Source organism: Pseudomonas sp. A125, assembly GCF_055409485.1.
This window is the reverse complement of record NZ_JBUZVP010000020.1, coordinates 57,672-114,510: the sequence shown is the minus strand read 5'-3', so window position 1 is coordinate 114,510 and position 56,839 is coordinate 57,672. Positions and strand designations below refer to the sequence as shown.

Below are 56,839 nucleotides of genomic sequence, written 5' to 3'. Positions count from 1 at the left end.
GTGCTGGAAGGCAGGTTGGTGCCGTGATGACCGCAGGCAAGATGGCCGGCGACCTTGAAGTGAATGACCATGTAAGCGTCTCCTTCTTGAGGGGTGCGTCGCATCGGTAATCTGTGGATGCGCGCGGGCAGGGCGGGCGCCATTGGCTGATTGCACCGCTCTGTCTTTTATGACAGCTCGCTGCCCCATGCGTTCGGTCATGCCGGTTGGCAACCTTGTTGATGACACATCCGCTCGTTTATCCTCCGGGCACACACACAATGTGACTGGAGTGGAAGATGAGCAATCAAGAGTCCCAGGAAGGCGGCTGCCGTTGTGATCGGGTACGGTTTATCGTGACCGAAAAACCGCTGATCACCATGGCGTGTCACTGCACCGGCTGCCAGAAGATGTCGTCCAGTGCATTCTCGTTAAGCGCGTTGATTCCCAGCCACGGATTCACCATCACCCAGGGCAACCCGGTGATCGGCGGGTTGCACGGCGTAGACCGCCATTACTGCTGCCCCCACTGCATGAGCTGGATGTTTTCGCGCCCCAATGGCGTCGAGGATTTAATCAACCTGCGGCCCACCATGTTTGATGATGTCAGTGGCTATGTGCCGTTCATTGAGACCTGGACCAGTGAACAGCTGCCTTGGGCGTCCACCCCGGCGCAGCACAGCTTTGCCCAACTCCCGAAGAGGGAGGATTTCCCTGCACTGATACAGGCGTACGCCGAGTTCAGCGCCGGTTGATCTAGTCCATCAGCGCCAGCAGGTCGGTGTCGCCCACATCGCGCCCGGCCTGCGTCAGCAGTGTTGTCACCTGGCCCCGGTGGTGGGTCTGGTGGTTGAAAAAGTGTATCAGCAGGGCGTGAAAATTCTTGCTCATGGCCGTGCCTGCCATGTTGCGATATTGCAGGGGCTGGTCCAGCTGCGCCTCACTGATCGATTGCGCCCATTCGATGATGATCTGATCGAGCCAGGCGCGATGGGCCGCCAGTTCACGGATGTTGGCGAATGCCAGATGGTCCAGGCGTGGCGGCGACTCCACGGGGCTTAACGGCGCCAGCGCGGCAAACCCCGCCGGATGTTTGGCGAAACGCTTGAGCCAGACGCGGTCACCCAGTGCCAGGTGGTTCAGCGTGCCGAGAATCGACCCGAAGAACGCGCCACGGTCGGTAATCAAATCCTCGTCGCTCAGGCCACCGGCCGCTTCATACACCTTGCGGTTCATCCACTGGTTGTAGCTCGCCATCAAGGCAATCTGCTCGGTACGGGTCACGTGGGCGCTTCCTTGATGGGGTGTCGCGCCATCATAAAGCGCGCCTGCCCGGCGGTCATGGTGTTCTGGCACAGCGCAGCTATTGTTGTTGATCTGGAACTCTGCGCCCTGGGAGGGTGACACCATGAATACCGGCGATCTACTGGAACAACTGCTGCGCGCGGGCCAGGCCTCGACGGGCCAGCAGGGCGGCTCTGCACCGGCGTCTCAGGGCGGGCTTGGTGGTTTGGGCGGGCTGCTCGGCGGTTTGCTGGGCGGCGGCGGTGCCTCGGCTGCAGGCGGTGGCGGCCTCGGCGGTTTGCTCGGCGGCCTGGGTGGCATGCTCGGCGGAACCCGTGCGGCGCCTCAGGGGCGCACAGGCGGTACCAACTACGCGGCGCTGGCGTCGCTGGGAATGATGGCATTCCAGGCGTATCAGGCCTGGCAGCGGCAACAGGCATCGGCGCCGCAGCAGGCGTTGCAGACGGTAGACCAACTGTCTGGGGCGCAAGTTGAAGCGCACAGCCACGCGGTGCTGCGCGCGTTGATCGCAGCGGCGAAGGCGGATGGCGAGATTGATGAGCGCGAGCAGCAGATGATTTCCGCAGAGATCGGCAAGCACACCGATGACCCGCAATTGCAGGAGTGGCTGGATACCGAGGTGGCCAAGCCGCTGAATGCCGCGGATTTTGCCGAGTTCGCCGGGGACCCGGCGGTGGCGTCCGAGGTGTACCTGGTCAGCGTGCTGTTGGTGGATGACCAGCAGGATGCGGAGCGCAATTACCTGGACGAGTTGGCGGGGCAGTTGAAGATTGATCCTGCGTTGCAGGTGCACCTGGAGCAGCAGGCCAAGGGACAGGTTTAAATCACTATTTACGGTCATACCAACCTGTGGCGAGGGAGCTTGCTGTGGCGAGGGAGCTTGCTCCCGCTGGAGTGCGAAGCGCTCCCAAAGATTCCGGGGCCGCTACGCAGCCCAGCGGGAGCAAGCTCCCTCGCCACAGGGGTCATCGTCTGCGGGTTAGAACCGCAGCGTAGCCCCCGTCGTGAGCCATTGATGCTGATCCCCGATCAAACTGCGCCCTACCACCAGGTCTACATCCACATTCTTGCCGATATGTACCCTCGGTCCCGCTTGCCAGGCCTGGTCGCCACCTTGCTGGCCGTAGCGTTCGGCGATCAGCGTCAGCGAGTCCACCAGGTTGTATTCAAACCCGGTGCCCCAGGTCGGTCGATGGGATTGGTCGCCGTCGTTATAGCCGTGGCTCCAGCCCGCGTTGAAGTTCAGCCGCAGGGCTTCCACGGGCTGCCAGGTAAATGGCAGGTTCAAGTCGGCGCCATCGAACGAATGCTGACGGTTCAGCGCGTAGTGCACACCGGCAGACGCGGCCAGTTCCAGGCCCAGGTCTTCCCTGGCCCACAACTGCGCCTTGAGCTGCGGATTAACCTGGGTTTCTCCATCGCCATCATGGTTGGCCCGCGACACGGCGGCGGTCCATTGCAGCCAGGGAATGGCAGTAGAGGTGCAAGCCGGCGCCAGGGTTTCGTTGTGGGTGGCGCCGTCGTGCCGATTGGCGGTGAACCAGGCGTCGACGTTGCATTCGCCCGGGGCATTGATCGCGCCATCGTCGACCACGTAAGCGCCGCCGGCCGCATAGGCATTCGACATCAGGCCGAGCACCAGCACGATGCCCGCGGTCACGCCGACGAAGATCAGGTTGCGTCGCACCGCACGGCGCTTGGAGGCGGGCAGGGGATGGAAAGTAATGTGGGTGGTGCGGTTGCGGTATTTGGCGAAACCGTCAAGGGTGTGTTTCTTGTACATGGTGAACCTCGATCAACAGCCTGAGGCGTGCCCCGGCCGGATTCGGCAGGGACGCGCCGTGATTCAAATAGAAAAAAGTGCGCAACGGGGTGCGGCTACAACTGGGTTCGTCTTGCATGTTCGGGTGCTCCAATAAGGGTTGATTCAGCTGTCTACGGTCAGCACATGAATGCCACAGGCCTTGGCCTGGCTGACCAGCTCCGAGGTGTCGTCGCCACCGGGCAGCGCGATGATCACGTCGGGGCGGCTGTCGGTGAGCATGAAGCGGTTGCGATGGCGTTCGGCGTGCTTGCCATGGCGTTGCCAGTTGGGTGGGTAACGCACCACATCCACCCCCGTTTCCCGGGCCCAGTCCTCCACGTCGCTGCCCAGGAACTGACTGCCGCCGTGGATCAACACCTGCACCGGGCGCAAGCGGTGGTAGGCGTCCAGCACCTGGCGGGACATTTTTGTATCGGCGTAATGACGACCTGCACAGATCAAGACGCGCATGGTGATGTTTCCTTGTATTGCATACTGCTATTTATCGACGCGGGCGCAGCAAGCGGATGCACGTGCTGTTCAAGGTGCTGGAAAACCCCAGCATGAAGCGCATTTCCACGGCGCTGAGAACGTTGCGCGCATACAGCCGTACGCCCAGCACCATCACCGCCTTGGCCGCCCGTGCGAGGCCGAATATCAGCGCGGCGCGTGCGGCGTTGTCGAGGTAGCTCATGAGTCGGGTCATTGTCTGTCTCCGCGGGCGCTGGCTATTCACCGATAGCCAGCGTTTTCAGGGGCGGTTGATCAGTACCACTGCTTGAAGCGGCGGATGTAGATGGTTTTCATCAGTTGTGCCACGCAGCAGTAGGCGACCAGGGTGCCCACCAGCCATGGGAAGTACGCCAGTGGCAGCGGCTCCAGGCCCACCATCGCGCCCAGCGGCGAGAACGGCACGTAGATGCCCAGCGCGATCACAATGCAGGTCATCATCATCACCGGCCATGCGGCGTTGCTCTGGAAGAACGGGATCTTGCGGGTGCGCAGCATGTGCACCACCAGGGTTTGCGAGAGCAGCCCCTCGATGAACCAGCCCGACTGGAACAGGGTCTGCATTTCCACACTGTTGGCCGAGAACACGTACCACATCAGGGCAAAGGTGGTCATGTCGAAGATCGACGAGGTCGGCCCGATCCAGATCATGAAGCGGCCAATGTTTTTCGCATCCCACTTGCGTGGCTTGGCCAGGTATTCCTTGTCCATCTTGTCCCACGGCAAGGCCAGTTGGGAGATGTCGTACATCAGGTTTTGCAGCAGCAGGTGGATCGACAACATCGGCAGGAACGGGATGAACGCACTGGCCACCAGCACCGAGAACACGTTGCCGAAGTTGGAGCTGGCGGTCATGTTCAGGTACTTCATGATATTGCCGAAGGTCTCGCGGCCTTTCAGCACGCCTTCTTCCAGCACCATCAGGCTCTTTTCCAGCAGGATGATGTCGGCCGATTCTTTGGCAATGTCCGTCGCGCTGTCCACCGAAATACCCACGTCGGCATCCCGCAGGGCCGGCGCATCGTTGATGCCGTCGCCGAGGAAACCCACGGTGTGGCCGTTGGACTGCAAGGTCTTGAGCACCCGGGACTTCTGCAGCGGCGTCAGCTTGGCAAACACCGTGCGCTCCTCAACCCGCAGCTTGAGGGTGGCGTCGTCCATCGCTTCGATTTCCACGCCCAGCAGTGGCTCGCCGGGTTCCAGGCCGACCTGGCGGCAGATCTTGCTGGTGACAATGGCGTTGTCGCCGGTGAGTACTTTGACCGCCACGCCAATTTCGCGCAGGGCAGCGATTGCCGGGCCAGCGGTTTCCTTGGGTGGATCAAGGAACGTCAGGAAACCACGGATCACCAGGTTGCGCTCATCGGTCGTGGTGTACTGCTTGCGTGCAACGGCCTTGGGAATGTTGCGGGTGGCCAGCACCAGCACCCGAAAGCCGTCTTCGTTGTAATCCTGGGCAATCGCCAGTAACTCGTTGCGACGACGATCATCCAGCTCGACCGCAACGTCGCCTTCCATCACATGGGTGGAAATGCCCAGCATCTCCTCGACCGCACCCTTGCACACCAGCAGATGATCGTGTTGCGCGTCCTTGACCACAATCGACAGGCGACGGCGGATAAAGTCGAATGGCAGCTCGTCGACCTTGCTGTAGGCGAACGGTATCTGGAACTTCGGATTCTGTTCCGAGAACTGTACGACCGCCTGATCCATCAGGTTCTTCATGCCGCTTTGGTGATGGCTGTTGAGCCAGGCCAGGGTCAGCACCGAGTCATCACGGTTGCCAAAGGCATTGACGTGGTGTTCGAGGATGATCTTGTCCTGGGTCAGGGTGCCGGTCTTGTCGGTGCACAGCACGTCCATTGAGCCGAAGTTCTGGATTGCGTTGAGGCGCTTGACCACCACCTTGCGCTTGGCCATGGCAGTAGCACCCTTGGCCAGGTTGGCGCTGACGATCATCGGCAGCATTTCCGGGGTCAGGCCTACCGCAACCGCCAGGGCGAACAGCAAGGCATCACTCCAGTCACCCTTGGAGAAACCGTTGAGGAAGAACACGATTGGCGTCATTACCAGCATGAAGCGGATCAGCAGCCAACTGACACTGTTCACCCCACGGTCAAACGCGGTTTGCACCCGCGAGCCGACGATCGCCTTGGCCAGGGAGCCAAAGTAGGTGCGCGGGCCGGTAGCAACCACCACGGCTTGCGCCCGGCCACTGACCACGTTGGTGCCCATGAAGCAGATGTTCGGCAGGTCCAGCAGGTTGCCCTGGTCGGCCGCCGTGGACGTGGCGGATTTTTGCGTGACGTCCCCCAGGGTGTCGTACTTCTCTACCGGCAAGGCTTCGCCGGTCAGCACGGCCTGGCTGATGAACAGGTCGCGGGACTCGATCAGGCGGATGTCGGCCGGGATCATGTCGCCGGCAGACAGTTGCACGATATCGCCGGCCACCAGGTCGCGCATCGGCACTTCTCGCAAGGTCGGCCTGGAACCTACTTGCTCGCGGCGAAGCACGGTGGCGGTGGTGCGCACCATGGCCTTCAAGGCCTCGGCGGACTTGGCCGAACGGTGTTCCTGCCAGAACCGCAGCAGGCTGCTGAGTATGACCATGGTCATGATAATGATGACCTTGGTCAGGTCGGCTTCTTCACCGGCACGCAGCGGTAGCCAATAGTCCGTGACGAAGCTGATGGCGCCCAGGGTCAGCAGCACATAGATGAACGGGTTGTTCAGTGCCTGGAGGAATTGCACGATGGCGTGCGGCGGCTTGTCGTGGGCCACCTCGTTGTAGCCTTCACGTTGCAGGCGAGCAGAGGCATCCAGCTCGGTCAGGCCATCCTTGGTTGCCCGGACATTGGCGAGGGTCGCCGAGAGGCCGTTCTGGGCTTCGCGGGCGGCACGCATCGACAGCTTGGTGTCGGTGCCGTTTTTCTTGTGCAGTTTCGGGGTTTTTACTGCGCTCATTGTGTGTACTCCTGTCGCCAATTTTTCGACAAAACATACCCGGTACTTACCTGATGACAGGCGAGCGAAAGCATGCCGAGTCGCTGACTTCGCGATCGGTTTAAATAAAGTGTTGAGTAACTTTCTAGAGGCCCGCTAACAGTGCGTTAGTTAACTAGCGCGCAGCGGGCTGCTACTGGCTTCGTCCATAGAGAACTCCAGCTAAACAATTAACGGATAATCAGGAAGTTGCTGTTTCCAGCCGGCTTATGCCGCGCGAGCGTCCACGTAGAGGCTCACCATCAGGCGCGCTTGCGCGACCAGGCTGGAAACGTCCCGTCTCTGTGGGTCTTGAGGGTCGGCGTGGTCCCATTGCTGGACCAGGTGGCCGGTGGTGGGGCAGATACGCCAGTGCGCCAGGGGAGCCGGGCACACGCGGGGGGAGGCGCTAACAAAGGCGCTGCGGGTAGGCGAAAAGCCTACGGGCTCGCGGCACAGCTTGGCGCGCAGGGCGGCGGCCAGCGTACGCAGGTCAGGCAAGGCAATCAGTTGAAAGGTCATAACACACCTCGGGACCGGACTGGCATCCGGTGAGGCAGTTACGTTGGAGCGTCAGGCTCTAGCGCAGCTTACTCGGCCGGAAAGGCGAGTCCCATCATGTTTTTTGGGTTTTGCGCCCGGTTCGCCGCATTCACGGTGATCGGACAGCGACTAGATACTGTGTCCATTGGCTTCTTTTGTGAGGTTGAAAAATGGCCCTGAGTTGCAGGCACGGGGAATTTACTCAGGCAGTTGTCGGATGTCAACGTTTAATGACTTAAATTGTTACTGGTTCAGAGTGTGTTCAGGCGGGGGCGAGAGAGTTGTGGTGTTGCGTGAACTTTTGATAAATGAACTTTGGGGGGGAACTTATTGGGTACATATCCGTTGTTGAGGTAACGGCGGCTATTGGTTGCGCTCCTACAGCGGATCACTTTTGGCAAAGCAAAGGCAAAAGCTGTTTTTCTGTAGGCGCTGGCTTGCCGGCGATGCAGGCAACTTGGTCTTTCAGATAAACCGAGGGGATGCCATCGCCGGCAAGCCAGCTCCTACGTGTTCGCTGTTGATTTTGCGTCTAACACTCAGGCCGGCCGGGAGGTCGCTGTGCATTTGATCTGCTTTTGACTTTGATCCTAGGCCCCGTTCGGGCACACCGAGCCTAAGCGAGGTGCCGAGTGGTGGGGCAAGTGCCTTTTGGTTACTTTTGGGTTCCTTTCAAAAGTGACCCGCCGTAAGGGCGGAACCAATCGAAGCCATCACCCAAAAAACGGATACACCCACAACCCGACCAAACCTGTGCCGCGCCTCCATGGCCCAACCGACCCTGGCCACCGCACTGGAAACCGGCCTGGGCTTCCTGTCGCTGATGCTCGAGCGCATGCCGGCGCAACTGATGCACCAGCAGAGCCTGGCGGAAATCGTACTGTTGGAACCGGAGCCCGAACCCAAGCGAGCCTTCACCTACTTCGCCTACTGGATGATCGTCCACGGCGTCGCCTGTTGGTTGGCGGGGCGGCGCATCCCGATGCTGGCGATTGAGTTGCGTTGCGCGCAACCGGACTTTTGCGATGACTACCAGGTGATGTTCTCCGATAACCTGGGCTTCGACCGGCCGCGCACGCGGATGATTTTCGCCGCCGACTGCCTCGACCTGCCGATCAAGCGCAGCCCGGAAGAGCTCAAGCGCTTCCTGGCGCATGCCCCCGCCAACATCCTGGTCAAATACCGCGACCCTGACAGCCTCGCCACCCGCATCAAACACGACCTGCGCCAGATGCCCCGGATACCTGGACGGAAACCGACGGCCTGGCTGCCACCCATTGCATCACTTCCTCCACTCTGCGCCGCCGCTTAACGGAAGAGGGGCAGACCTATCAGGGACTTGAAGACAGCGTGCGCAAAGAGCTGGCGATTGTCTGGCTGGCCGACTGCGACATCAGCTTTGCCGAGATCGCCACCCGCCTGGGGTTTGCCGATGCCAGCTCGTTCTACAAGGCGTTTCGCAAATGGTCGGGGTCCAACCCGGGCATTATCGTAGTCTGATTCTTGGTGATCCCGCGTAACGCCAAGGGGCGAATGAAATACGCTTCAACAATCAGCTGTCACCGGAAGAGATCGAAAAGAGTTACGCAGCGAGCCTGCGGAATGTTTAGAAAGCCCAGAACGATACAAGCTATTGCTTTTTAAATGTTTTTTGCCCACCTAATAGCAATGTTGCGCTTACACCAAGTAAACCAATGAAGCAGGAGGCTGCAACTATAATCAACGTTAGCGAAAAACCGTAAGCATCTAATAACCCACCGAAGACAGTATAGGATATACCGATAATAACCGAATTAACTAAATTTGCAGCAGAAACGCAAGACGCTCGTATGGGGGACTCAATATTGGCATGAATATACGTTTCATATGAGGTCTCATATATAGCGGGAATCGACATGATTAGAAGAAAGCTTACAACTGACGTAATTATTCCGATATTCAATGATAGAGTGAAAAGAAGTAGCGCAACAATAGCTGTGGTAGTAACAGCAATGAGACCGAGAGAGTATCTAGAGCAAACAAAACCCGCGGCGATAAACATTATGGCCGATATGCCTTCGACTGCAGCGTAAATTCCAGCAATTAATGGCACCTCCAAACCCTGCATGGAAAAAAATGGCTGGCCATAGATGAATAAAGGGACTGTTGCAAGCTCGAATAAAGCATATCCAACAAACAAAGGTATAAGAAAGGCGCCTTTTTTAGAACCGAAAAAAGTCACTAGCGAATTAAGAATGCCCGAAGTATCGTGATTGTCTGTGCAATTTTTTGTGTCGTAAATTAGTAGCGTTGGTTGGGGGTGGATTTCAGGAATTAATGTTACAACAAAAGCCCCGGCAAGCTTTGAAGCTGCAAAAGCAATATAAACAATGTCCCAAGACCAAGTGTCTTGTAGCACACCGCCAAGAAGCATAGACAAACCTAATGAAATTGCACCGATAGCGCGGGCACGTGATAATATTTTAGGATATTGTTCAGTTCGATGCTCGGCTAGTAAGTTGTCATATAATAGTGCTCTGTCTGAGCCGGAGCCCATAGCAATACTGGCGCCGAATAGGCAAAAAATAATTGCGAAAGGAATAAAAGAGGAGAATAGCAAGAAGCCAACTCCACTGATAGAGAGCCCTAAAAAACCGATGATAAGAGAAAGTTTGCGACCATATCGGTCTGCGAGCAAACCAGATGGAATTTCTAATGCTACGCAAGAAAAAAATAAAAAAGATTGAAGAATACCTATCTCCCCTTGTGTGATACCCAGCTGCAGTAAGTAAAGCACGAACAGACTTCTCTGAACATCCAGATTCATAAAAATCGATAAGGTATAATATAAATTATCGTTCTTGCTCTTTGAGAATTTAAGCAGGTTCATTTTTATTTAAATTCCTGTTTTTTTGTAATCTCAAGAGTTTTGAAGTTTAAGTTTAAAGTACATGACTCGCCCGCGCATTTGCTGCTCAAAAAGTGAAAACCTATGAGTATCTACATGTAAGTTTTGAACCGCGATAGTGAATCCGCAATTGATTACGTTATGCCACCATCTCGGGGGGATATAAATGGCATCACCCGCGGATATCGTACCCTCGAAAATTTCTGCACCTCGCTCCAATACGTCATTAGTAATTTCAGAATTAAACAAATCTTGTCCATTCGAAACCGCAAATGTGTGAGAGGGTGATACCAAGCGTGCCTTTTCTTCACCTACAATCATGGTTAACACAGAGTTCACGAAAAAAGAGTCTGTATGGAGAGGGCTTGATACATGTCTCAGAGAAGAGTCTCGGAATTGCTGAGTCAACCAGTACCTCTTGAGTAAAGATCATTTTGCGAGCATTACGCAAACAGACATTTCATCATTTTACGTATGAATGCCGTCGTAATAGAAGAAATGGCCGCTGCGACAAAAAATATTTAAGTCTGTTCGTCAGGCGCAGCGCGGTATTAGGAAATTGCCCACGAAGAACATGTTATTTGGCTTACAGAAGTAACTTTCAATATTTTAGGACGCTCCAAACAAAAAAAAGCCCCACGACCGAATGAGGCCATGGGGCTAAAAATTGGCTGGATGCGACCAACCAAAGGAGCTCTTTACATCACATCACTTCGCACTGGCGATCGTGGTATCCGGCTGCCAGCCACCACCCAACGCCTTGTAGATCGCGACAATCCCGCGATACAGATCCACCTCGGCCTGGGCCTGGGAATCCTCGGCGGCCAGACGCTCACGCTGGGCATCAAGCAACACCAGGAAATCCACGGTCCCTTCGCGGTAGCGAATCTCTGCCAGATCGGCAGCAGCACGGCTCGACTCACTCTGACGAATCAGCGAAACCAGGCGCTGCTGGCGTTTGCCGTAATCACTGAAGGCATTTTCCGATTCTTCCAGCGCCAACAACACCTGCTGCTCATAGGTCGCCAGAGCACCATCCGCCTCGGCATCCGCGCCGCGCAACCGCGCCCGCACGCTACCCAGGTCAAACGCAGCCCAGGTAATGCTCGGGCCCAACGACCAGGCATTCGCCGCCGCCGATCCAATCTGCGAACCGCGCCCGGCGGTAAAACCAAGGAACCCACTGAGGCTCACCCGTGGAAACAGGTCAGCCTTGGCCACCCCGATCCGCGCCGTGGCCGCGGCCAACTTGCGCTCGGCGCTGAGAATGTCCGGACGACGCTGCAACAACTGCCCCGGGTCACCAATCGGCAACGCCTTGGCAATCGCCGGCAAGTCTTTCGGGCTCAGGTCCACGGTCAACTTGTCTGGGCGCTGGCCGAGAAGGGTGGCGATGCGATTACGCTCGCGTACTTCTTCAGCCTGCAGTTGCGGCACGCTGGCTTCTACAGCCGCCAGGCGCGCATCGGCACGCACCACGTCAAGCTGATCACCCACACCGGCATCGCGCAGGCTAACGGTGATGCCACGCGAGTCTTCCTGGTTCTTCAGGTTGGCCACCGCGATTTTTTCGCGCAGTTGTGCGCCGCGCAGTTGGCCGTAGGCGTCTACCAGTTCGGCAATCATGGTGACTTGCAACTGATAGAGGTCGGCTTCGGCAACCTGTTGGTCAGCGTCGCTGGCCTCCAGGTTGCGGCGGATGCGTCCAAACAGGTCCACTTCCCACGCCATGTCCAGGCCCAGGTCATAACGCTCGCTGTTGACGCGATTGGTGGTTTGGCCAGGAATCTGGCCCTTGCCCACATCACTGCTGACGCGGCTGGTGATCACCGGCATCACGTCGTTGGCGGCATCGTCACGAATCGCCCGGGCGGCCCGCAGGCGGGCAAATGCCACCCGCAGGTCGCGGTTGCCCTGCAGCGATTGAGTCACCAACTGGTTAAGGGTCGGGTCTTCGAATTGCTGCCACCAGATGCCTTCGAACTTCGCGTGGTCGTACTGCTTGGCATCGGCGGCGGCCGTTACGTTGGCCGCCTCCAGTGGCTGGGTTTTATAGTCCGGGCCCACGGCACAGGCGCTCAGGGCCAGTACCAGTAAGCTCGGCAAAAATACTTTCACGCTCATTGCTGTGTCTCCAGCTTCAAGGCCTTGGCCGCTTTACGGGCCTCACCGCGCTCGACAAACCGGCGGATCAGTACATAGAACACTGGCGTCAACAGCAGACCGAAGAAGGTCACGCCGATCATCCCGGAGAACACCGCCACGCCCATCGCATGACGCATCTCGGCACCGGCACCGCTGGACAACACCAGCGGCACTACACCCATGATGAAGGCGAACGAGGTCATCAGGATCGGCCGCAGACGCAGACGGCAGGCTTCCAGTACCGCAGCCAGTGGGTCGAGGCCTTCCTGCTGTTTGTCCTTGGCAAACTCGACGATCAGAATCGCGTTCTTACACGCAAGCCCCACCAGTACGATCAAGCCGATCTGGGTAAAGATGTTGTTGTCGCCGCCGGAGATAATCACCCCGGTGATGGCCGACAGCAGGGTCATCGGTACGATCAGGATCACCGCCAGTGGCAGGCTCCAGCTTTCGTATTGGGCGGCCAGTACCAGGAACGCCAGCAGTACGCAGAGCGGGAACACAAACAGTGCGGTGTTGCCCGAGAGGATTTGCTGATAGGTCAGGTCAGTCCACTCATAGGTCATGCCGTTGGGTAACTCGTCTTTCAACAGTTTCTCGATCGCAACCTGGGCCTGGCCGGAGCTGTAGCCTGGTGCGGCGTTGCCGTTGATCTCGGCCGTGATGAAGCCGTTGTAGTGCATCACGCGGTCCGGGCCCGAGGTGTCGCTGACCTTGATGAAGGTCGCCAGCGGGATCATCTCGCCTTTGTTGTTGCGCACTTTCAATTGGCCGATCTGGTCTTCATCCTGGCGGAACTGCTGTTCAGCCTGCACGTTGACCTGATAAGTACGGCCGAAGCGGTTGAAGTCGTTGGCATACAACGAGCCCAGGTAGATCTGCAGGGTGTCGAAGATGTCACTGATCGCCACGCCATGGGTCTTGGCCTTTTCGCGGTCGATGGCAGCATCGACCTGGGGCACGTTGACCGTGTAGCTGGTGAACAGGCCGAACAACTCAGGCACACCACGGCTTTTGGTGATGATGTTCTGCACTTCCTTGTAAAGCTCGTCGTACCCCAGGTTGCCACGGTCTTCGACCTGCAGGCGGAACCCGCCGATCGTACCCAGGCCCTGTACCGGCGGCGGTGGGAAGATGGCCATGTAGGCGTCCTGGATGCTGGCGTACTTGCCATTCAGTGCACCAGCAATCGCACCGGCAGACAGGCTCGGGTCTTTACGCTCATCGAACGGCTTCAAGGTCACGAACACGATGCCGTTGTTCGGGCTGTTGGTAAAACCGTTGATCGACAAGCCAGGGAACGCGATAGCGCTTTCCACGCCAGGCTGTTTCATGGCGATGTCCGACATGCGCTTGATCACATCTTCGGTGCGGTCCAGGCTCGCGGCGTCCGGCAATTGCGCGAAGGCCACCAGGTATTGCTTGTCCTGGGCGGGTACGAAACCGGTCGGCGTGTGGGCAAAGCCCAGCCAGGTCAGGACCATCAGGCCGGCGTACAGGAACAGCGCGATGCCACTGCCGCGAATTACCCGGCGCACAGTGCCGACGTAACCATGGCTGGCTTTGTCGAAGAAGCGGTTGAACGGTTTGAACAACCAGCCACCCAGCACCTTGTCGAGGAACCTGGAGAAGCCGTCTTTCGGTGCGTTGTGACCTTTAAGCAATACCGCTGCGAGGGCAGGGGACAAGGTCAGCGAGTTGAACGCCGAAATCACCGTCGAAATCGCAATGGTCAAGGCGAATTGCTTATAGAACTGCCCGGTCAAGCCGCTGATAAACGCCGCTGGAATGAACACCGCACACAGTACCAACGCGGTAGCGATGATCGGGCCGGTCACTTCGCTCATGGCCTTTTCAGTCGCCGGGAACGGTTCGAGTCCCAATTCAATGTTCCGCTCGACGTTCTCCACCACCACGATGGCGTCGTCCACCACGATACCGATGGCGAGTACCAGGCCGAACAGCGACAGCGCGTTGAGCGAGAAGCCAAACAGGTGCATGACCGCAAACGTACCGATCAGCGATACCGGCACCGCCACCAACGGAATGATCGAGGCGCGCCAGGTTTGCAGGAACAGGATTACCACCAGCACGACCAGGATCAGTGCTTCGAACAGGGTGTGAACCACCGCCTCGATGGAGCCGCGCACGAAGACGGTAGGGTCATAGGCGATACGGTAATCCATGCCCTCCGGGAAGCTTTGTTTGAGCTCCGCCATCTTGGCGCGCACTTCATTGGAGATGTCGATTGCGTTGGAGCCCGGACGCTGAAAGATCGGTATCGCCACGGCCGGCTGGTTATCGATCAACGAGCGCAGGGCGTACTGGCTGGAACCCAGCTCAACCCGAGCGATGTCCTTCAGGCGCGTGATTTCGCCGTTGTCGCCGGCACGGATCACGATATTTTCGAACTCTTCCTCAGTGACCAGACGGCCCTGGGTATTGACCGACAGTTGGAAGCTGGTGTCATTGGGCGCAGGCTGCGCGCCCAATGCACCGGCCGCCACCTGGCGGTTCTGTTCACGAATGGCCGTGACCACATCGGTGGCGGTCAGGTTGCGTGAGGCGGTCTTGTTCGGGTCCAGCCACACACGCAGGGAGTAGTCGCCCATGCCGAACAACTGCACATCGCCCACGCCGCCCAGCCGTGCCAACTCATCCTTGATATTGAGGATCGCGTAGTTGGACAGGTAGAGCATGTTGTAGCGCTGATCCGGGGAGGTGATGTGCACCACCATGGTCAGGTCGGGGGAGGCCTTGTCCACGGTAATACCGATGCGCGTCACTTCCTCAGGCAGCTTGGGCTGCGTGCGGGTTACACGGTTCTGCACCTGCACCTGCGCGTTGTCCAGGTCGGTGCCCAGGGCGAAGGTGATGGTCAGGGTCAGCTTGCCGTCGGCGGTCGACTGCGAGGACATGTACAGCATGTTCTCGACGCCGGTGATGGCCTGCTCCAGGGGAGCGGCTACGGTTTCACCGATGACTTTAGGGTTGGCGCCAGGGAAGTTGGCGCGAACCACGACGGTCGGCGGCACCACTTCCGGGTATTCGCTGATCGGCAACTGGAACAGCGAGATCGCACCCGCGATCAGGATCAACAGCGACAGCACCGCTGCGAAGATCGGCCGCGAAATGAAGAACTTGGAAAAATTCATCTTGAGTTGTATCCCTTAACCGCGTGGAGTCGCGACGCTGGCAAGTTTTGGCGCGGCTTTATCCGGCGCCACTTGCTCCAGGTTGCTGGCTTCAAGCGCTTGTCGTTGTTGTGCCAAGGCGGCGAGGGTTTCCTTGCTGGCCATCGGGATGGTTTCCGGGGCAACCGGCGATCCCGGGCGAACGCGCTGCAGGCCCTTGACGATGATCGTGTCGTCTTTGGTCAGACCGCTGCGCACGATGCGCAAGCCTTCGATCTTCGGTCCCAGTTCCACGGCGCGATAGGCCGGCTTGTCGCCGTCCATCACCAGCACGAACTTCTTGCCCAGGTCAGTGCCCACGGCTTCGTCATTGATCAACACGGCGGAGTAGGTGCCGCTGCCTACCAGCTTCAAGCGGGCATACAGGCCAGGGGTGTATTCGCCCTTGCTGTTGTCAAACACGGCGCGACCGCGAATGGTGCCGGTGGCCGGGTTGACCTGGTTGTCGACGAAGTTCATCTGGCCCAGGTGCGGGTTGCCGGTTTCATTGGACAGGCCCAGGTACACCGGGGTGGTAGCGCCACGGCGGCCCTGGCGCGCGAGTTCGGTGTACTTGAGGTACACGCGCTCATCGGCGTCGAAGTAGGCGTAGACCTTGTCGGTAGACACCACGCTGGTCAGCGCGGTGACATCGGCGGTCACCAGGTTGCCGGCGGTGATCTCGGCACGGCTGACACGGCCGCTGATGGGCGAAGTCACACGGGTGAAGCTCAGGTTCAGCTTGGCCAGGTCCAACTGCGCCTGGATGCCGGCCACGGTGGCGTGGGCTTCCTGGGCGGCGGTGGTGCGCGAGTCGGCCAGTTCGGCGGAGATCGCATTGCTCTGGCGCAGGCGTTCACCGCGCTGGGCTTCGTTATCGCTGCGGGTGGCGGCGGCTTTGGTTTGCGCGAGCTGGGCTTCGAGGCGGCGCACTTCAGCCTGGAACGGACGCGGGTCGATCTGGAACAGCAAGTCGCCTTTCTTGACCAGCGAGCCTTCGGTGAAAGCTACCTGGTCGATCTGGCCCGACACGCGCGGGCGGATCTGCACGGTTTCCGGCGCTTCGAGGCGGCCGGTGAACTCGTCCCACTCGTTGACCGGTTGTTCCAGCACCTTGGCCACGCTGACATGGCTGGGTGGCATGGCGGCCGCTTGTTCTGGTGTCTTGCCGCACGCGCTCATCACCAGCACGGCCAAAATGGCCAGGGGATAGCGCAAATGTTTGAGTGACTGTTCCATGAGGTGCATCCGCCAATGTATTTAAGATGGGCGGATCATGCTCGGCAGGGTGCTATCTCACGAATCGAATGAAACAAAGGTAACTATCATTCGGAATGATATAAGCGTACGGCAAGCCCTCTAGAATGCGGGTTTCGTTAGGGAGCTATCAATAGTGTTGATGACAAAGGACTGTTGCGCCGAATGCAAGGAACCCCGGAGGCAGGCGATTGTCGCGCAAAATCACACCACTTGGCAGGTGCTTTTAGGCCACACTTATCGAGCCCCAACCAAACGCTGAACCATAACAGCGGAGAGTCCCATGCCTGATACACCTGCGCTGCGTAGCGTGCTCGAAAATGATCGTTTCCGTCTATTGGTCGATGCCGTGATCGACTATGCGATTTATATGCTGGACCCCAACGGTATTGTCGTCAGTTGGAACTCCGGCGCCCGGCGATTCAAGGGCTATCAGGAGGCAGAGATCCTCGGTTCGCATTTTTCGTGTTTCTACACCCCACAGGACCGCGAGGCCGGCATGCCCGAGCGGGCGTTAAAAGCGGCTACCGAAGAGGGGCGATTCGAGGGCGAAGGCTGGCGTGTGCGCAAGGACGGCACGCACTTCTGGTGCCATGTGGTGATCGACCCGATCCGTGATCCCGATGGCAGCCTGCTGGGCTTCGCGAAGATTACCCGCGACCTGACCGATCATAAGATTGCCGAGCAAACCCTCAAGCAGAGTGAGCAACAGTTTCGCCTGCTGGTGCAGAGCGTCACCGACTACGCCATCTATATGCTCGACCCCGTGGGCCGCGTCAGCAGTTGGAACCTGGGAGCGCAGCACATCAAGGGGTACTTGCCCCTGGAAGTCATCGGCCAACATTTTTCGCTGTTCTACACCGCCCAGGATCGCGCCAACGGTGAACCCCAGCGCGCGCTGGAAGTGGCTGCCCGCGAAGGCCGGTTCGAGAAGCAGGGCTGGCGGGTGCGTAAAGACGGTTCGCAGTTTTTGGCCCACGTGATTATCGACCCGATCTGGTCCGACACCGGCGAGGTGCTGGGCTTTGCCAAGATCACCCGCGATATCAGCGAAGTGGTGCAGGCGCAAAAAGAACTGGAGCTGGCGCGTGAGGCGCTGTTCCAGTCACAGAAACTGCAAGCCGTGGGGCAACTCAGCGGCGGCATTGCCCACGACTTCAATAACCTGCTGACGGTGGTGCGTGGCAACCTGGAGCTGTTGCGCAAGCACGTCGGCGACAACCCGAAACTGTCGCGCCTGGTGGACAATGCCGTGCTCGGCACCGACCGGGGGGTGTCATTGACCCAGCGCATGCTGGCTTTCGCCCGGCGCCAGGAGCTGAAAACCGAAGCGGTGTATTTGCCGCAGATGGTCACCAATATTCTCGGCCTGTTGTGCAGCTCGGTAGGGCCCAAGGTGCAGGTGCAGGCGCATCTGGCCCCTGACCTGCCCGCCGTGCATGCCGACATCAACCAATTGGAACTGGCCCTGCTCAACCTTGCCAGCAACGCCCGTGACGCGATGCCTGGCGGCGGCGCGCTGGCCATCGACGCCCAGGTGCGTGAAGCCGAGGGAACGCTGCGCCACGGGCAATACGTATGCCTGTCGATCGTCGATGAGGGCGAAGGCATGGACCCACAAACCCTGGCCCGTGCCGCAGACCCGTTCTTTACCACCAAGGGCGTGGGCAAGGGCACCGGTCTTGGGCTATCAATGGTCCATGGCCTGGCAGAACAGCTGGGTGGCCGCCTGGTGATGCAAAGTACGATAGGGCTGGGCACGCGTGCCGAACTGTGGCTGCCCCTGGCAACCAGCAAGGTCATCATCGCACCCTCGCCGGTTGTGGAACTCGCCGCTCCAGCGTTCAAGACATTGACGATATTGGTAGTGGATGACGACAGCCTGGTGCTCAACAGCACCAAGCTGTTGCTTGAAGACCTTGGCCATCGAGTGATCTGGGCCGCCAGCGGGGCCGTGGCCCTGCAGTGCTTTGCGCAGCACCCGGGCATCGACCTGATGATCACCGACATGGCCATGCCGCACATGGACGGGGCGCAATTGGCCGAGCGTGTGCGGGCGATGCTGCCCGGCTTGCCAATTATTCTCGCCACTGGCTACGCGCTGAACCTGGATGGCCCCATTGCGACACTGCCGCGACTGTTCAAACCCTACAGCCAGTTGCAATTGGCGGAGGTGATGGCCCAGGCGCTTGCGCAGCCAACTGTTGGCTGAACAACAGCAGTCGGGCAGTTGTGGTCTGCGCGGCACAGTCCGGCCGTAATGGATATTTTTAACTATCTGATTTAATTGAATAAAAAATATGGCACGGGCTCTGCAAAGCACAGGTGAACCCTTTCACCCGTCGTTCAGCGGAGCCCAGTATGCCTTGCACCTTTTTCTCGCGTTCACGTTTCATCTGGCTTGGCGCAGCATTGTTGCTGGGCCATGCCGCCGTGTCCCAGGCCGCCGCCGATGGCGATGACGCGGTGCCGTCCCTGGCCGGCAAGCGCATAGCGGTGAGCATGACTGGCACCAGTCACTACTTCGATATCAAGGCGTTCCAGGCCCAGGTCGACGAGATCAAACGCCTCGGCGGCACGCCCATCACCCTGGATGCCGGGCGCAATGACAAGAACCTGGTCACCCAACTGCAAACCGTGGTCACCCAGAAACCCGATGCCGTGATCCAGACCCTCGGTACGCTCAGTGTGATTGACCCGTGGCTCAAGCGCATCAGCAAGGCGGGCATCCCGCTATTCACCATCGATGCGTCTTCGCAATACAGCCTCAACAACACCACCTCCGATAACGTCGCCACCGGCAAGGCCCTGGCCGATCAACTGATCAAGGATGCCGGGGGCAAGGGCAAGATCCTGGTGTTCAACGGCTTCTACGGCGTGCCGGTGTGCGCGATTCGCTACGACCAGTTGAAACTGGCGCTCAAGGACCACCCGCAGTTGGAGATCATCGAGCCGGAACTGCGCGATGTGATCCCCAACACCGTGCAGGATGCTTATTCCCAGGTGTCGGCGCTGCTTAACAAGTACCCGGCCGGCAGCGTCTCGGCGATCTGGGCGGCGTGGGACATTCCGCAACTGGGGGCGAGCAAGGCGTTGATTGATGCCAAGCGCACCGAGATCAAGACCTACGGCGTCGATGGCACGCCTGAAGTGCTGGAGCTGCTCGGCCAGGCCAATTCGCCGGTGGGCGCCGTGGTGGCCCAGCAACCGGCGCTGATCGGCAAGACCGCGGTGCAGAACGTGGCCCGTTACCTGGCCGGGCAGCGCGACTTGCCCAAGGAAACCCACGTGCCGACGCTGTTGACCACGGCGGCCAACCTGGCGCAAGTCCAGCAACTGCGGGGTGATTGATGGCAGCGTTGCACTTGCAGCACCTGCGCAAACGTTTCGGCGCCACCCTGGCGCTGGATGATGCGAGCCTGAAAGTCGAGCGCGGCACCATTCACGGCCTGGTGGGCGAGAACGGTGCCGGCAAGTCGACCTTGATCAAGGTCCTGGCGGGAATCCACAAGGCAGACTCGGGGCAGGTGAGCATCGACGGTCGGCCATATGCGGCATTGTCGCCGCGCCAGGTGGACACGCTTGGCGTGCAGTTCATTCATCAGGAGCGGCTGTTGCCAGCAAGTTTTACCGTCGGCGAGGCGCTGTTTTTTGGGCACGAGTTACGCCGTGGGCCGTTTGTCGACCGGCGTCGGCAACAGCGCGAAGCCGAGCGCTTGTTGGCAGAATATTTTGAATTGCAACTACCGGCCGGGGCGCTGGTAGGCGAGTTGAACAGCGCCGAGCGCCAGGTGCTGCAAATCACCCGGGCGTTGATTCGCAAGCCGAAAATCCTGGTGTTCGACGAACCCAGCGTGGCGCTGGTCAAGCGTGAGGTCGACCAGCTGCTGCGCATCGTCAAGCGCCTGCGGGACCAGGGTTTGTCGATCCTGTACATCTCCCATTACCTGCAGGAAATCGACAGCCTGTGCGATGAAGTCACGGTGCTGCGCAATGGCCGCGATGTGGCGGTGGTGGAGCCACGGCATACCTCCAGCGCGCAGATTGCGCGGTTGATGGTCAACCGCGAGGTGCAGGAAATGTACCCCAAGGCGCGGGTCGAACCGGGCGCGCCATTGCTGCAAGTGCGCTCGCTGAACCTGGCGCGGCGCTACCGGCAGATCGATCTGGAGTTGCGCCGGGGCGAAATCGTCGGGCTGACCGGGCTGGTCGGGTCGGGCGCCAAGGACTTGCTCAAGGCCCTGTTTGGGGTGGTGCGTCCCGACAGCGGCAGCATTCATCTGGAAGGACGCTTGTTGCGCTTGCGTTCGCCCGGTGACGCCATCGCCCAAGGGATCGCGCTGGTGCCGGAAGAGCGTCGCAGCCAAGGGATTTCGCCACTGCTCACGGTGCTGGAGAACCTCACCCTGGCCGGACTTGAGCGGTTCAGCCGCTGGGGTTTGTTGAGCAAGCGCCGGGAGCATTCCGAGAGCCTGCGCCTGATCGAAGAACTGGCAATCAAGACCCCGGGCCCGCAGGCCGCCGTCAGCCAACTCAGCGGAGGCAATCAGCAGAAGGTCGCCTTGGGTAAATGGCTAAGTCGGCGCTCGGCGGTGTACCTGCTGGACGAGCCGTGCGTGGGCGTGGATGTCGGTGCCAAAGTCGAGATTTACCGCTTGGTCGGGCGCCTGGTGGAAGAGGGCGCTGCGGTGCTGGTGCTGTCTTCTGACCTGCCGGAACTGCTGGGGATTTGCGACCGCATCCTGGTGATGCATCGCGGCCAAATCGCCGGTGAATTCCTGGCCGGTGAGACGGACAGTGATCAACTGTTGGCGTGTGCCACCGGCGCGGTGCACCCTGTTTTATCTGCACCCGTAAGCCGGGAGGTGGCACATGCACCTGCTTGAAAGCGCTGCCCCAGGCTTGTCCCAACGGGTATGGGTGTTGTTGCTGCGACGGGGTTCGGTCGGGGTGTTCCTGGCGATCCTGCTGGGGTTCGCCATTGCCGCGCCGAACTTCCTGTCGGTGGGCAATATTGCCAATGTGTTCAGCCAGTCAGCGATCCTCGGCGTGCTTGCCTTCGGCCTGACCTGCGTGATTATCGGCGGCGGCTCCAACGTGGTGGCCGGCGGGCTCGACCTGTCGCTGGCGGCGAATCTGGGGTTGTGCGCGGCGGTGTTCAGCCGACTCAACAACGCCGGTCTGGACCTTTGGGCAAGCCTGCTGCTGACTTTGGGCTGTGGCCTGGCGGTGGGCCTGCTCAATGGCCTGGCCGTGGTGGTGCTGCGCTTGCCACCGTTGCTCGCCACTCTGGCAAGCATGAATGTGCTGGCCGGGTTGGAGTTGGTCCTGACCGAAAATACCGTGGTTTCTACGGATTCACCGTTGCTCGACCTGCTCAGTGGCGCAACCTGGCTGGCAGTGCCGGCCCTCGCCTGGGTGTTGCTGGTGACGGCATTCGTGCTGACCCTGCTGATCCAGCACACCGCCTACGGCCTGCGCCTGCATGCCGTCGGCGAGTACCCGCACGCCGCCGAGGCCGCAGGGGTTCGGGTACCGGCCTATGTGCTTTCCAGCTATTTGCTGTCCGGGCTGTGTGCGGCGGTGGCGGCGTTGTGTTCGGCGGCGTTTTTCAGCGGCAGCACCACCGGCTCCGGCGACATGTTGCTGTCGGTGGTCGCGATTGCGTTTCTCGGGGTGGTGTTTTCCCGGCGGCTGGTAGCGAGCATCCCCGGCACCTTGCTGGCGACCTTGTTGATCGGTTTTTTGATCAACGGGTTTCAGTTGCTCAACCTGTCGAGCTTCTGGGTCAACGGGGTGCAGGGCGTGCTGATTCTGTTGGTGGTCGCGGCTTCCAGCGCATTGAACCGGGGAGAGCATTCATGAGTCGGGTATCCACGCTGCAAGCACACGGTGGCGGTTGGCGGTCACTGTTGCCCCTGACGTTGCCGCTGGTTTTCGTGGCCATTGTGCTGGTGTTTGCCTGGCAAGCGCCGGGGTTTCTCAGTGGCGGCAACCTGAAAAGCCTGGTGCTGAATAACTTTGTGCTGCTGGCGATTGTCGCCATCGGCATGACTTACGCCGTGGCGGCTGGCGGCATCGATTTGTCGGTGGGTACGGCGCTGGATTTCGCCAGTTTCAGCTTTGTGGTGCTGCTGAATGCCGGGCACGGGTTGGGTGTGGCGGTCGCGGGCGCGTTGGCCGCCGGGCTGCTGGTAGGGCTGTTCAATGCCGGGTTGATCGCGGGCCTGCGGATCAGCCCGTTCCTGGCAACCCTGGGCACCTTGTTTATCGGCACCAGTGCCCAGCAGTTGCTCTCCGATGGCGGCCAGCCGATCTACATTGCGCAAGGGTTCAAGCCGGAACTGGCGAACTTCAGTCCAGTGGGCGTGCCATTGCCGTTAATGATCGTACTGGTGTTGGCGGTGGTGTATGGCCTGCTACTGGCCCGTGGGCGCCTGGGGCGTGAACTGTTGGCTCACGGCACCCAGCCGCTGCTGGCGTATTACTCGGGGTTGTCGGCGCGGCGCATCGTCACCACCACGGTGCTGGCGGCGGCGCTGGCGTGTGGGGTGGCGGGGATTCTGCTCAGTTCGACGGTGAGCGCCTATGTGCCGCTGTCGGGCAATGCATTCCTGCTGAATGCGATTGGCGCGGTGTTTATCGGAACCACCCTGAATCGCCAGGGCCGGGCGAATATTCCGGGCACGCTATTGGGCGTGCTGTTTATCAATGTCATCGCCAATGGCTTGCTATTGATCGGCTGGAATTTCTACTGGCAGCAAGTGGCCACCGGCTTGCTGATTTTTGTCGTGTTGGCTTTCAGCTTTATCAGCCGCAGGATTGCCCAAAACACCTGAGGCGCAGCGCCCCAGGTGTCGACCTGGCGGTTACTTTTCCCAGTCGGCCTTGGGAATCAACAGCCCGTGGTTGCCGTTGTAGGCGGCGCGCTCGGGCTGTTTCCAGCCCTCCAGCAGCGCGTCGTCGAGACGGTAGATCTCAACCCCCAGCGGCCGGCAGACCTTCAGCGGGTCTTCGGCATCCGGGCCCCACATTGGTAGCGACAGGTCGCCGCCGGGGCAGGTGGAGAGGGCGCACAGCAGGTCGATTTCGGCAAAGAACTCCAGGTAGTCGCCCTGTTTGGCCGGGCAGGCTTTCATGAAGTACATGTCGTCGTGGTTCAGGCCGGTGCACTGGAAGATATTCAGCACGTCGTGCACATCGAACTCGGTCAAGCCATGGGGCAGCACAGCGCGAGTCAGGTTGGAGTGGCAGTGGTGGTGGAAGTCTTCGCCGGTGAGCATCTTGTTCACGTAGGGGTCGCAGCGCGTGCCGAGCAAGTCGTGCAGGCGCCCGCCATGTTCATCGATGCCGTAGTCGGCCAGGCTGTCGTCGGTGATGGTGACCATCGGCCGCAAAAACGGCAGGTTCGACCATAGGCGATCGTAGGTGCTGACGTGGGCGCCTTGCAGTTGGCGGGTACGTGCCGCCCACATGCGTTCGCGGGGGTCGTTGGCACTCCACACGTTGAAGTCGCCGACCTGCGGGCCCACCGGGGTGGTCACGCGGAACACATGGCCTGCCGGCACTTTCCAGGCGCGGCCGGTGCGGATCGGCACTTCGAATTGCTCGATCAGGGTGCGGCCATCCCGGGACTCGCGCACACGGTCATAGAAGGCTTTGTCGACCTGCAAGGCAGCGCCTTTGCTGACTTGGTAGGCTGCTGGATAGTCCTTGTACATGGTAGGTCCTCGTTTCAGGGTTTTGGGATGCTGCTCAGGATGTCCAGCAGCAGCGATTCGGAGTCGTTGAGGTAGCTGGCCAGGGCTTCGCCGGCGGCCTCTTTATGGCCGTCAACCAGCAGGTCGTGGATCTGCCGGTCGCGCTCCAGCCAGGGTTTCTGGAAGGTTTCCTCGCTGGGAGCGTTGGAAAACACCAGGCGCATCTGGGCCGCAATATGGGTAAAAAACTCGTCCAGCAACGGGCTGCGCATCAGCCCGACGATGTGTTGGTGAAAGCGCAGGCTGTGGGTGCCGAAGGCCTGCCAGTTCTCGCGGTCCTGGGCCAGTTGCGCGGCCTCGATGGCGTCGAGCATCAGGTCGGACTGGTACTCGCGCAGCGGCTTGCTGGCCGCAATCGCCTGCAGCTCCAAGGTGCGCCGCACCTTGAAGATGTCGCGTACCTCATCCACCCCCAGGCGACGCACGATCACGCCTTTATTGCGCACGTAACTGGTCAGGCCCTCGCGGCCCAGGTGGTGCAAGGCTTCGCGCACGGTATTGCGCGAGGCGTTGTAGGCGTTGACCAGTTCGCTCTCCACCAGCGGCATGCCGGGCAGCAGGCGGCCGCCGATGATGTCTTCGCGCAGTTCGATGGCAACCTGGTCGGCCAGCGACAGGCTGGGTTCCTTGGCTTGGCTCACGTTGGGGCTCCTGGGGCTCACGCCAGTTGGACGTCTTTGAGGAACTTGGTCATGCGTTCGCTGCGTTGCTCGAGCATTTCGCGCGGCGCGGCGTCCTGGATAATCTCGCCGCCTTCCATGAATACCACGCGATCGGAGAGCTTGAACGCGAAGTTCATTTCATGGGTGACGATGACCATGGTCATGCCTTCGCGGGCCAGTTCCTCGATCACCGCCAGCACGTCGCCCACCAATTCCGGGTCGAGGGCCGAGGTGGGCTCGTCAAACAACATCACCGAGGGCCGCATCGCCAGGGCCCGGGCAATCGCCACCCGTTGCTGCTGGCCGCCGGACAACTGGTGCGGGTATTTGCCGGCGTGTTCCAGCATGCCCACCTTGCGCAGCAGGGCCAGGCTCAACAGGCGCAACTCTTCGCCGCCACCATGGGCATGGTAGACGGGGGCCAGCATCACGTTCTCAAGGGCGGTTTTATGCGGGAACAGGTTGAACCCCTGGAACACCATGCCCACGTGGACAATGCCGCGCATATGCACCTTGTGCCCCAGTGCGCCTTGCGCTTCCTGGGTGCCACGCAGGAACGGCTGGCCTTGCAGGGTGATTTCGCCGCGGTCCAGGCTTTCGAGGCCGTTCATGGTGCGAATCAGCGTGGTCTTGCCCGAGCCCGACGGGCCGATGATCGACACCACCTCGCCCCAGCGCACATTTAGTTCCACACCCTTGAGCACTTCCAGCTCGCCATACGCCTTGCGCACCGCGCGGGCCTGCAGGGCGAACTCGCCGGGCTCGGCCTGGCCCGGGGCTCGTCCCGTCGCCACCTGGTCAAGTTCGGCAGCGGCGATTGCCTTGGGTTTGCGGCGGGTCACATCCAGGTGGTTTTCCAGTACGCGCAACAGCCAACTGAACACTGTCACGATGAATACGTAATAGAACGCCACGGCCAGCATGGTCTCCATCACCAGGAAGTTCTGGGTATAGAGTTGTTGGCCCACCAGCAGGATTTCCGAGAGCGAAATCACCGACACCAGTGAGGTCAGCTTGACGATGGTGATGTATTCGTTGGCCAGCGTCGGCAGGGCAACCCGCAGCGCCTGCGGTACCACGATCAACCGCTGAACCCCGCGATAACCCACGCCCAGCGCCTTGCCGGCTTCGCGCTGGCCCTTGACCACCGCCAGCAAGCCGCCGCGATGAATCTCGGCGATGTAGGCGGCTTCACTCAGCACCAGGGCGATCAAACCCGCAGAGTACGGGTTGGACAGCACCACGCTGGTCGATGGAAATACTTGCGGCAGGTTGTAGACGAAAATCAGCAGGACCAGCAACGGCAGGCTGCGGAAAAACCAGATGTAGGCCCCGGCGCAGTCCCGCAGCCAGCGGCGCTCCGACTGCCGCGCCAGGGCCAGGAAAAACCCCAGCACGATCCCCAGCAGCCAGGTTTCCAGGCTCAGTTCGACCACGGTGCCGACGGCGCGCCAGAAGTCGCCGTTCCATAACAGGCCCAGGGTGTAGTGCCAATCGAATTGCATAAAGGTGCTCCGCGTGTCAGTTACCCAGTGCCGCACTGATCTCGGCGGCGTTTGGCTCGGCCAGGTTGTAGTGCGCGAGCAGCCTGGCGTAGCTGCCGTCCTGTTTGATCTGGCCCAGGGCAGTGGTCAACTCCTGCAGCAGCGCCGGGTTTTCCTTGCGTACGGCCAGGCCGACCACCACCGGGTAGATCAACTCGCTGGAGCTGATCACGGTTTTGCCGTGCAGTTTTTCGACGGTGATCTTTGCGACCGCGGCGTCTTCCATCTGCACGTCGACCGCCTGGGCCAGCAGGGCTTGGGCGGCTTCCGGGGAAGTCGGGAACTCACGGGACTCGATCGCCGGCTTGCCCGCAGGGATGCAGTATTGAGCCGATACGTTGTTCAGCTTTGGCACCCACGATGCGCCCTTGATCGAGCCGACACGCTTGCCGCACAGGTCTTCCGGGCGTTGGGGCTTGAAGTCACCGGCACTGAGCACCATCAGCGAAGAGCCGGTCTTCAGGTAGCTGAGAAAATCCACCTGCCTGGCGCGCTCGGGCGTGACATACAGCGCCGAGGCCACCACGTCGAAACGCCGGGCGTTGACGCCCAAAATCAGGTTGGCGAAACGGGTGTCGAGAAAACGCGGCGTCAACCCCAGTTGTTTGCCCATCAACTGCATGAACTCCGGGTCGAAACCGGCGGGGGTCTTTTGCTCAAGGTAGGTGTAGGGCGGGTAGGTGAGGTCAGAGCCGATCGACAGCTCGCCCTGTTTGAGGGTGCCCTTGACCTCGGCAGCCGACAGTAGCGGTGCCACACACGCCAGCGTTATCGCCAGCCCCAGGGTGCGGATGGTGTACTTGCCCGTCAGACCTTTTTGCATGTTCGTTGCCTCGGTTGCTGGATGCAGGGGTGGTTTGGATTGTTCAACAATCGTGTATTAGTGAGTAAGCGTTTTTCGTGCCAATGTTGGCTGATTGATATTTTTTGATGGGGTTTACGGATGTGAGGATGTGTTTTTGTAAACGCGCACACCAAAACAGTGCGAGTCGCTACCGAGTGCCATATTGTGAAGCGCGCAGGCATGGAGTTTTGCGGGGCATAAACCACGTACTTATTGATAAAGTGCTGCTTCGTTACCGTGAGTGAACAGCAATGACGTCGATGTCCCAACGCCGCTCAACCTTGATTGCCTTGTTGGTCGCCGTCACCTTCTTCATGGAAAACCTCGACGCTACGGTGATCGCGACCGCATTGCCGGACATCGCGAGCACATTCGGGGTGGGCGCGGTGGACGTGAACATCGGCATGAGCGCCTATATGCTCGCCGTGGCGGTGTTTATTCCCATCAGTGGCTGGCTGGCCGACCGCTTGGGTTCGCGGTGGGTTTTCGGTTCGGCCATTGTGCTGTTCAGCGTGTCGTCCCTGATGTGCGGCTGGAGTGACAGCTTGCAGACCTTCGTCGCCGCGCGGGTGTTGCAGGGCATCAGCGGCGCGATGATGGTGCCGGTGGGGCGCCTGGCGGTGCTGCGTACCACCGAGAAAAAAGACCTGGTGCGGGCGATTTCATTCATCACCTGGCCCGGCCTGGTGGCGCCGATACTTGGCCCGCCGGTGGGCGGGTTTATCGTGACCCATGCGTCCTGGCCGTGGATTTTTTACCTCAATTTGCCGCTGGGGCTGCTGGCCTTGATCGCCACGCTGGTGTTGATTCCCAAACGTGAAGAGGTTACTTCCCGCACATTTGATTTCAGTGGTTTCCTGCTGGTGGGCCTCGCCAGTGCCGCGCTGTTGTACGGTGTCGAACTGCTCGGGCAGAGTCGTGGCAGCTTGTTGCAGGGCCTTGTGCTCAGTGGTGCAGGGATGATTCTGGGTGCCTTCGCCTGGCGCCATATGCGCCGGCATGCGCAACCGTTACTGGCGCTGGGTGTGGTGAGCGTACGCACCTTCAGTGTGTGCCTGTGTGGCGGGTCGATTTTCCGGGTGGCCATCAGTACCTTGCCGTTTTTGCTGCCGTTGATGTTTCAACTGGCGTTCGGGCTGTCTGCCTTTGATGCGGGGTTGCTGGTGCTCGCGGTGTTTGCGGGCAACCTGGCGATGAAACCGTTCACCACCTGGGTGATGCAGCGTTGGGGCTTTCGCCCGGTACTGATGATCAACGGCGTCCTTGGCGTGCTGGCGATTGCGGCGTGTGCGCTGCTGGATGAGCGCATGAGTTGGGCGTTGATCCTGTTTATTCTGTTCGTGGGTGGCCTGTCGCGCTCCATGCAGTTCACCTTGTTCAATACGCTGGGGTTTGCCGATATACCCAAGGCGCAGATGAGCGACGCTTCGACGTTGTTCAGCATGTTTTTCCAACTGAGCATGGCCATGGGCGTCGCGATTGGCGCGCTGTTGTTACGTTTTGCCATGAATTTTCACGGCAACACCGGGCAGGCCGCAACGGCCGACTTCCAGATGACGTTCCTGTTGGTAGCAGTGATTGCGGGCGTGGCGCTACTGGATAACCTGCGGTTGCCGCCCCAGGCCGGTGAGTCGGTTTTGCAACGCAAGTGAGCCCACGATACCTTCGGGGTATGAAGCAACACCTATTGAATATTGGACGGTTCGAGTTCCCCGCATCAACCTGCGGTGAAGTACACACGCAGGGCCCATAACAATAAAGGCGCAACCATGACCGTGCTATTGAGTGAGCGCAGCCAGATTTTTGATCGTGCAGATGCCTACGCCGTGTCCGACTACGTCAACCAGCATGTGGGCAGCCACTGCATTCGCCTGCCGCCCAAGGGCCGTCCGCAGGCGAGTATCAGCCATCGGACTTTTTCCAGCCTGGACCTGTGCCGCATCAGCTACGGCGCGCCGGTACGGGTGACGTCGGTGGCGCTCGAAACCATCTACCACCTGCAGATCCTGTTGCACGGCCACTGCCGCTCGAACTCCCGTGGCGAAGAGCAGGTGTTGGGGCCAGGGGAAGTGCTGCTGATCAACCCGGATGACCCGGTGGACCTGACCTATTCCGCCGACTGCGAAAAATTCATCATCAAAGTACCTGTGCGCCTGCTGGAAAACGCCTGCCTCGAACAGCACTGGACGTTGCCGCAGCAGGGCATCCGTTTCGCCGCGCCGCGCCACGCGCTCAACGAAATGGGCGGGTTCCTGCAATTGTTGGGGCTGATCTGCCACGAGGCCGAAAACGCCGCCGAGCCCGAAGTGCAGGGCCTGTACGAGCGCATCGTGGCCAATAAGCTGCTGGCGCTGCTGGCCAGCAACGTACTGCGGGTGATCCCGCGGCCGGACCAAGGCGGCGGCTTTGAAGCGGTGCGTCAATTCATTGAGGAGCATCTGACCGACAACATCAGCGTCGAGCAACTGATGACTGTCGCCAGGGTCAGCGAGCGTTCGCTGTATAACCTGTTTGAACGTCAGGTCGGCCTGTCGCCCCGGGACTACCTGCGCCAGCGCAAGCTGGAGCGGGTGCACGCCATGCTGCAACTGGCCACAGCGCGCAGTGTGACCGAGGTGGCGCTGGATCATGGGTTTGTGCACCTGGGACGATTCTCCGAGGCCTATCGCAAACGCTTTGGCGAGCTGCCCTCGCAGACCTGGAAGCGTCGGCTTGCGCCAGGCGGATAACGAATTGCAGCCAGCGGATATTGAGGGGTAGGGCAAGCACATAAGGTGGGGGGGCCTGATACAAGAACAACCGAGGGCCTACCCCATGATCAGCACATTTGACCGACTCGCCTTGCAACTGCGCGAATCTGTCCAGGAAGATCCCGCCACCGGGGTGTTCCGTTGCCGCCGCGACATATTCACCGACCCCGACCTGTTTGCCCTGGAGATGAAACACATTTTCGAAGGCGGTTGGGTCTACCTGGCACACGAAAGCCAGGTGCCAGAAATCAACGACTACTTCACCACCTGGATCGGCCGCCAACCGGTGGTCATCACCCGCGACAAACAAGGCACCCTGCATGGCCTGGTCAACGCCTGTGCCCACCGCGGGGCTATGCTCTGCCGCCGCAAGCAGGGCAACAAGGGTTCGTTTACCTGCCCGTTCCACGGCTGGACCTTCAGCAACGCCGGCAAGCTGCTCAAAGTGAAGGACGCCAAGACCGGCGCCTATCCCGACAGCTTCGACTGCGACGGCTCCCACGATCTCAAGCGCCTTGGCCGCTTCGAAAACTATCGCGGCTTCCTGTTCGGCAGCCTCAGCGAGACGGTGCCGGAACTCAGCGATTACCTGGGTGAAACCCGGGTGATCATCGACCAGATGGTCGACCAGGCACCGCTGGGCCTGGAAGTGCTGCGGGGCAGCTCGTCGTATGTGTATGACGGCAACTGGAAGCTGCAGATCGAAAACGGTGCCGATGGTTACCACGTCAGCTCCGTGCACTGGAACTACTCGGCGACCATGGGCCGGCGCAACTATGAAGCCGAAGGCACGCGCACCGTCGATGCCAATGGCTGGTCGAAAAGCCTGGGCGGCGTATACGCCTTTGACCACGGCCATATCCTGCTGTGGACGCGCCTGCTCAACCCCGAAGTGCGCCCGGTGCACGCCCACCGCGAAGCGCTGGCCGAGCGCCTGGGCCAGGCTCGTGCCGACTTTATCGTCGATCAAACGCGCAACCTGTGCCTCTACCCGAATGTGTACCTGATGGACCAGTTCTCCACGCAGATCCGCGTGGTGCGGCCAATTGCGGTCGACAAGACCGAAGTCACGATCTATTGCATGGCGCCCAAGGGTGAAAGTGCCGAGGAACGCACAACGCGCATTCGCCAGTACGAAGACTTCTTCAATGTCAGCGGCATGGGCACGCCGGACGACCTGGAGGAATTTCGCGCCTGCCAGACCGGCTACCAGGGCGCGACCACCTTGTGGAACGACCTCAGCCGCGGCGCCAGGCAGTGGGTCGAAGGCGCCGACGAAAACGCCCAGGCCATGGGCATGCACCCGCAACTCAGCGGGGTCAAGACCGAGGATGAAGGCCTGTTCGTCCGCCAGCACGCCCATTGGGCCCAGAGCCTGCAACGCGCGATTGAGCGCGAGCGCCAAGGCTTGATCGCCACGGACAAGGAGGTGCTGTCATGAGTGCTTCCCGCGACCGCCTGCTGGACTTTCTGTACCGCGAAGCGCGCCTGCTGGATGACCGCCAGTGGGACGAATGGCTCGAATGCTACTCACCCAAGGTCGAGTACTGGATGCCGGCGTGGGATGACCACGACACCCTGACCGAAGACCCCCAAAGCGAAATCTCGCTGATCTATTACCCCAGCCGCGACGGCCTGGAAGACCGCGTGTTCCGGATCAAGACCGAGCGCTCCAGCGCCAGTACCCCGGAGCCGCGCACAGCGCACCTGATCACCAACCTCGAAGTGCTGGCCGACGACGGCCAATACGTGGAGCTGCGTTTCAACTGGCAAACCCTCAGCCATCGCTACAAGACTACGGATACGTACTTTGGCACCTCGTTCTATCGCCTGGACATCCGCGCCGATCAGCCGCTGATCACGCGCAAGAAAGTGGTGCTGAAAAACGACTACATCCATCAGGTCATCGACATCTACCACATCTGAGGACACGCGCATGACGTACTCCATTGCCCTGAACTTCGAGGACGGGGTGACCCGTTTTATCGACTGCAAGGTGGGTGAAAAGGTCCTCGACGCGGCCTTTCGCCAACGTATCAACCTGCCCATGGACTGCTCGGACGGCGTGTGTGGCACTTGCAAATGCCGCTGTGAAACCGGCGCTTATGACCTGGGCGACGACTACATCGAAGACGCCCTGAGCGAGGATGAAGTCGGTGAGCGCCAGGTGCTGACGTGCCAAATGGTGCCGCAGTCCGATTGCGTGATTGCCGTGCCGGTGCCGTCCAGTGCGTGCAAGACCGGCACCGCGCAGTTTGCCGCGACGGTGGCGAGCATTACCCGGCATGCCGATGCGGCGCTGGAGGTGAGTTTCGAACTGGACCAGGCGCCGGTATTCCTGCCGGGCCAGTACGTGAATATCGGCGTGCCGGACAGTGGGCAGACCCGCTCGTACTCCTTCAGCAGCAAGCCCGGCGACCAACGCGCAAGCTTCCTGATCAAGCATGTGCCGGGCGGGCTGATGAGTGGCTGGCTGGAACGCGCCCAGCCGGGCGATGCCGTACCGATGACCGGGCCGCTGGGGAGTTTTTACCTGCGTGAAGTGGCGCGGCCGTTGTTGTTGCTGGCGGGCGGCACCGGGCTGGCGCCGTTCCTGTCGATGCTGGAAGTGTTGGCCGAACGCGGGGAAACCCGCGCCGTTACGCTGATCTACGGCGTGACGCGGGACCAGGACCTGGTGCTGGTCGAGGTGCTGAAAGCCTTCGCCAAGCGCCTGCCCAACTTCAACTTCGTCACCTGCGTGGCGGACCCACAGACCACGCATCCGCAGCAGGGTTATGTCACCCAGCACATGGCCGCAAACGTGCTGAACGACGGCGACGTGGACGTGTACCTGTGCGGGCCGCCGCCGATGGTCGACGCGGTGCGCCAGCACTTCAAGAACCAGGGCGTCACCCCGGCGAGCTTCCACTACGAGAAGTTCACGCCCAACGCCATCGTCACCGGCGACGCCGCCTGAGGAAAGCACCATGAACTCACGTTTCAATACCAAGGTGGCGCTGGTTACCGGCGCCGCCCAGGGCATCGGCCGGCGTGTTGCCGAGCGTTTGCTGGAAGAGGGCGCCTGGCTGGTGGCGGTCGACCGTTCGGAACTCGTGCATGAATTGCAGCATGAGCGGGCATTGGTCCTTACCGCTGACCTTGAACAGCATGCCGAATGCGCCCGTGTGATGGCCGCGGCCAAGGCGCGTTTCGGGCGTATCGACATCCTGGTCAACAACGTTGGCGGCACCATTTGGGCGAAGCCCTTCGAGCACTACGCCGAGAGCGAAATCGAGGCCGAAGTGCGCCGCTCGCTGTTCCCGACGCTGTGGTGCTGCCATTGCGTGCTGCCCTACATGCTGGAGCAGGGCAGCGGCGCCATCGTCAACGTGTCCTCGGTTGCTACGCGCGGGGTGAACCGCGTGCCGTATGGCGCGGCCAAGGGCGGCGTCAACGCCCTCACGGCATGCCTGGCCCTGGAGACCGCCGGCAGTGGCATCCGCGTAAATGCCACCGCACCTGGCGGCACCGAAGCGCCGCCGCGCCGCATCCCGCGCAACAGCCAACCCCAGAGCGACCAGGAGCGCGTCTGGTACCAACAGATCGTCGACCAGACCCTCGACAGCAGCCCGATGAAGCGCTACGGCAGCATCGACGAACAGGCCGGCGCCATCCTGTTTCTGGCCTGCGATGAGGCCTCCTACATCACGGGCGTCACCTTGCCGGTAGGCGGCGGCGACCTCGGCTGACCCACTGCTGTACCTGCAGACACTGACTCACAACAACAATAATGAGAGCACTGCCATGCGTACCCATGACGTTCATTCGATTATCGATAACGCCCGTTTCAGCCGCTTCCACTGGCTGGTGATGGGCTTGTGTGCCTTGCTGTTGATCTTTGACGGCTATGACTTGTTTATCTACGGCGTGGTATTGCCCTCCATCATGAAGGAGTGGGGCTTGTCGCCTTTGCAGGCAGGCGCCCTGGGCAGTTATGCGCTATTCGGCATGATGTTCGGCGCGCTGGCGTTCGGCAGCCTGGCGGACCGGATTGGCCGCAAGAAAGGCATCGCCATTTGCTTCACGTTGTTCAGCGTTGCCACGGTGGTTAACGGTTTTGCCGGCAGCCCGACTGAGTTCGGTATTTGCCGGTTTATCGCAGGCTTGGGTTGTGGCGGGTTGATGCCCAATGCAGTCGCATTGATGAACGAATACGCACCGAAGAAGATCCGCAGCACCCTGGTAGCCTTGATGTTCAGTGGTTATTCACTGGGCGGCATGCTCTCGGCGGGCGTGGGGATTTACCTGCTGCCGCGCTATGGCTGGGAGTCGATGTTCTTCGTCGCCACCGTGCCATTGTTGCTGCTGCCGGTGATTGTCTATTGGCTGCCTGAATCGGTCGGCTTCCTGATTCGCCAGGGCCGGCTGGAACAGGCTCGTGCCTTGCTCAAGCGCCTGTCGCCCGACACCTGCATCGAAGCCGACGACACGTTGCAGATCAGCGCCGGCAAAGGCAAGGGCGCCTCGGTGCTGGAGCTGTTTCGCCATGGCCTGGCGGTACGCACCGCGTCGATCTGGGTCGCATTCTTCTGCTGCCTGCTGATGGTCTACGCCCTGAGTTCGTGGTTGCCCAAGCTGATGGCCGGTGCCGGTTACAGCCTGGGGTCGAGCCTGTCGTTCCTGCTGGCGCTGAACTTTGGCGGCATGGCCGGGGCGATTCTCGGCGGCTGGCTGGGTGACCGGCTGAACCTGGTGAAAGTCATGATCGGCTTCTTCATCGCCGCTGCGGTGTCCATCAGCCTGCTGGGCATCAACAGCCCGATGCCGGTCCTGTACCTGCTGATCTTCATCGCGGGCGCCACCACCATCGGCACACAAATCCTGCTGTATGCGGGCACTGCGCAGCTATATGGCTTGTCGATTCGTTCCACCGGGTTGGGTTGGGCGTCGGGTATCGGCCGCAACGGCGCGATTGTCGGCCCGTTGCTGGGCGGTGCACTGATGGGCATCGAACTGCCGCTGCAACTTAACTTTCTGGCCTTCGCCGTTCCCGGCGCCATCGCTGCGCTGGCGATGACTGCGTATGCCCTGAATGAGCGGCGCTCCAGCACCGATTTGGTCACTGCGCAGGCGCTGTGACTTTTTAAACCGTCGATAACAATAACTAAGAGCAACGACATGAACACACAACGTATCTGGCTGTCCCTGTTGGGCATGCCCCTTGCGGCGACAGCGGCCGAAGGTGGTTTTTTCGCAGACTCCACGGCCACCTTGCAGGCCCGCAACTATTATTTCAGCCGCGACTTCTCGGACATTGTCGGGGCCAACAAACAGTCAAAGGCAGAGGAGTGGGGCCAGGGTTTTATCCTGACCTATAAATCCGGCTATACCCCGGGCCCCGTCGGTTTTGGCCTGGATGCATTGGGCACCTTGGGCCTGAAGCTCGACAGCAGCCCGGACCGCACCAACACCGGCTTGCTGCCGGTCAAGGGCGATGGCAGCGCCCCGGACGATTACAGCCGTTTGGGCCTGACCTTCAAGGCCAGGTTCTCCAAGACCGAACTGAAGGTCGGCGAGCTGCAACCCAACCTGCCGGTGTTGGCGTTCAGCGACATTCGCCTGCTGCCGCCGAGCTACCAGGGCGTAAGCGTCAGCTCCGGGGAAATTGCAGGCCTGACGGTACAGGCCGGGCACTTGACCACCACCAGTCTGCGCAACGAAGCCGGTGACGAGAAGATGATCGCCATGCTCGGCCATGTGCCGCAGCGCGGTGCAGAAAGTGATGCATTCAACTACCTCGGTGGCGACTACGCCTTCAACACCAACCGCACCAGCGTCAGCTATTGGCATGGCCAACTCAAAGACATCTACAGCCAGGACTTTATCGGCCTCAAGCACAGCCAGCCAATGGGCGACTGGGTGCTCGGGGCCAACCTGGGTTACTACGATGCCCGCGAGGACGGCGACAAATTGCTCGGCAAGATCGACAACCAGGCGTTTTTCTCGCTGCTGTCGGCCAAGCATGGCGGGCATATCTTCTACGTGGGCTATCAAGCCATGTATGGCGACAGTGCGTTCCCGCGGGTCTTCGCCAACATCACGCCGCTGGGTAACGAGGTGCCCACCTACGAGTTCGCCTACACCGACGAACGCTCCTGGCAAGTGCGGTACGACTATGACTTTGTGGCGCTGGGCATTCCGGGGCTGACCAGCACGGTGCGCTATATCACCGGCAATAACGTGACCACCGGCGCCGGCTACGAAGGCCGTGACCGCGAGCGTGACCTGGACATCGGTTATGTGGTGCAAAGCGGCACGTTGAGCGGCCTGGGTATTCGGGTACGTAACGTCATGGCCCGTTCGAACTACCGCAGCGATATCGATGAGAACCGGTTGATCCTCAGTTACACCTGGAAGCTGCTTTAAACGCCGCCCTGGCACGTACCCATGACCTGGTAGTTGACGGTATGGCGGGCGCCCTGGCTGTCGAGGTAAACCATCGTCGCCGGCTCTACCTGGCAACTGCCGGGCACGGGTGAGATTGAAACGATGCGCTGGATATCCGGCGCATCATTGCTGCCAGCCGCCAGGGCGCCGGTGGCGGTGAAGAGCAGGATCAGGCTGAACCATTTGATATTCATGATGAGTCCCTCTGTGAGTAGGCTTCATTTTAGTGAATGGCGCAGCGGGATAAAGCCAGGAACAGGTGAATGATTCATACGTATTGCGTAGCAATCAAGGGGCAACGCTGATGGACCTGCTCAATGGCATGCGAGTGTTTGCCCGGGTTGTCGACACTGGCAGTTTTGCCGCCGCGGCCGAGGCCCTGGAAGTGTCCGGGGCGCAGGTGTCGCGATTGATTGGCGAGCTGGAAAAACACCTTGAGACCCGCCTGTTGCAGCGCACCACAAGGCGCCTGAGCCTGACTGATTCCGGCGAGCGGTTCCTGCTGCGCTGTCGCGACATTCTTGAAGACGTGAGGGAAGCCACGGCCGAGGCCAGCGGCGCGCACCTCAACCCTCGCGGGCGGTTGCGGGTGCATTGCATGAGCGGGTTGGGAGTATTGATCACGCCATTGATTGCCCGCTACAGCGAGCAATACCCGGATGTATGCATGGAGTTGACCTTGTCACAGCACAACCCGGACCCGCTGGAAGAAGGCCACGACGTGGTGATCTCCATCGCCCATTCGTTGCCGGATTCGGCGTTGGTCAGCCAGACGATCGGGCAGTTGTTCAGTGTGCCCTGTGCGGCTCCGGGATACCTGGCCAGGTACGGCGTGCCCAAGTATCCGCAGCAGTTGATGCAGCATCGACGGTTGCATCTGCAGGACTTCCAGGAGGATGCGTGGTTGTTCAAAGGGGAAGAGGGCGAGGTTGCGATTTCGCCGGGTGACACCTTCAGGACCAATGTCGCGGATGCGATGGTCAAGGCGACGCAGGAAGGCATGGGCATCAGTTTATTGCCGTTTTTCAGCGCAAGCGCGGCGTTGCGCGAGGGCTCGTTGGTGCGGTTGTTGCCCGCCTATCGGCTACGGGAGCGGAGCATTTTTGCGGTGTATCCATCGAGGCGCTTTCTGGATGCCAAGGTACGCACGTGGGTGGCGTTTTTGCAGGTGCAACTGCCGGTGTTGTTGGCGGAGCAGGTGAAAGTGATTGAGGCGCCTCGAGGCTAACGTTGCAGTACGGCGGATGTAACCGAGCCCTGCTGGCCACGCGGGCGACCGGTGCCGGCGGGCGCGTGGAAACAAACTCCTCTTCAGACTAATAGGAATAGGCAAACTTCCTGGATTTACCGGCATAGGTCGACGGCGATTACCTGACTACCATGGGTGCACGTCAACCGAGAGGCATCTCCCATGAGTATTCACAAAACCCTGTTCATCACCGGCATCAGCAGCGGCTTTGGCAAGGCGCTGGCGGCAGAGGCGTTGGCTGCCGGCCACCGCGTCATCGGTACCGTGCGTAACCAGGACGCGTTGCAAGCGTTTGAAGCGTTGTGCGCGGAACGTGCCCATGGGGTGATCCTGGATGTCACCGACTTTGAGCGGATTGACAGCGTGGTCGCCGAGACCGAGACCCGCTTCGGCCCGGTGGACGTCCTGGTAAACAACGCAGGTTACGGCCACGAGGGCATTTTCGAAGAGTCGCCGCTGGAAGACATGCGTCGTCAGTTCGACGTCAACGTGTTCGGCGCCGTGGCCGTGACCAAGGCCTTCGTGCCGTACTTCCGCCAGCGCCGCAGCGGGCACATCATCAACATCACGTCGATGGGCGGCACGATTACCATGCCGGGTATCGCCTATTACTGCGCCAGCAAGTTCGCACTGGAAGGCATCTCCGACACCTTGAGTAAAGAACTCAAGCCGTTGAATATTTTTGTCACCGCTGTAGCCCCCGGCTCGTTTCGCACCGATTGGGCCGGCCGCTCGATGCAGCGTACGCCCCGCAGCATTGCCGACTACGATGCCAGCTTTGACCCGGTGCGCCAGGCGCGGGAAGAGAAAAGCGGCCACCAATTGGGCGACCCGCAAAAAGCCGCACAAGCGATGTTGATGCTGATCGCCTGCGCCAACCCACCGGCGCACCTGCTGCTGGGCAGTGATGCGTTGGGTTATGTGCGGGAAAAGCTGGTGCAATCCCTGCGGGATATCGATCAGTGGGAGGCGCTGACGCGGTCTACGGATGGTTAAGCGGTGAGTCAGAGGCTATCGGGGTCCCCGTTCGACAGTGGGTGATCTTTGATGGCCATGACGTGTTTATCTGCGGGGTAGTCCTGCCGTCGACCATGCTCGCTGTTGCCCCTTCTGGTGCATACGCATGTGGGGGATTGAGGGCGCTTAACCTGTGGCTTTTAGAGTGAGCCGGTCATTAAGCCAACGAAATAGCCTCAATTTAATGCCAATTATTGTTGAGGTTTACGCAACAAAAGTGCGCAGCAGGTAACCCTGATGTGCACGATTGTGTAGCGTGGTAGCACATTCGAGCCTGCTTGGGGTATCCCACAAAAACCTTATCAGTCAGCTAAATGACTGAACCGGCATGAGTGCGATTTTTTAAGTCAGGCGCAACAACCTCGCTCAACTACCCGCCAAGGCCAGTGTCACCCGCAGCGTAGCCGTCGCTCAGGTATGCCCGTTTGACTGGACACCGGTGGGCAACCGGTCATATCAACGAAAAACCAGTCAGTGGCATATGCGCTGCACACTTATTCGGTCATCAAGTCTTCACCGGAATAGGCGAGCTTATGACGAAAACATTCCCCAACCACACGGTTGTCTACGACGTCGTCGTTATCGGCGGCGGCGTTGTGGGATGCGCAATGGCAAGGCGTTTTACGCTCGAGGGCGCGCGCGTCCTGCTGCTTGAAAAAAGCCCCGATATCTTGTCCGGGGCAAGTAAAGGCAACAGCGCAATTTTGCACACCGGCTTTGACGCGCCACGCGCAAGTTTGGAGCTTGCGTGCATGCAGGCCGGGTACCAGGAGTACCTGCAGATCTACCGGAAGATGGGATTGCCGCTGCTTGAGACCGGGGCGATGGTGGTGGCATGGAACGAGGATGACCTGGGCAAGTTGGAGGGGATTATTCAACAAGCCCATGACAATGGTGTCGCGGATGCGCAGTTCATTGATCGCGCGGGGGTCATGGCGCTTGAGCCTGATCTTGCGTCCACGGCCCTCGGTGCGGTGAAAGTGCCCGGCGAGTTTCTGATCGATCCGTGGTCTGCGCCCTTGGGCTATCTGCTGCAAGCGATGTTGCACGGTGCCCAGGTCCAATTTAATGCGCAGGTGAACAACGGCCACTTCGACGGCGACACGTGGTCGCTGACCACGACTGCCGGTGCGGTGAGGGCGCGCACCGTGATCAATTGCGCGGGGTTGTTCGGTGATCACCTTGAGCGCGACCTGCTCGGCCAATCCAGCTTCTCTATCCACCCGCGTAAAGGCCAGTTCGTGGTCTTTGACAAGGCGGCTTCACGCTATTTGAACAACATCATTTTGCCGGTGCCGAACGAGCGTACCAAAGGCATTGTGTTGACGAAAACGGTGTACGGCAATTTGCTCGTGGGCCCAACCGCAGAAGAACAGGACGACCGCCTTCATGCAGGGCTCGACAGCGCGGTCCTGCAGCAACTGGTAGACGCCGCGGTGCAGCGGATTCCCGCGCTGGAGGGCATGCCGGTGACGGCCACGTATGCCGCCTTACGCCCTGCCAGTGACAAAAAGGAATACCGGATACACACAGTCCCCGGTAAAAACTGGATCACCGTGGGCGGTATCCGGTCCACCGGCCTGACCGCAGCACTGGGCATCGCCCGGCACGTGTTCAGCCTGTACGAGGCCCGTCACACGCCGCTGACCGCGCAAAGCCTGCAGTGGCCGACGCTGCCCAATCTTGCCGAGCATTTACCGCGTGATTACCAGACACCCGGCTATGGGGAGATCATTTGCCACTGCGAAATGGTCACGCTCAGGGAGATCAACGCGGCACTGGCCAGCACGTTGCCGCCGGGCGACCTGGGTGGGCTGAAGCGCCGCACGCGAGCCTGCATGGGGCGTTGCCAGGGCTTTTATTGCTCGGCGCGGGTGGCCGAACTGAGTGCCGGCCGCCTGGCTATCCCGCTCGCTACAGGTGCCTGCCATGAAGCCCATTAAGACGGAACACGTCGACGTCGCGATTATCGGCGGCGGGCCATCCGGCCTTGCGGCGGCGGTGCAACTGCGTAGGTTGGGGGTTCAAAAAGTGCTCGTTATCGAGCGCGAACCCGAAGCGGGTGGCATTCCTCGTCACTGCGGCCATCCGCCGTTCGGGTTCTGGGAATACGGCAGGATTTACAGCGGGCCGGCTTATGCCAGGCGCAACGTGAGTGAAGCGCTCAACGCTGGGGTGGATATACGTGTGAAGCATTCAGTGATCAAGCTGGGCGCAGGCGGCCGCTTGGAAGTCGTCAGCCCGCAAGGGCAGACCAGCCTCCAGGCGCAGCGGGTGTTGATTACCACCGGCGCAAGGGAAACGCCGCGCTCGGCGCAGCTGGTAGGCGGCGATCGTCCGTTGGGGGTGATCAACACGGGCGCCTTCCAGTCGTACCTTTACCTGGAACACCTCAAGCCGTTTGAGCGCCCGCTGATCGTTGGCACTGAGCTGGTCAGCTTGTCTTCAATCATGAGTTGCAGGCGTGCCGGTATTCGGCCCGTGGCGATGATCGAGGCGAATAACCGCGCCACCGCGCGCTGGCCACTGTCGCTATTCCCGCGCCTGTGCGGTGTACCCATGCATTACGGCGCGCAGTTGGTCGAGATTCATGGCACGGGTCGCGTCGACGGCGCAAGTGTGCGCTTGGCCAATGGCAGCCTTGAAACGTTTGACTGCGACGGTGTACTTTTCACCGGGCGTTTTACCCCGGAGTCCAGCCTGGTAAGGCTCGGCGAGCTGCGGCTGGACCCCAACAGCGGCGGGCCGGTCATCGACCAATACGGGCGTTGCTCTGACCCGGCGTACTTTGCCGCCGGTAATGTGTTGCGGCCTGTAGAAACGGCAGGGTGGTCATTTCGCGAAGGTCGCCAGATCGCCAGCCTGATCGCTGACGATCTGCGTGGGCAACTCCCGTCATCCCGTCAAACAGTTGAGGTTCGCTGTAAAGGCGAACTGAAACTCTGCGTGCCTCAGCGGTTGAACCTTTCTCCTGTGCCGGGCATGAAACATCTTCAACTGCGCGTGAACAAAGCGGTGCGTGGGCGCCTGGTGGTGAGGGCTGACGGCCAGGCGTTGTGGTCGCGCTCGGCGTGTTATCTGCCCGAGCGCAGAATTTTGATACCGATTGCCGGCCTGAACGTGCCCCAGGGTGTTCAGCAACTTGAAGTCGACTTTGTCGCCGAATAACAAAAGGAGACCTGAAGCATGCGCATCGCCGCTATCGATCAAGGCACTACCAGTACCCGCGTAATGGTGGTCGACCAGAATGGTTCAGCTGATATCCAGCTCTCGCTGCGCCATCAACAGCATCACCCCCATCCAGGTTGGGTCGAGCATGACCCACTGGAGCTGCTTAACAATATCCAGCGTTGCCTGGAGTCCACTGGCCGGGTGGATGCGATCGGCATCGCCAACCAGGGGGAAAGCTGCCTGGCCTGGGATGCCAAAACGGGAGAACCCCTGTCTCCGGTGATCGTGTGGCAGGACAATCGCACCACGGCTGAGATCACCAAGCTGCGCAGCGCCGGGCGCGAGGCGTTGACCCTGGAACGCGCCGGGCTGCCGCTGGACCCGTATTTCTCTGCCAGCAAACTTGCCTGGATCGTGCAACACCTGCCCGCCGCTAAAAACGCGCTCAACGCCGGGCGCCTTCGCCTTGGGACCACCGATGCGTACTTTCTGGACCGGCTCACCGGTGTTTTCGCCACCGATGTGACCACCGCGTCGAGAACCTCGCTGATGAATTTGTCGACTGGCCAATGGGACTCTGATCTCTGCGAACTCTTTGGTGTGCCCATGGAATCGCTGCCTGAAATCCGCGACACCGTGGGCAATTTTGGTGAAATCGGGGTTACCCCGGTGACGGCGTCCATCGTCGACCAGCAAGCCTCTCTGTATGGGCACGGCTGTCGAAGTGAAGGTGACGCGAAGATTACCTTCGGTACAGGCGCTTTTGCGCTGACGTTGACCGGCGACCAGATCATTCGCGCGCCCGATAAAGGCCTGTTGGCCACCATCGCCTGGAAAATCAACGGCAAGGCAACCTACGCCATGGACGGTGGCGTGTACGACGCCAGTGCTGCCGTGGAATGGGCGGGGCGGCTGGGCCTGTTTTCCGACTTTTCGCAGCTGGCAGCGTTCGACGAGCCGCCGGCGATCTCCCGACAGTTGGCGTTTGTGCCGGCCTTATCGGGCCTGGCCTGCCCGCACTGGGACCGCAGTGCCGCCGCACTCTGGGTTGGAATGAATGGCAGTACCACGCGCCAGGACATGTGCCAGGCCGTGCTGGAAGGCGTTGCGTTAAGAAGCGTCGAAGTGATCACCGCGATGGATGGGTTTCTTACCGTCACCGATCGCTTGTCCATTGATGGCGGGTTGGCGCGCAGCCCTTACTTCGCGCAGTTTCTGGCCGACGCGCTGCAACGGTGCATTGTGACCCAGCGCTTTGATGAGCTGACTTCTTTCGGCTGCGCGGCACTGGCGGCCCAAGGCATGGGTATCGAGTTAACGCCACCCCGTGACACCCGTACCCAGTTCAGGCCGAAAGTCAGCGCCGCACAAGCGCTTGAATGGCGCAATACGTTTGCAGAGGCGGTTAAACGCTGCAGGGACTGGCGTTAGCTGATCGCAAGTGCGCCGCTGGCAGTCGAGCAGAAGTTCTGTAAGTTCTTTTGCTCAGTTAAAGCCTGCCCGCAGCGCGTCTGTTTGACTGTTTGAACGCTGAGGAAAGTGCAATTCCACAGTGCAAAAACAGTCTGGCATGTGAAGTGCGTTTAATAAAAGCGACTCCCACTCTTCGCCCATCAAGTGCGAAACAGGGGGAGTCTGTTCGCGGTGCATACTCCAGGAGACATTAAATGTCTGAATATAAAAAAGCAGGCGCGCAGGCGCACGGCTCAAGCACAACAGTGGGCGAAGACGGCTACCAGGCTCAATTCGAAAGAACATTGGGAAAGTTTGAATCTTTTGCGGTGGCTTTCTCATTCATATCCATTACAACCGGCTTGTTCGCCACTTACGGAAGTCTGTTGATTTCAAGTGGCCCCGTGGGTATTTGGACCTGGCCAATCGTGACACTGGGAACACTTTTGGTGGCGTTGGTGTTCGGCCTGCTTGCCAGCAAGATTCCATTGTCGGGTTTCAGCTATCAGTGGGCGAGCCGCCTGGTCAACCCGGTATTGGGGTGGTGGTTCGGTTGGGCGAGTTTTGCGTTTCTGGCGATTGTCGCGGTGGCGGTCGATTACAGCCTTGCGCAGGTGGCGTTGTTCCCACTGCTGGGCTGGGACTACACAGCCGCCGCCGGGGCATCTACCACCGTCGCCTTGTTAGTGGTGCAGATGCTGCTGATCATCTGGTCTACGCCTATCTTGACCAGGATCAACAACATGGCCGTCGGCGCGGAAGTGCTCGCGGTGTTTGGCTTGATCGTGGCGATTGGCGTGGCGGTGGCGTTCTTTGGTAAAGGCAATGCCTCAAACCTGGTCTCGACCGGCGTCATTCACAGTGACAATTACTTTGGTTGGCTCGGGCCCTTCATGCTGTCCGGGTTGCTCGGCGCCTTCACGCTGGTGGGTTGGGAGTCGGCGGCAAACCTCGCTGAAGAAACACACAACCCCAAGCAAGTGGTTCCGCGCGCCATGGTTAACGCGATACTGGTCAGTGGCGTACTCGGCACGCTGTTCCTGATCGTCGTCAGCCTGGGGCTTGGGGATCATGTGGAGGAGCTGACCAAAAGCTCCGCCCCCGTTGCGGACGTGATCCGTATGACCTTGGGAGAGGTGTTCAGCAAGGTAGTGCTCGTGGTGGTGTGCATCGCGATTTTCGCCTGCGGCCTCGTGATCATGACCAGCAATAGCCGCCTGATTCATGCGATGGCGCGCGATGGGCGTTTGCCCTTTTCTGAAAAACTCAGCGTGGTGCCTCGCCCTACAGGCGGCCCGCTATGGGCAACTGTGCTGGCCGGCGTCGTTTCGATTGCCATCGTCTTGAGCTTCTACACCAGCCCCGACGCGTTGACCCAGCTATTGGGCGCAGCCACCCTGTTTCCTGCCTTGCTCTACAGCGGCACCGTGTTGCTATACATCTTTACCCGCCACAAACACGTCCATCACCCCGACGATTTCACGCTTGGGAAGTGGGAGTGGCCGGTGGTTGTCGGCGCGTGTATCTGGCTGTTCGTAGAGATGTGCGTGTTCATCATTCCGTCTGATTTTCGCGTGGCGCAACTGTATGTACTGGCGTCCATGGGCATCGGTGCACTGGTTTTCCTGTCGGTCTGGATGAACCGTCGCAAGCAGCTTGAACGCATGCCGGTGCTGGGCGCCTATCTTTAACCCACCGCGCTCACGGCGCGGGGACCGGGTGGGCCCATAGCCCACCCGGTCAGCCTCATTGCCATTCCGAGCGACTGATTGGCGGCGCTTCATGCACCTCCACATGCGCCTCTGCCAGGGCTTTGGCGAGTTCGCCCATGGGCTTTCGATCAATGATCAGTCGGTCGATTCGCTCCAGCGGGAACACCTGGAACAGCGCACGCTTGCCCATTTTCGATGAGTCTGCAATCACCGTGAGATAACGCGTGCGGGCAATCATTGCGCGGGTGATTTCAGCTTCCTCGATGGAAAAGTCAAACGCGCCATCCGCGCTCAAGGCGCCGATCGTCACCACCGCATGTTCAGCATTGAACCTGGCGATTTGCTCCATGGCCAACGCGCCGATGTTCTGTTCCGACTCCGGCCGATATTCCCCGCCGATCACAAACACCCGGTTGCCGCTGGCCCCAATGCTCGCGGCAATCAGCAGGGAGTTGGTGATCACTGTGATGCGACTGAGCCTGGCCAGTTCGCGCGCAAAAAACAGCGTCGTGGTGCCGGTGTCGATCAAGATACTGTCGCCCGGCGCATACAGCCCCGCGGCGTACCTGGCAACGGCTCGCTTCTCTGGCGAGTACTCATTCATCCGAGTCTGGAAGGCATTTTCATGCTCCCCGCTCGGTGGAAGGGATGCGCCGCCGTGAAATTTGGTGACCTGGCCTTCTTCGGATAGAACCGTCAGGTCCCTGCGAATCGTTTCCTGCGAGGTGCTGAGGGTGCGAGCCAATTCATCGACTGAAATTCGCTCGCGCTGTCGCAGCAATTCAAGAATATGTTGGCGTCGTTCTGTAGGGCGCATGTGTCGTCCTCGGGTGCTACACGAAGTGCTGTATTGGGGCGCATCCCTGTTACCTGGGAACACAAATGGAGCGATGGTAACGCGACGGGTGCCGCCTCTGCGAAACCACAGGCAATGGGCCGTGGCATTCAGGCACAGCGGCCTCGCCCCGTGCCCACTGCACTGCAAGGCTGCCCTGCAGAATACGCCGCAGAAATGACCGATTCCAGTGGGTTTGTCATTCAAAACCACATCAAAACAACGAATGGCATATGAAGTGTTTGTAATACGCTGAGAAACGGCAGGCAGGTACGCGTCCACGGTGGACTTATGGAAGCAGTCATTAAACCGGGCGTCTGTGCGCAGGCAACCCTTGGCGATCATTTAGCTTTTATCGCCCACTTCCAGCCGACGCTGATCATGCCGATTTTGCTGGCCAAAGCTGTTCGGCGGGCTGCTCGCCGTTGGCGCCGCTATCAAACAATCCATCATTTGGAAGGGGTAGAAACCTTCCATTTCAACGAGGTAAACATGCGAAAGATTTTTCTAGCCTGCCCGTATAGCCACGCCGATGCTTCGGTAACCCATGAGCGATTTATTGCGTGCAACAAAGTCGCGGCAACCCTCGTTGAGTCTGGCAACGCAGTGTTTAGCCAGGTCTCCATGTCCCATCCGATCAACCTTGCCTTTGAAGGCAAAGACAGCGCAGCTGTCGGCAAGCTTTGGGCACCGGTCGATGCGTTTTTCATGGAAGCATTGGAAGAACTGATTGTTCTCGACCTGCCCGGTTGGGACCTGAGTTCCGGGATCAAACGCGAAATAGAGTTCTTCAAAAGTCGCGGTCGCCGGGTGAGCCTCTGGTCTGAAGTGGCGTCGCAGTTCAACTGAGGCGAAAAGGGCAGGCCCGCCAGCGCGTGGTCGGCGGTCACCCTCACTAATGTCATGAAATGGCACGCCCTGGCGCCTTTGGTTGTGGCCGGTTTTTCACAAACCCGCACAATTGCCTGCAAATAATCAGATCAATCGCCGGTGCTTGCTCCACCGCCCGGCGATTCTGGAGGCAGGCAGATGAAACTCGACGCGAGCATAGCAGCAGTGGTCACCGGGGGCGCCTCGGGGTTGGGTGAGGCGGTAGTGCGCAGGTTGGCTGCGGCCGGTGTGAAAGTGACCATTTTCGATATGAATGCCGAGCGTGGGCAGCAGGTCGCGTGGGACGTCGATGGGCTGTTTTGCCAGGTCGACGTGCAGTCGGATGAGTCGGTGGACCAAGGGTTTGCCGCCGCCCGCGAGGCCCATGGCCAGGAGCGCATTCTGGTGAACTGTGCGGGTATTTCCAAAGGCGCCAAGACCGCTGGCCGCGACCGCGCCACGGGCGTGATCAAAGCCTTCCCGAGTGCCGATTTCGACCGCGTGATTCAAATCAACCTGGTCGGCAGTTTTCGCTGCTTGTCGCGCTCCGCCGCCGGCATGCTCAGTCTTGAGCCTCTGGCCCATGGTGAGCGCGGGGTCATCGTCAACACCGCAAGCGTAGCGGCCCAGGACGGCCAGGTCGGTCAGTCGGCCTATTCCGCGTCCAAAGCCGGGGTGGTCGGCATGACGTTGCCGATCGCTCGCGACCTGGCGGGTGAGGGCGTGCGCATCAACTGCATCCTGCCGGGCCTGTTTGCCACGCCGATGATGGCGGGCCTGCCTGACACCGTGCAGCAGTCCCTGGCAGCCTCGGTACCGTTCCCCCATCGCTTGGGCCTGCCTGAAGAATACGCCGACCTCGCGACGTTCCTGATCACCAACAGCTACATGAACGGTGAATCGGTGCGCCTTGATGGTGCCATTCGTCTTGCACCTCGTTGATCCCGGAGCCTCCATGACTTGTGCTTATATCTTTGACGCCGTGCGCACCCCGCGCGGTCGCGGGCGGCCGGACGGTGCGCTGCATGAGGTGACGTCCCTGGCCCTGGCAGTGCAGGTGCTGCAAGCCATCCGTGAACGCAACCACCTGGACACCACCTGGGTCGATGACGTGATTCTTGGCTGCGTGATGCCGGTGGGCGAACAGGGCAGCGACATCGCGCGCATTGCGGCGCTGGTCGCAGGCTACGCGCAGAGTGTGCCGGGGGTGAGCATCAACCGGTTCTGCGCCTCGGGCCTTGAGGCGTGCAATATGGCTGCGGGCAAAGTACTCAGCGGCGAGGCACGCATGGTGGTGGCCGGCGGTGTGGAGTCGATGTCGCGGGTGGCGTTGGGTGCCGATGGTGGTGCGATGCTGGTCGATCCCAGCTTTGCCTTCGATCACTACTACGCGCCCCAAGGCATTGGCGCCGACCTTATCGCCACCTTGTTCGGCTACAGCCGCGAGGCCGTGGATAGCTACGCCGTTGAAAGCCAGCGCCGCGCCGCGCGTGCCTGGGAGCAAGGGCGCTTCGCCAGGTCGATCGTGCCGGTGCTGGACCAGAGCGGCATCGTGCTGCTGGATCGCGATGAGCATATGCGTCCACAAACCACCGTGCAGTCCCTGGCCGGGCTCAAGCCGGCATTCGCCAAGCAGGGCGAGTCCGGTTACGACAGCGCCGCGCTCGCACGCTACCCGATGGTCGAGCAGATCAACCACGTTCACCACGGCGGCAACTCGTCTGGCGTGGTGGACGGCGCCTCAGCCGTGTTGATCGGCTCCAAAGCCGCCGGCGAAGCATTGGGTCTTAAGCCTCGTGCACGCATCAAGGGCATGGTTTCGGTAGGTTCCGAGCCGACCATCATGCTCACCGGCCCGGCCATTGCCACGCGCAAAGTGCTTGATCGCCTGGGCATGACCACCGCTGACATCGACCTGTTTGAACTCAACGAAGCGTTTGCCGCTGTGGTGCTGCGCTACTTGCAGGTGCTCGACCTGGACCCGGCCAAGGTCAACGTCAACGGCGGTGCGATTGCCATGGGGCACCCGCTGGGGGCCACAGGCGCGATGATTCTGGGCACCGCCCTGGACGAGCTGGAGCGCACCGGCCAGGGAACCGCACTGGTCAACCTGTGCGTGGGTGCCGGCATGGGCACCGCTACCGTCATCGAGCGGGTTTGAGGAGCGATATGAACAATTTTTCCATCACGATCGACGCCGAGGGTGTCGCGCTGATTACCTTCGATGTGCCCGGCAAGGGCATGAATGTGATCAGCTTTGAAGTGCAGCGCGAGTTCGGCGAGCTGGTCGAAACGCTGCGCAGCAACCCCAAAATCCGCGGGGCGGTGCTGGTCTCGGGCAAAACCAGCGGTTTTTGCGCGGGGGCCGATTTGCCGGAAATCGTCGGTTATTTTGACCTGTGGCGAGCGGCCCGAAGCCAGGCAGAACTGCGCACTGCGTTGGCCGAAAGCGCCAGTTGGTCGCGGCACCTGCGCGCCCTGGAAACCTGCGGCAAACCCGTCGCGGTGGCCATCTCAGGGCTGGCCCTGGGCGGCGGGCTGGAATTGGTGCTCGCCTGCCATTACCGGGTGGCGGTGGACGACCCCAAGCTGCGCCTGGCCTTTCCGGAAGTCGGCGTAGGCCTGTTGCCCGGTGCCGGTGGCACGCAGCGCCTGACCCGCTTGCTCGGCGTGAGCGCGGTACTGCCCCACTTGCTGGAGGGCACACCGATTGCACCCGCCGAGGCGCTGGCGACCGGCGTGGTACACGCCTTGCTGCCCGCCGATCAACTGCTGCAAACGGCACGGCGCTGGGTACTCGAACACCCGGATGCCCAGGCGAGCTGGGACCAGGCCAATTTCCAGTTGCCCGCGGGCGCTGTGCATTCGGCCCAGGGTTATCGGTATTTCGGCCCGGCCCTGGCGGCGCGTCTTGGCACGGCGGGTGAGCACTACCCGGCAGTCGCCAATATCCTTAAATGCGTCTACGAAGGCGCTCAAGTACCGATAGACGCAGGGTTGCGCATTGAATCGCGCTACTTTTTCAACACCGTGCGTTCGCCGCAGGCCAAGGCCATCGCGCGCACCCAATTCATATCGCGTCAGGCCCTGGCCAAGCGTGAAAGCCGCGAAAACCTCAGTGACTACCTCAGTCAATTGCGCCATGCCGTCGCGGCGGAGCAACGGGCGATGAAAGAGGAAGGGGTCTCGCCCACGCTGGTTGCCAGCCTGTCCCGGCGCAATGCGTTGAGCGCAGAGGCCGAGTGCCCTTCAGGCGCTGTTGAGCCAAGCGTGGAGGACGTGGATTTTGCCGCGATTGCCGAACTGGAGCGGCGGTTGCTCTACACCCAGGCGTTGACCGCCGTACGCTGCCTGGACAACCACGTGGTCGATGACCCGCTGGAGGCCGACTGCGGCGCTGTGGCGGCAGGCTTCCCGGTATGGAGCGGCGGGCCGGTTTCATACATTGAGGTGCAAGGCCTGGACGCCTTTGTTGCCGAGGCCGACCGCTTGGCCAGCCGTTTCCCGCAGCGCTTCAGTGTGCCCCACAGCTTGCGTGAACGGGCCGCCGCCAAGCGTGGTTTCTATTCCTGATCCTTAGTGCATCGAGGCAACACATGGCCATTGTTATTGTTGAAAACCGTGCAGGCGAACACATGACCCTGCAAGCGCAAAACGCACAGAGCCTGATGGACATCATGCGGTCCGGCGGCGTCGACGACATCCTCGCGTTGTGCGGTGGCACCTGCTCCTGCGCTACCTGCCATGTGATCGTCGATCCCGCTTTTGCCGATCAGCTGGCGCCCATGGGCGACGACGAAAATGACTTGCTCGACAGTTCCGACCACCGCACCGCGACTTCGCGCCTGTCCTGCCAGGTGATCTTCCGGGAAGACATGGATGGCCTGCGCGTCACCATCGCGCCGGAAGACTGATACCGCCTGCCGGGTTTGCGTTGACGCCGATAAGAACAACAAGAGGACCACACCATGCACAAAGACGTCGTGATCGTCGGTGCCGGCCATGCCGGTGCCCAAGCGGCCAGCCTGTTGCGCCAGCAGGGTTTCGAAGGCTCCATTGCGCTGATCGGGGAGGAGCATGAGCTGCCTTATGAGCGTCCGCCATTGTCCAAGGAATACCTGGCAGGCGAAAAAAGCTTTGATCACCTGTTGCTGCGCCCGGCGAGTTTCTGGAACGAAAAACATATCGATCTGTGCTTGGCCCAGCGTGTTGTGGGCGTCGATGCCCGAGCGCATCGGCTGACGCTGGACAGCGGCGCCCAGCTTGATTATGGCCAGCTCATCTGGGCCACCGGCGGCGCACCACGGCGCCTCAGTTGCCCGGGTCACGACCTGCAGGGCGTGCATTCAGTGCGTAACCGAGCCGATGTCGACCGCATGATCCACGAGCTGCCCGCCACGCAGCGGGTGCTGGTGATCGGCGGTGGCTATATCGGGCTGGAAGCCGCGGCGGTCTTGAGCAAACTGGGCAAGTCGGTGACCGTACTCGAAGCCCAGGACCGGGTCTTGGCACGTGTGGCCGGGGAAGCGCTGTCGCGTTTCTACGAAACTGAGCATCGGGCCAATGGTGTGGAGGTTCGCCTTAACGTGTTGGTCGATCATTTGGTCGGGGAGGGCGGCAAGGTCGTCGGCGTGGCCCTGGCGGACGGTAGCGTGCTGCAAGCCGATATGGTCATTGTCGGCATCGGTATCGTGCCGGCCATTGCGCCGTTGCTGGAAGCCGGCCTGCAAGACTGCAACGGTGTGCAAGTGGACGCATTTTGCCGCGCGGCGCTGCCGGATGTGTTTGCCATCGGCGACTGCGCCGCGCACCTCAACCCCTATTGTGCGGTTCAGACCCCGATTCGCCTGGAGTCGGTACAAAACGCGAATGATCAGGCCAAGGTGGTCTCACGGTTTATCACCGGCCAGGCGCAAGCCTACGATGCGGTGCCGTGGTTCTGGTCCGACCAGTACGACCTGAAACTGCAAACCGTCGGCCTGTCCCTGGGCTACGACCAGACGGTGCTGCGCGGCGACCCTGCCACCCGCAGCTTCAGCGTGGTGTACCTCAGGCAAGGCCGGGTACTGGCCCTGGACTGCGTGAACCAGGTACGCGATTACGTGCAGGGCAAAGCGCTGGTCAAGGCAGGTTTCGCCCCCGACCTGGTTGCGCTGGCTGACGCCGATCTGCCGCTTAAGGCGGTGCCTGGCGTGGCGGCAGTGGTGCAGGAGTCCGCCCCATGAGCCCTGCACCAGTACGCCTGGACATTACGCGGGGCATCGCCAACCTGACGTTTGATCGGCCTGAGGCACTCAACGCCATCAACGTCGAAATGGCCCAGACTCTGTTGGCGCTCTGCGAGCAGCTGCAGGGACGTGAAGAGGTGCGCGTGATCGTACTCAGCGGCGCGGGCCGTGCCTTTATGGCCGGCGGCGACCTTGCGGCATTCGACGCCAGCGACGCCCCGGCTGAACTGGCCTCGGCGATCATCGAGCCGCTGCATGCCGCCCTCAGGCTGCTGGCACACATGCCCCAAGTGGTCATCGGCAGCGTGCACGGGCCGGTATCCGGTGCAGGCATGAGCCTGGCCCTGGGTTGCGACCTGACCATCGCCGCGAGCAACACACGGTTTTGCCTGGCCTATAGCGCCATCGCTACCAGCCCCGATGGCGGGGGGTCCTGGCATTTGCTGCGGCAGCTGGGACGCCAGCGCGCGCTGCAACTGGCCCTGTGCAATAGCGTTTTGAGTGCCAACGAAGCGCTGGCCCTGGGGCTGATCGCAAGCGTGGTGTCTGCAGGCTCGTTGCACGAAGACACGCAGTGTCTTGCGCGCAAGCTGGCCTGCGGGCCCACCTTCGCCTACGGCCAGATAAAGCACTTGCTGCGCCAGGCCGCCGACCACACGTTGGAGCAGCAATTGGAGGCCGAGCACCAGGCCTTTCGTGCCTGCGCCGGCACAGCGGATTTTCGCGAAGGTGTCGCAGCGTTTTTTGCCAAGCGCAAGGCGATATACAGCCACAGCTGATGCGTGACATTCCTTTGGTTTGACGCGGTAAAGCGAGCGTCATCGGGCCGATTCAGTGCTGACTGAATCGGCATTTTTTTGTCCGGCGTTTGTTCGTGCTGCAGCGGTCGCGGTTTTTGGCACGAAATGCTTCGCAGGCTCCAGCGTTGCCATCGCTGCGAGCCGGCCGACAGGCCAACAATTGGTCAACAGCCTCCCATTCGCCGGCCAGCCACGAATGGCGATAAATCTAAAAATGGGCAAGTGACGACTTATGACCACACGCGATGTTCTCTCTACCGACCGCACCGAATTCAAACCGGCGATCAGCGCTGGCGTGGTGCCCGCCGGCCTTCTTCAACAGCTGCATGCGGTGGTCGGTGAGGGCGGCATGCTCACGGGCGAAGACGTCAGTTCACGCCATCCGGGTGTGTTCATGGCACGCATCGAGGCAGATGCCATCCTGCGCCCCACGACCTCGGAGCAAGTGTCGCAAATCCTTGCCTTGTGCAACGCCGCTCGCCAGCCGGTGGTGGTGCAGGGCGGGATGTCCGGCTGGGTGCGGGCCACGCAGACTCGGCCGGGTGATGTGGTGGTGTCGCTGGAACGGATGAACCGTATCGAACACATTGACCTGGAGAACCGCACCGCCACGGTCCAGGCCGGGGTGATCCTGGAAACCTTGCAGGATCACGTGCAGCCTTCAGGCCTGAGCTTTGCCCTCGACTTGGGTGGGCGTGGGTCCTGCCAGTTGGGCGGTAACGCGGCGACCAACGCCGGCGGTGTGCGGGTGATTCGCTACGGAATGATGCGCGAGCAGATCCTTGGTATGGAAGTGGTGTTGGCCGATGGGCGCATCGTTTCGTCGCTCAACCGCATGCTTAAAAACAACACGGGCTATGACCTCAAGCAGCTGTTTATCGGCAGCGAAGGCACCCTGGGCGTGATTACCCGCCTGGTGTTGCGCCTGCGCGAATTGCCCTCGAGCAGCAACACGGCGATGGTCTGTGCTTCGCGTTTCGAGCAGTTGGCAAAACTGCTGCGGCACATGGATGGCGCCCTCGGGGGGCAGCTCAGTGCCTTCGAGATGATCGACAATAATTTTTACCGGGTGAATACCCGGCCCGGCCGCCATCAACCGCCGTTGCCAGTGGACAAGCCGTATTACGCGATCATCGAGACCCTTGGCGCCGACCAGCCGCGGGACACCGAACTGTTTGAAAAGGCCCTGGAAGCAGGTATCGAGAAAGGCCTGATCGACGACGCGGTCATCGCCCGTTCGGAGCGCGAGAAGCTATCGATCTGGGAAATCCGCGAAGACCTTGAGCATCTGGTCAAGGATTTTCGCCCCTTCTACGCTTTTGATATTTCCCTGCCGGTGGGTGACATGGAGGCCTATATGGCCCAGGTCACCGCGCGCTTGCACCAGCGCTGGCCCGACGGCTTGATCGCGTTTCTGGGGCACGTCGGCGACGGCAACCTGCATATTGCGATTGGCGCCGGCACCGACGATGAGCGTGAACCGGTGGAGGCCTGCGTCTATGAGCCACTGGCCGCGTACCAGGGGTCGGTGTCGGCCGAGCATGGGATCGGCCTGGAGAAAAAACACTGGTTCCCCATCAGCCGCACGCCTATCGAGCGCGCGTTGATGCAGAACCTGAAAGACCTGCTCGATCCCAACGGCATTCTCAACCCCGGCAAAATCTTCGACACCGAGCCTGGTTCGGCGGCGGGCGAGCAAGCGCCATGACTCGCCTCCAACCCTTGCGCCTGCACGGTTACGCCGTCAGCAACTATTTCAATATCGCCCACGCCGCGTTGATCGAGACCGCAACGCCGTTTGAACTGGTGACTACCCGGGCCAGCCAGCAGGCGGAGTTCCTGGCAATCAGCCCGATGGGCAAAATTCCGCTGCTGCACACCCCGGCCGGCTGGATCGGCGAGACCGTGGCGATCCTGGGCTATATCGAAGACTGCCTGCCAATCCCGACCTTGCACGCTGCCGATCCGTTCCAGCGTGCCCGTGAGCGCCAGGTCATCAACGTGGTGCAGTTGTATGTCGAGGCACCCGTACGTTCATTGTTCCCCGGCGTATTCATGGGCGCCAATAACAGCCCCGTGAGCGTTGCGGCAGCACGTATCACCCTCGACCGCGCCGTCGTTGCCTTGCGCCACCTCGTCGCCCCGGGGCCGTTTCTGATGGGCGCGGCCCTCAGCTATGCCGACCTGTTCGCGTTCTATTGCCTGGACATCGCCGAGCGCGTCTGTGGCTTCGTCTACCGCCGCTCGATTCTTGCCGAACTGGGCTTGCAAGGCTGGTTCGCACAGATGGCCCAGCGTGACAGCACCCAGACGGTGCTGGCGTTGTTCGAGGACGCCTTCGGGCAATACCTCAAGGAAAAAAATGCGACTTACCGCTTTCGACCTGTGGGTTACCGAACTCGGACCCCAGCCATTGAGCAGCGGCCCGCCTGATACACCCACGATTGAATGGGACATAAAAAATGCGTGACGTGAAGCTTGAGGATAAATACACCGCCGATACCGGCACGGTACTGATGACCGGGACCCAGGCGCTGGTACGCGTGCCGATGCTGCAGCGCGAGCTGGACCGCCGTGCCGGGCTGAATACGGCGGGTTTCATTTCCGGCTATCGCGGCTCACCCCTGGGCTCGTTCGATCTGGAGCTGTGGCGCGTCAAAAAGCTGCTCGACAGCCATGACATTCTGTTCCTGCCCGGCGTCAACGAAGACCTGGCCGCTACCGCCGTGTGGGGCACCCAGATGCTGGCCTCCACGCCGCTGCCGAACAAGGACGGGGTGTTTGCCATCTGGTACGGCAAGGGGCCTGGGGTCGACCGTTCCGGCGACCCGCTCAAGCATGGCAACGTCTGCGGCACCCACCCTCATGGCGGGGTGCTGGTGGTGGCGGGCGATGACCATTCCGGCAAGTCCTCGACCCTGGCGCACCAGAGTGAAGTGGCGCTGATGCACTGCAATATCCCGGTATTTGCCCCGTCGAATGTCGAGGACGTGATTCGCCTGGGTTTGCTGGGCTTTGCCATGTCGCGCTATACCGGCCTGTATACCGGTTTCAAAATGTGCAACGAAACCCTTGAGCAGACCATGACCCTGGACATCCAGGCGGCGGTGGTCACCCCGGTGCTGCCGCCGTATGGCGAGCTGCCGGCGAAGGGCATCCATAACGTTTCATCGCACATCGACCGCCAACAATCGGAAGTGGTGGTCAAGCGCTACCGTTGGCCGCTGGTGGCAAAATTCGTGCGCGCCAACCGTATCGATCAGGTACGCATCGACGCGCCGCAGCGTTGCCTGGGCATCGTGTCCACCGGCAAGGCGGTGCAGGATGTAATTCAGGCACTGGACATGCTCGGGCTGGATGCCGACAGCGCCGCGGCCCTGGGTATCTCGTTCTACAAATTGGGCTGCATGTACCCGGTGGAGCGCGAGGGCCTGGCCGAATTCGCCGCAGGCCAGCGCGAATTACTGTTTATCGAGGAAAAGGACGGCCTGGTGGAAGCCCAGGCCAAGGCGATCCTTTATGGCCTGCAGGATGCCCCGCTGATCGTCGGCAAAGTCGACGAAGACGGGGTGTTCATGATCCCGTCGGACATCCAGCTTGAGCCGATGCAATTGGCGGTGGTGATCGCCGAACGCCTGCGCCGGCTGGGCAAGTTGGACGAGACCCTGGCCGCCACCAGTGCCCACATGAGCCGTGAACTGGCGCGGGTTGACAGCATGGACCCGGCACAAGCCTCACGTTCGCCGTACTTCTGCTCGGGTTGCCCGCACAACACCGGTACGCGTACCGTCGAGGGCAGCATCGCTGCAGGTGGCATCGGCTGCCACGCCATGGCCATGTACAGCGGCCCGGCGATGCTGCCGAACACGCAAATGGGCGGCGAGGGCGGGCACTGGTACAGCCTGGCGCATTTTTCCGATACGCCGCATAT

General features: G+C 60.6%; 49 protein-coding genes and 2 pseudogenes (2 of these 51 only partly in view). 33 read left to right on the top strand and 18 right to left on the bottom strand.

From position 1 onward, the window contains the following. Window positions 1-71 carry the start of a hypothetical protein gene (locus tag ACZRN6_RS24625; RefSeq protein WP_464009069.1) on the bottom strand. 214 nt of this gene lie to the left of the window's left edge, so 71 of the gene's 285 nt are visible here — the first part of the coding sequence; its start codon is at window positions 69-71; its stop codon lies off the left edge, out of view. Between the two features lie 207 nt (window positions 72-278). On the opposite strand from ACZRN6_RS24625, the gene ACZRN6_RS24620 reads away from it, so the two are divergent. Further along, complete coding sequence (locus ACZRN6_RS24620) at window positions 279-734, top strand: GFA family protein (protein WP_464009068.1); 456 nt, start codon at window positions 279-281, stop codon at window positions 732-734. Window position 735: 1 nt separating this feature from the next. On the opposite strand, the gene ACZRN6_RS24615 is transcribed toward ACZRN6_RS24620, so the two are convergent. Next, window positions 736-1,263: a DinB family protein gene (locus tag ACZRN6_RS24615; protein WP_322144976.1), complete on the bottom strand. Its 528-nt coding sequence runs from the start codon at window positions 1,261-1,263 to the stop codon at window positions 736-738. Window positions 1,264-1,387: 124 nt separating this feature from the next. Between ACZRN6_RS24615 and ACZRN6_RS24610 the strand changes: the two genes are divergently transcribed. Then, window positions 1,388-2,107: a tellurite resistance TerB family protein gene (locus tag ACZRN6_RS24610; RefSeq protein WP_464009067.1), complete on the top strand. Its 720-nt coding sequence runs from the start codon at window positions 1,388-1,390 to the stop codon at window positions 2,105-2,107. A 156-nt stretch (window positions 2,108-2,263) separates the two neighbouring features. Here the strand turns inward: ACZRN6_RS24610 and ACZRN6_RS24605 are convergent, their stop codons facing one another. The 5 genes from ACZRN6_RS24605 to ACZRN6_RS24585 all read right to left on the bottom strand — a co-directional run bounded on the left by ACZRN6_RS24605 (window position 2,264) and on the right by ACZRN6_RS24585 (window position 7,102). Beyond that, window positions 2,264-3,067, bottom strand: a complete 804-nt coding sequence (locus tag ACZRN6_RS24605) for a hypothetical protein (RefSeq protein ID WP_464009066.1) — start codon at window positions 3,065-3,067, stop codon at window positions 2,264-2,266. Between the two features lie 144 nt (window positions 3,068-3,211). Further along, complete coding sequence (locus ACZRN6_RS24600; RefSeq protein ID WP_322144979.1) at window positions 3,212-3,559, bottom strand: SLOG family protein; 348 nt, start codon at window positions 3,557-3,559, stop codon at window positions 3,212-3,214. Between the two features lie 31 nt (window positions 3,560-3,590). Further along, the gene (locus tag ACZRN6_RS24595; protein ID WP_416152073.1) at window positions 3,591-3,794 is read right to left on the bottom strand and encodes a hypothetical protein; all 204 of its coding nucleotides are present in this window, start codon (window positions 3,792-3,794) and stop codon (window positions 3,591-3,593) included. A gap of 59 nt (window positions 3,795-3,853) precedes the next feature. Further along, window positions 3,854-6,562: a magnesium-translocating P-type ATPase gene (gene mgtA / locus ACZRN6_RS24590; protein ID WP_322144980.1), complete on the bottom strand. Its 2,709-nt coding sequence runs from the start codon at window positions 6,560-6,562 to the stop codon at window positions 3,854-3,856. Between the two features lie 246 nt (window positions 6,563-6,808). Then, window positions 6,809-7,102, bottom strand: a complete 294-nt coding sequence (locus ACZRN6_RS24585) for a hypothetical protein (protein WP_322144981.1) — start codon at window positions 7,100-7,102, stop codon at window positions 6,809-6,811. 772 nt (window positions 7,103-7,874) lie between these two features. Between ACZRN6_RS24585 and ACZRN6_RS24580 the strand changes: the two are divergent. Further along, a pseudogene (locus ACZRN6_RS24580) lies at window positions 7,875-8,643 on the top strand (AraC family transcriptional regulator); the annotation flags it as partial. Window positions 8,644-8,753: 110 nt separating this feature from the next. Here the strand turns inward: ACZRN6_RS24580 and ACZRN6_RS24575 are convergent. The 5 genes from ACZRN6_RS24575 to mexE all read right to left on the bottom strand — a co-directional run bounded on the left by ACZRN6_RS24575 (window position 8,754) and on the right by mexE (window position 16,567). Further along, window positions 8,754-9,992, bottom strand: a complete 1,239-nt coding sequence (locus ACZRN6_RS24575) for an MFS transporter (RefSeq protein WP_464009065.1) — start codon at window positions 9,990-9,992, stop codon at window positions 8,754-8,756. Window positions 9,993-10,022: 30 nt separating this feature from the next. Further along, a complete protein-coding gene (locus tag ACZRN6_RS24570) occupies window positions 10,023-10,418 on the bottom strand; it encodes a cupin-like domain-containing protein (protein ID WP_464009064.1) in 396 nt (131 codons plus the stop codon). A gap of 300 nt (window positions 10,419-10,718) precedes the next feature. Next, on the bottom strand, window positions 10,719-12,134 hold the full coding sequence (locus tag ACZRN6_RS24565; RefSeq protein WP_322144983.1) for a TolC family protein: 1,416 nt from the start codon (window positions 12,132-12,134) through the stop codon (window positions 10,719-10,721). Beyond that, entirely contained in the window at window positions 12,131-15,310 is a 3,180-nt protein-coding gene (locus tag ACZRN6_RS24560) for an efflux RND transporter permease subunit (RefSeq protein WP_322144984.1), read from the bottom strand. The genes ACZRN6_RS24565 and ACZRN6_RS24560 overlap by 4 nt, the downstream gene beginning before the upstream one ends. A gap of 15 nt (window positions 15,311-15,325) precedes the next feature. Beyond that, on the bottom strand, window positions 15,326-16,567 hold the full coding sequence (gene mexE, locus ACZRN6_RS24555; protein ID WP_464009063.1) for a multidrug efflux RND transporter periplasmic adaptor subunit MexE: 1,242 nt from the start codon (window positions 16,565-16,567) through the stop codon (window positions 15,326-15,328). Between the two features lie 301 nt (window positions 16,568-16,868). Between mexE and ACZRN6_RS24550 the strand changes: the two genes are divergently transcribed. From ACZRN6_RS24550 to ACZRN6_RS24530, 5 genes are all read left to right on the top strand, one after another. Then, window positions 16,869-18,797, top strand: coding sequence for a hybrid sensor histidine kinase/response regulator (locus ACZRN6_RS24550; protein ID WP_464009062.1), 1,929 nt, complete (start codon window positions 16,869-16,871; stop codon window positions 18,795-18,797). Window positions 18,798-18,946: 149 nt separating this feature from the next. Next, a complete protein-coding gene (locus tag ACZRN6_RS24545; protein WP_464009061.1) occupies window positions 18,947-19,936 on the top strand; it encodes a sugar ABC transporter substrate-binding protein in 990 nt (329 codons plus the stop codon). Beyond that, entirely contained in the window at window positions 19,936-21,471 is a 1,536-nt protein-coding gene (locus ACZRN6_RS24540) for a sugar ABC transporter ATP-binding protein (protein WP_464009060.1), read from the top strand. Before ACZRN6_RS24545 ends, ACZRN6_RS24540 begins: the two co-directional genes overlap by 1 nt. Then, window positions 21,458-22,450, top strand: a complete 993-nt coding sequence (locus ACZRN6_RS24535; protein ID WP_322144989.1) for an ABC transporter permease — start codon at window positions 21,458-21,460, stop codon at window positions 22,448-22,450. Before ACZRN6_RS24540 ends, ACZRN6_RS24535 begins: the two co-directional genes overlap by 14 nt. After that, a complete protein-coding gene (locus tag ACZRN6_RS24530; RefSeq protein ID WP_464009059.1) occupies window positions 22,447-23,424 on the top strand; it encodes an ABC transporter permease in 978 nt (325 codons plus the stop codon). Before ACZRN6_RS24535 ends, ACZRN6_RS24530 begins: the two co-directional genes overlap by 4 nt. Window positions 23,425-23,454: 30 nt before the next feature. On the opposite strand, the gene ACZRN6_RS24525 is transcribed toward ACZRN6_RS24530, so the two are convergent. Genes ACZRN6_RS24525 through ACZRN6_RS24510 form a run of 4 tightly spaced genes read right to left on the bottom strand, consistent with a single transcriptional unit; the run spans window position 23,455 to window position 27,374 of the window. After that, complete coding sequence (locus ACZRN6_RS24525) at window positions 23,455-24,306, bottom strand: urea carboxylase-associated family protein (RefSeq protein ID WP_167664246.1); 852 nt, start codon at window positions 24,304-24,306, stop codon at window positions 23,455-23,457. Window positions 24,307-24,320: 14 nt separating this feature from the next. Then, entirely contained in the window at window positions 24,321-24,986 is a 666-nt protein-coding gene (locus ACZRN6_RS24520) for a GntR family transcriptional regulator (protein ID WP_322144991.1), read from the bottom strand. A gap of 17 nt (window positions 24,987-25,003) precedes the next feature. Next, entirely contained in the window at window positions 25,004-26,512 is a 1,509-nt protein-coding gene (locus ACZRN6_RS24515; RefSeq protein WP_464009058.1) for an amino acid ABC transporter permease/ATP-binding protein, read from the bottom strand. Between the two features lie 16 nt (window positions 26,513-26,528). Beyond that, window positions 26,529-27,374 (bottom strand): transporter substrate-binding domain-containing protein, encoded by an 846-nt coding sequence (locus tag ACZRN6_RS24510; RefSeq protein ID WP_464009057.1) that lies wholly within the window; start codon window positions 27,372-27,374, stop codon window positions 26,529-26,531. Window positions 27,375-27,646: 272 nt separating this feature from the next. Between ACZRN6_RS24510 and ACZRN6_RS24505 the strand changes: the two genes are divergently transcribed. From ACZRN6_RS24505 to ACZRN6_RS24470, 8 genes are all read left to right on the top strand, one after another. Then, a complete protein-coding gene (locus ACZRN6_RS24505; protein WP_464009056.1) occupies window positions 27,647-29,047 on the top strand; it encodes an MFS transporter in 1,401 nt (466 codons plus the stop codon). 117 nt (window positions 29,048-29,164) lie between these two features. Then, window positions 29,165-30,124: an AraC family transcriptional regulator gene (locus tag ACZRN6_RS24500; protein WP_464009055.1), complete on the top strand. Its 960-nt coding sequence runs from the start codon at window positions 29,165-29,167 to the stop codon at window positions 30,122-30,124. An 85-nt stretch (window positions 30,125-30,209) separates the two neighbouring features. Beyond that, window positions 30,210-31,586, top strand: coding sequence for a Rieske 2Fe-2S domain-containing protein (locus tag ACZRN6_RS24495; RefSeq protein ID WP_322144996.1), 1,377 nt, complete (start codon window positions 30,210-30,212; stop codon window positions 31,584-31,586). After that, window positions 31,583-32,071, top strand: a complete 489-nt coding sequence (gene benB / locus ACZRN6_RS24490) for a benzoate 1,2-dioxygenase small subunit (protein WP_464009054.1) — start codon at window positions 31,583-31,585, stop codon at window positions 32,069-32,071. Before ACZRN6_RS24495 ends, benB begins: the two co-directional genes overlap by 4 nt. Window positions 32,072-32,081: 10 nt before the next feature. Continuing rightward, the gene (gene benC / locus ACZRN6_RS24485) at window positions 32,082-33,104 is read left to right on the top strand and encodes a benzoate 1,2-dioxygenase electron transfer component BenC (RefSeq protein WP_464009053.1); all 1,023 of its coding nucleotides are present in this window, start codon (window positions 32,082-32,084) and stop codon (window positions 33,102-33,104) included. Window positions 33,105-33,114: 10 nt separating this feature from the next. Next, the gene (locus ACZRN6_RS24480) at window positions 33,115-33,876 is read left to right on the top strand and encodes a 1,6-dihydroxycyclohexa-2,4-diene-1-carboxylate dehydrogenase (RefSeq protein WP_322144999.1); all 762 of its coding nucleotides are present in this window, start codon (window positions 33,115-33,117) and stop codon (window positions 33,874-33,876) included. Window positions 33,877-33,931: 55 nt separating this feature from the next. After that, window positions 33,932-35,266, top strand: a complete 1,335-nt coding sequence (locus ACZRN6_RS24475) for an MFS transporter (protein ID WP_464009052.1) — start codon at window positions 33,932-33,934, stop codon at window positions 35,264-35,266. A 39-nt stretch (window positions 35,267-35,305) separates the two neighbouring features. Continuing rightward, the gene (locus tag ACZRN6_RS24470) at window positions 35,306-36,553 is read left to right on the top strand and encodes an OprD family porin (RefSeq protein ID WP_322145001.1); all 1,248 of its coding nucleotides are present in this window, start codon (window positions 35,306-35,308) and stop codon (window positions 36,551-36,553) included. Here the strand turns inward: ACZRN6_RS24470 and ACZRN6_RS24465 are convergent. After that, the gene (locus ACZRN6_RS24465; RefSeq protein WP_322145002.1) at window positions 36,550-36,768 is read right to left on the bottom strand and encodes a DUF2790 domain-containing protein; all 219 of its coding nucleotides are present in this window, start codon (window positions 36,766-36,768) and stop codon (window positions 36,550-36,552) included. The two genes, ACZRN6_RS24470 and ACZRN6_RS24465, sit on opposite strands and share 4 nt — an antisense overlap. A 110-nt stretch (window positions 36,769-36,878) precedes the next feature. Between ACZRN6_RS24465 and ACZRN6_RS24460 the strand changes: the two genes are divergently transcribed. The 6 genes from ACZRN6_RS24460 (at window position 36,879) to ACZRN6_RS24435 (ending at window position 45,154) form a co-directional block, all read left to right on the top strand. Beyond that, window positions 36,879-37,802 carry a LysR family transcriptional regulator gene (locus tag ACZRN6_RS24460; RefSeq protein WP_464009051.1) on the top strand — a complete coding sequence of 308 codons (924 nt, stop codon included), beginning with the start codon at window positions 36,879-36,881 and terminating at the stop codon, window positions 37,800-37,802. A 183-nt stretch (window positions 37,803-37,985) separates the two neighbouring features. After that, on the top strand, window positions 37,986-38,819 hold the full coding sequence (locus ACZRN6_RS24455; protein ID WP_464009050.1) for an oxidoreductase: 834 nt from the start codon (window positions 37,986-37,988) through the stop codon (window positions 38,817-38,819). Window positions 38,820-39,373: 554 nt separating this feature from the next. Beyond that, window positions 39,374-40,783: an NAD(P)/FAD-dependent oxidoreductase gene (locus ACZRN6_RS24450; protein WP_322145004.1), complete on the top strand. Its 1,410-nt coding sequence runs from the start codon at window positions 39,374-39,376 to the stop codon at window positions 40,781-40,783. Next, window positions 40,770-42,008: an NAD(P)/FAD-dependent oxidoreductase gene (locus tag ACZRN6_RS24445; protein WP_464009049.1), complete on the top strand. Its 1,239-nt coding sequence runs from the start codon at window positions 40,770-40,772 to the stop codon at window positions 42,006-42,008. The genes ACZRN6_RS24450 and ACZRN6_RS24445 overlap by 14 nt, the downstream gene beginning before the upstream one ends. Before the next feature lie 18 nt (window positions 42,009-42,026). Further along, window positions 42,027-43,442: an FGGY family carbohydrate kinase gene (locus ACZRN6_RS24440; RefSeq protein ID WP_464009048.1), complete on the top strand. Its 1,416-nt coding sequence runs from the start codon at window positions 42,027-42,029 to the stop codon at window positions 43,440-43,442. Window positions 43,443-43,678: 236 nt separating this feature from the next. After that, the gene (locus ACZRN6_RS24435; protein WP_322145007.1) at window positions 43,679-45,154 is read left to right on the top strand and encodes an amino acid permease; all 1,476 of its coding nucleotides are present in this window, start codon (window positions 43,679-43,681) and stop codon (window positions 45,152-45,154) included. A 55-nt stretch (window positions 45,155-45,209) separates the two neighbouring features. Here ACZRN6_RS24435 and ACZRN6_RS24430 read toward each other — a convergent pair whose 3' ends face one another. Beyond that, window positions 45,210-45,992, bottom strand: coding sequence for a DeoR/GlpR family DNA-binding transcription regulator (locus tag ACZRN6_RS24430; RefSeq protein ID WP_322145008.1), 783 nt, complete (start codon window positions 45,990-45,992; stop codon window positions 45,210-45,212). Window positions 45,993-46,322: 330 nt separating this feature from the next. Here ACZRN6_RS24430 and eutH point away from each other — a divergent pair. From eutH to ACZRN6_RS24375, 11 genes and pseudogenes are all read left to right on the top strand, one after another. After that, window positions 46,323-46,461: pseudogene (eutH, locus tag ACZRN6_RS24425) on the top strand (ethanolamine utilization protein EutH); the annotation flags it as partial. Window positions 46,462-46,502: 41 nt separating this feature from the next. Then, complete coding sequence (locus ACZRN6_RS24420) at window positions 46,503-46,859, top strand: DUF1937 family protein (protein WP_322148683.1); 357 nt, start codon at window positions 46,503-46,505, stop codon at window positions 46,857-46,859. 180 nt (window positions 46,860-47,039) lie between these two features. Continuing rightward, window positions 47,040-47,822, top strand: coding sequence for an SDR family NAD(P)-dependent oxidoreductase (locus ACZRN6_RS24415; protein WP_464009047.1), 783 nt, complete (start codon window positions 47,040-47,042; stop codon window positions 47,820-47,822). Window positions 47,823-47,835: 13 nt separating this feature from the next. Beyond that, window positions 47,836-49,041 carry an acetyl-CoA C-acetyltransferase gene (locus ACZRN6_RS24410; RefSeq protein WP_322145010.1) on the top strand — a complete coding sequence of 402 codons (1,206 nt, stop codon included), beginning with the start codon at window positions 47,836-47,838 and terminating at the stop codon, window positions 49,039-49,041. 8 nt (window positions 49,042-49,049) lie between these two features. Next, entirely contained in the window at window positions 49,050-50,453 is a 1,404-nt protein-coding gene (locus tag ACZRN6_RS24405; protein ID WP_464009046.1) for an enoyl-CoA hydratase-related protein, read from the top strand. 23 nt (window positions 50,454-50,476) lie between these two features. After that, entirely contained in the window at window positions 50,477-50,794 is a 318-nt protein-coding gene (locus tag ACZRN6_RS24400) for a 2Fe-2S iron-sulfur cluster-binding protein (protein ID WP_464009045.1), read from the top strand. Window positions 50,795-50,848: 54 nt separating this feature from the next. Then, window positions 50,849-52,105, top strand: coding sequence for an NAD(P)/FAD-dependent oxidoreductase (locus ACZRN6_RS24395; protein ID WP_464009044.1), 1,257 nt, complete (start codon window positions 50,849-50,851; stop codon window positions 52,103-52,105). After that, window positions 52,102-52,887: an enoyl-CoA hydratase/isomerase family protein gene (locus ACZRN6_RS24390; RefSeq protein WP_464009043.1), complete on the top strand. Its 786-nt coding sequence runs from the start codon at window positions 52,102-52,104 to the stop codon at window positions 52,885-52,887. The genes ACZRN6_RS24395 and ACZRN6_RS24390 overlap by 4 nt, the downstream gene beginning before the upstream one ends. A 253-nt stretch (window positions 52,888-53,140) precedes the next feature. Continuing rightward, on the top strand, window positions 53,141-54,616 hold the full coding sequence (locus ACZRN6_RS24385; protein ID WP_464009042.1) for an FAD-binding oxidoreductase: 1,476 nt from the start codon (window positions 53,141-53,143) through the stop codon (window positions 54,614-54,616). Beyond that, a complete protein-coding gene (locus ACZRN6_RS24380) occupies window positions 54,613-55,341 on the top strand; it encodes a glutathione S-transferase family protein (protein WP_464009041.1) in 729 nt (242 codons plus the stop codon). Before ACZRN6_RS24385 ends, ACZRN6_RS24380 begins: the two co-directional genes overlap by 4 nt. A 29-nt stretch (window positions 55,342-55,370) precedes the next feature. Continuing rightward, window positions 55,371-56,839, top strand: the beginning of a protein-coding gene (locus tag ACZRN6_RS24375; RefSeq protein ID WP_464009040.1) for an indolepyruvate ferredoxin oxidoreductase family protein. The gene runs 2,044 nt beyond the window's last position; only the first 1,469 of its 3,513 coding nucleotides appear in the window; its start codon is at window positions 55,371-55,373; its stop codon lies beyond the right edge, outside the window.

What these genes read in the sequence shown, in the direction of transcription:
- ACZRN6_RS24470 (WP_322145001.1), top strand. Translation starts at nt 35,306, where the DNA reads ATGAACACACAACGTATCTGGCTGTCCCTGTTGGGCATGCCCCTTGCG.
- ACZRN6_RS24415 (WP_464009047.1), top strand. Translation starts at nt 47,040, where the DNA reads ATGAAACTCGACGCGAGCATAGCAGCAGTGGTCACCGGGGGCGCCTCG.
- ACZRN6_RS24380 (WP_464009041.1), top strand. Translation starts at nt 54,613, where the DNA reads ATGACTCGCCTCCAACCCTTGCGCCTGCACGGTTACGCCGTCAGCAAC.
- ACZRN6_RS24385 (WP_464009042.1), top strand. Translation starts at nt 53,141, where the DNA reads ATGACCACACGCGATGTTCTCTCTACCGACCGCACCGAATTCAAACCG.
- ACZRN6_RS24495 (WP_322144996.1), top strand. Translation starts at nt 30,210, where the DNA reads ATGATCAGCACATTTGACCGACTCGCCTTGCAACTGCGCGAATCTGTC.
- ACZRN6_RS24550 (WP_464009062.1), top strand. Translation starts at nt 16,869, where the DNA reads ATGCCTGATACACCTGCGCTGCGTAGCGTGCTCGAAAATGATCGTTTC.
- benB (WP_464009054.1), top strand. Translation starts at nt 31,583, where the DNA reads ATGAGTGCTTCCCGCGACCGCCTGCTGGACTTTCTGTACCGCGAAGCG.
- ACZRN6_RS24620 (WP_464009068.1), top strand. Translation starts at nt 279, where the DNA reads ATGAGCAATCAAGAGTCCCAGGAAGGCGGCTGCCGTTGTGATCGGGTA.
- ACZRN6_RS24445 (WP_464009049.1), top strand. Translation starts at nt 40,770, where the DNA reads ATGAAGCCCATTAAGACGGAACACGTCGACGTCGCGATTATCGGCGGC.
- ACZRN6_RS24410 (WP_322145010.1), top strand. Translation starts at nt 47,836, where the DNA reads ATGACTTGTGCTTATATCTTTGACGCCGTGCGCACCCCGCGCGGTCGC.
- ACZRN6_RS24560 (WP_322144984.1), bottom strand. Translation starts at nt 15,310, where the DNA reads ATGAATTTTTCCAAGTTCTTCATTTCGCGGCCGATCTTCGCAGCGGTG.
- ACZRN6_RS24605 (WP_464009066.1), bottom strand. Translation starts at nt 3,067, where the DNA reads ATGTACAAGAAACACACCCTTGACGGTTTCGCCAAATACCGCAACCGC.
- ACZRN6_RS24480 (WP_322144999.1), top strand. Translation starts at nt 33,115, where the DNA reads ATGAACTCACGTTTCAATACCAAGGTGGCGCTGGTTACCGGCGCCGCC.
- ACZRN6_RS24500 (WP_464009055.1), top strand. Translation starts at nt 29,165, where the DNA reads ATGACCGTGCTATTGAGTGAGCGCAGCCAGATTTTTGATCGTGCAGAT.
- ACZRN6_RS24505 (WP_464009056.1), top strand. Translation starts at nt 27,647, where the DNA reads ATGACGTCGATGTCCCAACGCCGCTCAACCTTGATTGCCTTGTTGGTC.
- benC (WP_464009053.1), top strand. Translation starts at nt 32,082, where the DNA reads ATGACGTACTCCATTGCCCTGAACTTCGAGGACGGGGTGACCCGTTTT.
- ACZRN6_RS24540 (WP_464009060.1), top strand. Translation starts at nt 19,936, where the DNA reads ATGGCAGCGTTGCACTTGCAGCACCTGCGCAAACGTTTCGGCGCCACC.
- ACZRN6_RS24510 (WP_464009057.1), bottom strand. Translation starts at nt 27,374, where the DNA reads ATGCAAAAAGGTCTGACGGGCAAGTACACCATCCGCACCCTGGGGCTG.
- mexE (WP_464009063.1), bottom strand. Translation starts at nt 16,567, where the DNA reads ATGGAACAGTCACTCAAACATTTGCGCTATCCCCTGGCCATTTTGGCC.
- ACZRN6_RS24610 (WP_464009067.1), top strand. Translation starts at nt 1,388, where the DNA reads ATGAATACCGGCGATCTACTGGAACAACTGCTGCGCGCGGGCCAGGCC.
- ACZRN6_RS24460 (WP_464009051.1), top strand. Translation starts at nt 36,879, where the DNA reads ATGGACCTGCTCAATGGCATGCGAGTGTTTGCCCGGGTTGTCGACACT.
- ACZRN6_RS24465 (WP_322145002.1), bottom strand. Translation starts at nt 36,768, where the DNA reads ATGAATATCAAATGGTTCAGCCTGATCCTGCTCTTCACCGCCACCGGC.
- ACZRN6_RS24535 (WP_322144989.1), top strand. Translation starts at nt 21,458, where the DNA reads ATGCACCTGCTTGAAAGCGCTGCCCCAGGCTTGTCCCAACGGGTATGG.
- ACZRN6_RS24595 (WP_416152073.1), bottom strand. Translation starts at nt 3,794, where the DNA reads ATGACCCGACTCATGAGCTACCTCGACAACGCCGCACGCGCCGCGCTG.
- ACZRN6_RS24430 (WP_322145008.1), bottom strand. Translation starts at nt 45,992, where the DNA reads ATGCGCCCTACAGAACGACGCCAACATATTCTTGAATTGCTGCGACAG.
- ACZRN6_RS24565 (WP_322144983.1), bottom strand. Translation starts at nt 12,134, where the DNA reads ATGAGCGTGAAAGTATTTTTGCCGAGCTTACTGGTACTGGCCCTGAGC.
- ACZRN6_RS24405 (WP_464009046.1), top strand. Translation starts at nt 49,050, where the DNA reads ATGAACAATTTTTCCATCACGATCGACGCCGAGGGTGTCGCGCTGATT.
- ACZRN6_RS24400 (WP_464009045.1), top strand. Translation starts at nt 50,477, where the DNA reads ATGGCCATTGTTATTGTTGAAAACCGTGCAGGCGAACACATGACCCTG.
- ACZRN6_RS24390 (WP_464009043.1), top strand. Translation starts at nt 52,102, where the DNA reads ATGAGCCCTGCACCAGTACGCCTGGACATTACGCGGGGCATCGCCAAC.
- ACZRN6_RS24585 (WP_322144981.1), bottom strand. Translation starts at nt 7,102, where the DNA reads ATGACCTTTCAACTGATTGCCTTGCCTGACCTGCGTACGCTGGCCGCC.
- ACZRN6_RS24545 (WP_464009061.1), top strand. Translation starts at nt 18,947, where the DNA reads ATGCCTTGCACCTTTTTCTCGCGTTCACGTTTCATCTGGCTTGGCGCA.
- ACZRN6_RS24515 (WP_464009058.1), bottom strand. Translation starts at nt 26,512, where the DNA reads ATGCAATTCGATTGGCACTACACCCTGGGCCTGTTATGGAACGGCGAC.
- ACZRN6_RS24450 (WP_322145004.1), top strand. Translation starts at nt 39,374, where the DNA reads ATGACGAAAACATTCCCCAACCACACGGTTGTCTACGACGTCGTCGTT.
- ACZRN6_RS24420 (WP_322148683.1), top strand. Translation starts at nt 46,503, where the DNA reads ATGCGAAAGATTTTTCTAGCCTGCCCGTATAGCCACGCCGATGCTTCG.
- ACZRN6_RS24530 (WP_464009059.1), top strand. Translation starts at nt 22,447, where the DNA reads ATGAGTCGGGTATCCACGCTGCAAGCACACGGTGGCGGTTGGCGGTCA.
- ACZRN6_RS24525 (WP_167664246.1), bottom strand. Translation starts at nt 24,306, where the DNA reads ATGTACAAGGACTATCCAGCAGCCTACCAAGTCAGCAAAGGCGCTGCC.
- ACZRN6_RS24475 (WP_464009052.1), top strand. Translation starts at nt 33,932, where the DNA reads ATGCGTACCCATGACGTTCATTCGATTATCGATAACGCCCGTTTCAGC.
- ACZRN6_RS24600 (WP_322144979.1), bottom strand. Translation starts at nt 3,559, where the DNA reads ATGCGCGTCTTGATCTGTGCAGGTCGTCATTACGCCGATACAAAAATG.
- ACZRN6_RS24395 (WP_464009044.1), top strand. Translation starts at nt 50,849, where the DNA reads ATGCACAAAGACGTCGTGATCGTCGGTGCCGGCCATGCCGGTGCCCAA.
- ACZRN6_RS24575 (WP_464009065.1), bottom strand. Translation starts at nt 9,992, where the DNA reads ATGAACCTGCTTAAATTCTCAAAGAGCAAGAACGATAATTTATATTAT.
- mgtA (WP_322144980.1), bottom strand. Translation starts at nt 6,562, where the DNA reads ATGAGCGCAGTAAAAACCCCGAAACTGCACAAGAAAAACGGCACCGAC.
- ACZRN6_RS24435 (WP_322145007.1), top strand. Translation starts at nt 43,679, where the DNA reads ATGTCTGAATATAAAAAAGCAGGCGCGCAGGCGCACGGCTCAAGCACA.
- ACZRN6_RS24440 (WP_464009048.1), top strand. Translation starts at nt 42,027, where the DNA reads ATGCGCATCGCCGCTATCGATCAAGGCACTACCAGTACCCGCGTAATG.
- ACZRN6_RS24455 (WP_464009050.1), top strand. Translation starts at nt 37,986, where the DNA reads ATGAGTATTCACAAAACCCTGTTCATCACCGGCATCAGCAGCGGCTTT.